The 56,294-nt window shown below is 72.3% G+C and carries 53 protein-coding genes and 1 pseudogene (1 of these 54 running past the window's edge); 26 read left to right on the forward strand and 28 right to left on the reverse strand.

All coding sequences use genetic code 11. The features are described from left to right. Together AC5L35_RS20620 and sucC are read right to left on the reverse strand one after the other, a co-directional pair. Positions 1–575 (reverse strand): annotated as a pseudogene (locus AC5L35_RS20620) (succinate--CoA ligase subunit alpha); the annotation flags it as partial. A gap of 1 nt (position 576) precedes the next feature. Continuing rightward, positions 577–1,749 (reverse strand): ADP-forming succinate--CoA ligase subunit beta, encoded by a 1,173-nt coding sequence (gene sucC / locus AC5L35_RS20625; RefSeq protein WP_495061302.1) that lies wholly within the window; start codon positions 1,747–1,749, stop codon positions 577–579. A gap of 134 nt (positions 1,750–1,883) precedes the next feature. Here sucC and AC5L35_RS20630 point away from each other — a divergent pair, with 134 nt between their 5' ends. Then, positions 1,884–3,275 (forward strand): MFS transporter, encoded by a 1,392-nt coding sequence (locus tag AC5L35_RS20630; protein ID WP_495061303.1) that lies wholly within the window; start codon positions 1,884–1,886, stop codon positions 3,273–3,275. 68 nt (positions 3,276–3,343) lie between these two features. Here AC5L35_RS20630 and AC5L35_RS20635 read toward each other — a convergent pair whose 3' ends face one another. Further along, on the reverse strand, positions 3,344–3,538 hold the full coding sequence (locus AC5L35_RS20635) for a hypothetical protein (protein ID WP_495061304.1): 195 nt from the start codon (positions 3,536–3,538) through the stop codon (positions 3,344–3,346). Positions 3,539–3,800: 262 nt separating this feature from the next. Next, positions 3,801–4,535 carry a GntR family transcriptional regulator gene (locus AC5L35_RS20640; protein ID WP_495061305.1) on the reverse strand — a complete coding sequence of 245 codons (735 nt, stop codon included), beginning with the start codon at positions 4,533–4,535 and terminating at the stop codon, positions 3,801–3,803. Positions 4,536–4,736: 201 nt separating this feature from the next. Here AC5L35_RS20640 and arfB point away from each other — a divergent pair, with 201 nt between their 5' ends. The 3 genes from arfB to AC5L35_RS20655 all read left to right on the forward strand — a co-directional run bounded on the left by arfB (position 4,737) and on the right by AC5L35_RS20655 (position 6,790). Beyond that, positions 4,737–5,165, forward strand: coding sequence for an alternative ribosome rescue aminoacyl-tRNA hydrolase ArfB (arfB, locus tag AC5L35_RS20645; RefSeq protein WP_495061306.1), 429 nt, complete (start codon positions 4,737–4,739; stop codon positions 5,163–5,165). Between the two features lie 168 nt (positions 5,166–5,333). Then, positions 5,334–5,852: a phage holin family protein gene (locus AC5L35_RS20650; RefSeq protein ID WP_495061307.1), complete on the forward strand. Its 519-nt coding sequence runs from the start codon at positions 5,334–5,336 to the stop codon at positions 5,850–5,852. Between the two features lie 5 nt (positions 5,853–5,857). Next, the gene (locus tag AC5L35_RS20655) at positions 5,858–6,790 is read left to right on the forward strand and encodes an alpha/beta fold hydrolase (protein WP_495061308.1); all 933 of its coding nucleotides are present in this window, start codon (positions 5,858–5,860) and stop codon (positions 6,788–6,790) included. A 98-nt stretch (positions 6,791–6,888) separates the two neighbouring features. Here the strand turns inward: AC5L35_RS20655 and AC5L35_RS20660 are convergent, their stop codons facing one another. Continuing rightward, positions 6,889–7,989 (reverse strand): glycerophosphodiester phosphodiesterase, encoded by a 1,101-nt coding sequence (locus tag AC5L35_RS20660; protein WP_495061309.1) that lies wholly within the window; start codon positions 7,987–7,989, stop codon positions 6,889–6,891. A 146-nt stretch (positions 7,990–8,135) separates the two neighbouring features. On the opposite strand from AC5L35_RS20660, the gene purD reads away from it, so the two are divergent. From purD to AC5L35_RS20675, 3 genes are all read left to right on the forward strand, one after another. Further along, complete coding sequence (purD, locus tag AC5L35_RS20665) at positions 8,136–9,431, forward strand: phosphoribosylamine--glycine ligase (protein WP_495061310.1); 1,296 nt, start codon at positions 8,136–8,138, stop codon at positions 9,429–9,431. A gap of 222 nt (positions 9,432–9,653) precedes the next feature. Beyond that, positions 9,654–10,583 (forward strand): hypothetical protein, encoded by a 930-nt coding sequence (locus AC5L35_RS20670; RefSeq protein ID WP_495061311.1) that lies wholly within the window; start codon positions 9,654–9,656, stop codon positions 10,581–10,583. A gap of 130 nt (positions 10,584–10,713) precedes the next feature. Continuing rightward, on the forward strand, positions 10,714–11,832 hold the full coding sequence (locus AC5L35_RS20675) for a pyridoxal phosphate-dependent aminotransferase (protein WP_495061602.1): 1,119 nt from the start codon (positions 10,714–10,716) through the stop codon (positions 11,830–11,832). 95 nt (positions 11,833–11,927) lie between these two features. Here the strand turns inward: AC5L35_RS20675 and AC5L35_RS20680 are convergent, their stop codons facing one another. Then, on the reverse strand, positions 11,928–13,067 hold the full coding sequence (locus AC5L35_RS20680; RefSeq protein ID WP_495061312.1) for a threonine aldolase family protein: 1,140 nt from the start codon (positions 13,065–13,067) through the stop codon (positions 11,928–11,930). 168 nt (positions 13,068–13,235) lie between these two features. On the opposite strand from AC5L35_RS20680, the gene AC5L35_RS20685 reads away from it, so the two are divergent. The 6 genes from AC5L35_RS20685 (at position 13,236) to AC5L35_RS20710 (ending at position 18,296) form a co-directional block, all read left to right on the forward strand. Further along, a complete protein-coding gene (locus AC5L35_RS20685) occupies positions 13,236–13,793 on the forward strand; it encodes a SigE family RNA polymerase sigma factor (protein WP_495061603.1) in 558 nt (185 codons plus the stop codon). A 15-nt stretch (positions 13,794–13,808) separates the two neighbouring features. Beyond that, positions 13,809–14,522 (forward strand): hypothetical protein, encoded by a 714-nt coding sequence (locus tag AC5L35_RS20690; protein WP_495061313.1) that lies wholly within the window; start codon positions 13,809–13,811, stop codon positions 14,520–14,522. A gap of 47 nt (positions 14,523–14,569) precedes the next feature. Continuing rightward, complete coding sequence (locus AC5L35_RS20695; protein ID WP_495061314.1) at positions 14,570–15,142, forward strand: TetR/AcrR family transcriptional regulator; 573 nt, start codon at positions 14,570–14,572, stop codon at positions 15,140–15,142. A gap of 25 nt (positions 15,143–15,167) precedes the next feature. After that, positions 15,168–16,586: an adenylosuccinate lyase gene (purB, locus tag AC5L35_RS20700; RefSeq protein WP_495061315.1), complete on the forward strand. Its 1,419-nt coding sequence runs from the start codon at positions 15,168–15,170 to the stop codon at positions 16,584–16,586. Then, complete coding sequence (locus AC5L35_RS20705) at positions 16,583–17,413, forward strand: phosphoribosylaminoimidazolesuccinocarboxamide synthase (RefSeq protein ID WP_495061316.1); 831 nt, start codon at positions 16,583–16,585, stop codon at positions 17,411–17,413. The genes purB and AC5L35_RS20705 overlap by 4 nt, the downstream gene beginning before the upstream one ends. A gap of 106 nt (positions 17,414–17,519) precedes the next feature. Next, a complete protein-coding gene (locus AC5L35_RS20710; RefSeq protein ID WP_495061317.1) occupies positions 17,520–18,296 on the forward strand; it encodes a DUF2334 domain-containing protein in 777 nt (258 codons plus the stop codon). A 199-nt stretch (positions 18,297–18,495) separates the two neighbouring features. Here the strand turns inward: AC5L35_RS20710 and AC5L35_RS20715 are convergent, their stop codons facing one another. Together AC5L35_RS20715 and AC5L35_RS20720 are read right to left on the reverse strand one after the other, a co-directional pair. Next, positions 18,496–19,122: an MBL fold metallo-hydrolase gene (locus tag AC5L35_RS20715; RefSeq protein WP_495061604.1), complete on the reverse strand. Its 627-nt coding sequence runs from the start codon at positions 19,120–19,122 to the stop codon at positions 18,496–18,498. A gap of 55 nt (positions 19,123–19,177) precedes the next feature. After that, on the reverse strand, positions 19,178–20,170 hold the full coding sequence (locus AC5L35_RS20720; RefSeq protein ID WP_495061318.1) for an NAD-dependent epimerase/dehydratase family protein: 993 nt from the start codon (positions 20,168–20,170) through the stop codon (positions 19,178–19,180). A 60-nt stretch (positions 20,171–20,230) separates the two neighbouring features. On the opposite strand from AC5L35_RS20720, the gene purS reads away from it, so the two are divergent. From purS to AC5L35_RS20745, 5 genes are all read left to right on the forward strand, one after another. Continuing rightward, complete coding sequence (gene purS / locus AC5L35_RS20725) at positions 20,231–20,464, forward strand: phosphoribosylformylglycinamidine synthase subunit PurS (RefSeq protein ID WP_495061319.1); 234 nt, start codon at positions 20,231–20,233, stop codon at positions 20,462–20,464. Continuing rightward, a complete protein-coding gene (gene purQ / locus AC5L35_RS20730; RefSeq protein ID WP_495061320.1) occupies positions 20,461–21,135 on the forward strand; it encodes a phosphoribosylformylglycinamidine synthase subunit PurQ in 675 nt (224 codons plus the stop codon). Before purS ends, purQ begins: the two co-directional genes overlap by 4 nt. Positions 21,136–21,231: 96 nt before the next feature. Beyond that, entirely contained in the window at positions 21,232–22,464 is a 1,233-nt protein-coding gene (locus AC5L35_RS20735; RefSeq protein ID WP_495061321.1) for a PP2C family protein-serine/threonine phosphatase, read from the forward strand. A 1-nt stretch (position 22,465) separates the two neighbouring features. Then, positions 22,466–24,076, forward strand: a complete 1,611-nt coding sequence (locus AC5L35_RS20740; protein ID WP_495061322.1) for a sensor histidine kinase — start codon at positions 22,466–22,468, stop codon at positions 24,074–24,076. After that, entirely contained in the window at positions 24,073–24,516 is a 444-nt protein-coding gene (locus AC5L35_RS20745; RefSeq protein ID WP_495061323.1) for a response regulator, read from the forward strand. The genes AC5L35_RS20740 and AC5L35_RS20745 overlap by 4 nt, the downstream gene beginning before the upstream one ends. Here AC5L35_RS20745 and AC5L35_RS20750 read toward each other — a convergent pair. Next, positions 24,485–25,993, reverse strand: coding sequence for an FAD-dependent monooxygenase (locus AC5L35_RS20750; RefSeq protein WP_495061324.1), 1,509 nt, complete (start codon positions 25,991–25,993; stop codon positions 24,485–24,487). The two genes, AC5L35_RS20745 and AC5L35_RS20750, sit on opposite strands and share 32 nt — an antisense overlap. A gap of 85 nt (positions 25,994–26,078) precedes the next feature. On the opposite strand from AC5L35_RS20750, the gene AC5L35_RS20755 reads away from it, so the two are divergent. From AC5L35_RS20755 to purM, 6 genes are all read left to right on the forward strand, one after another. Continuing rightward, positions 26,079–26,726: a TetR/AcrR family transcriptional regulator gene (locus AC5L35_RS20755; RefSeq protein WP_495061325.1), complete on the forward strand. Its 648-nt coding sequence runs from the start codon at positions 26,079–26,081 to the stop codon at positions 26,724–26,726. A gap of 64 nt (positions 26,727–26,790) precedes the next feature. Beyond that, entirely contained in the window at positions 26,791–29,091 is a 2,301-nt protein-coding gene (gene purL, locus AC5L35_RS20760; protein WP_495061326.1) for a phosphoribosylformylglycinamidine synthase subunit PurL, read from the forward strand. A gap of 116 nt (positions 29,092–29,207) precedes the next feature. Continuing rightward, positions 29,208–29,564 (forward strand): sterol carrier family protein, encoded by a 357-nt coding sequence (locus tag AC5L35_RS20765; RefSeq protein WP_495061327.1) that lies wholly within the window; start codon positions 29,208–29,210, stop codon positions 29,562–29,564. Between the two features lie 126 nt (positions 29,565–29,690). Then, the gene (locus tag AC5L35_RS20770) at positions 29,691–31,856 is read left to right on the forward strand and encodes a putative bifunctional diguanylate cyclase/phosphodiesterase (RefSeq protein WP_495061328.1); all 2,166 of its coding nucleotides are present in this window, start codon (positions 29,691–29,693) and stop codon (positions 31,854–31,856) included. A gap of 26 nt (positions 31,857–31,882) precedes the next feature. Beyond that, positions 31,883–33,511, forward strand: coding sequence for an amidophosphoribosyltransferase (purF, locus tag AC5L35_RS20775; protein WP_495061329.1), 1,629 nt, complete (start codon positions 31,883–31,885; stop codon positions 33,509–33,511). Between the two features lie 71 nt (positions 33,512–33,582). Further along, positions 33,583–34,677 carry a phosphoribosylformylglycinamidine cyclo-ligase gene (purM, locus tag AC5L35_RS20780; protein WP_495061330.1) on the forward strand — a complete coding sequence of 365 codons (1,095 nt, stop codon included), beginning with the start codon at positions 33,583–33,585 and terminating at the stop codon, positions 34,675–34,677. Here purM and AC5L35_RS20785 read toward each other — a convergent pair. After that, a complete protein-coding gene (locus AC5L35_RS20785) occupies positions 34,652–35,389 on the reverse strand; it encodes an NUDIX hydrolase (protein WP_495061331.1) in 738 nt (245 codons plus the stop codon). The genes purM and AC5L35_RS20785 overlap by 26 nt on opposite strands. Before the next feature lie 256 nt (positions 35,390–35,645). Between AC5L35_RS20785 and AC5L35_RS20790 the strand changes: the two genes are divergently transcribed. After that, on the forward strand, positions 35,646–36,971 hold the full coding sequence (locus AC5L35_RS20790) for an FUSC family protein (protein ID WP_495061332.1): 1,326 nt from the start codon (positions 35,646–35,648) through the stop codon (positions 36,969–36,971). 13 nt (positions 36,972–36,984) lie between these two features. Here AC5L35_RS20790 and AC5L35_RS20795 read toward each other — a convergent pair whose 3' ends face one another. The 7 genes from AC5L35_RS20795 to AC5L35_RS20825 form a co-directional block, all read right to left on the reverse strand. Further along, a complete protein-coding gene (locus AC5L35_RS20795) occupies positions 36,985–37,344 on the reverse strand; it encodes a GntR family transcriptional regulator (RefSeq protein ID WP_495061333.1) in 360 nt (119 codons plus the stop codon). After that, on the reverse strand, positions 37,338–38,303 hold the full coding sequence (locus tag AC5L35_RS20800) for a DUF1648 domain-containing protein (RefSeq protein WP_495061334.1): 966 nt from the start codon (positions 38,301–38,303) through the stop codon (positions 37,338–37,340). The genes AC5L35_RS20795 and AC5L35_RS20800 overlap by 7 nt, the downstream gene beginning before the upstream one ends. 57 nt (positions 38,304–38,360) lie before the next feature. Then, entirely contained in the window at positions 38,361–39,362 is a 1,002-nt protein-coding gene (locus tag AC5L35_RS20805; RefSeq protein WP_495061605.1) for a Gfo/Idh/MocA family protein, read from the reverse strand. An 11-nt stretch (positions 39,363–39,373) separates the two neighbouring features. After that, complete coding sequence (locus AC5L35_RS20810; protein WP_495061335.1) at positions 39,374–40,150, reverse strand: SDR family oxidoreductase; 777 nt, start codon at positions 40,148–40,150, stop codon at positions 39,374–39,376. Further along, positions 40,150–41,316 carry a phytanoyl-CoA dioxygenase family protein gene (locus AC5L35_RS20815; RefSeq protein ID WP_495061336.1) on the reverse strand — a complete coding sequence of 389 codons (1,167 nt, stop codon included), beginning with the start codon at positions 41,314–41,316 and terminating at the stop codon, positions 40,150–40,152. The genes AC5L35_RS20810 and AC5L35_RS20815 overlap by 1 nt, the downstream gene beginning before the upstream one ends. A 69-nt stretch (positions 41,317–41,385) precedes the next feature. Next, on the reverse strand, positions 41,386–42,381 hold the full coding sequence (locus AC5L35_RS20820; protein WP_495061337.1) for a PDR/VanB family oxidoreductase: 996 nt from the start codon (positions 42,379–42,381) through the stop codon (positions 41,386–41,388). Next, on the reverse strand, positions 42,378–43,616 hold the full coding sequence (locus tag AC5L35_RS20825; protein ID WP_495061338.1) for a cytochrome P450: 1,239 nt from the start codon (positions 43,614–43,616) through the stop codon (positions 42,378–42,380). The genes AC5L35_RS20820 and AC5L35_RS20825 overlap by 4 nt, the downstream gene beginning before the upstream one ends. Here AC5L35_RS20825 and AC5L35_RS20830 point away from each other — a divergent pair. Further along, positions 43,609–44,745 carry a LacI family DNA-binding transcriptional regulator gene (locus tag AC5L35_RS20830; protein WP_495061339.1) on the forward strand — a complete coding sequence of 379 codons (1,137 nt, stop codon included), beginning with the start codon at positions 43,609–43,611 and terminating at the stop codon, positions 44,743–44,745. The genes AC5L35_RS20825 and AC5L35_RS20830 overlap by 8 nt on opposite strands. Positions 44,746–44,998: 253 nt before the next feature. On the opposite strand, the gene AC5L35_RS20835 is transcribed toward AC5L35_RS20830, so the two are convergent. From AC5L35_RS20835 to iolD, 11 genes are all read right to left on the reverse strand, one after another. Continuing rightward, positions 44,999–45,172 (reverse strand): hypothetical protein, encoded by a 174-nt coding sequence (locus AC5L35_RS20835; protein ID WP_495061340.1) that lies wholly within the window; start codon positions 45,170–45,172, stop codon positions 44,999–45,001. Positions 45,173–45,276: 104 nt separating this feature from the next. Continuing rightward, positions 45,277–46,149 carry a sugar phosphate isomerase/epimerase family protein gene (locus AC5L35_RS20840; protein WP_495061341.1) on the reverse strand — a complete coding sequence of 291 codons (873 nt, stop codon included), beginning with the start codon at positions 46,147–46,149 and terminating at the stop codon, positions 45,277–45,279. Further along, complete coding sequence (locus AC5L35_RS20845; protein WP_495061342.1) at positions 46,146–47,192, reverse strand: Gfo/Idh/MocA family oxidoreductase; 1,047 nt, start codon at positions 47,190–47,192, stop codon at positions 46,146–46,148. Before AC5L35_RS20845 ends, AC5L35_RS20840 begins: the two co-directional genes overlap by 4 nt. Continuing rightward, positions 47,189–48,058: a sugar phosphate isomerase/epimerase family protein gene (locus AC5L35_RS20850; protein WP_495061343.1), complete on the reverse strand. Its 870-nt coding sequence runs from the start codon at positions 48,056–48,058 to the stop codon at positions 47,189–47,191. Before AC5L35_RS20850 ends, AC5L35_RS20845 begins: the two co-directional genes overlap by 4 nt. Then, positions 48,055–49,071 (reverse strand): Gfo/Idh/MocA family oxidoreductase, encoded by a 1,017-nt coding sequence (locus tag AC5L35_RS20855; protein WP_495061344.1) that lies wholly within the window; start codon positions 49,069–49,071, stop codon positions 48,055–48,057. Before AC5L35_RS20855 ends, AC5L35_RS20850 begins: the two co-directional genes overlap by 4 nt. Before the next feature lie 28 nt (positions 49,072–49,099). Further along, a complete protein-coding gene (locus AC5L35_RS20860) occupies positions 49,100–49,915 on the reverse strand; it encodes an ATP-binding cassette domain-containing protein (protein WP_495061345.1) in 816 nt (271 codons plus the stop codon). Positions 49,916–49,922: 7 nt separating this feature from the next. Continuing rightward, positions 49,923–50,987, reverse strand: coding sequence for an ABC transporter permease (locus tag AC5L35_RS20865; protein ID WP_495061346.1), 1,065 nt, complete (start codon positions 50,985–50,987; stop codon positions 49,923–49,925). Between the two features lie 59 nt (positions 50,988–51,046). Next, positions 51,047–52,042 (reverse strand): substrate-binding domain-containing protein, encoded by a 996-nt coding sequence (locus tag AC5L35_RS20870; RefSeq protein ID WP_495061347.1) that lies wholly within the window; start codon positions 52,040–52,042, stop codon positions 51,047–51,049. 50 nt (positions 52,043–52,092) lie between these two features. Then, positions 52,093–53,016, reverse strand: coding sequence for a TIM barrel protein (locus AC5L35_RS20875; RefSeq protein WP_495061348.1), 924 nt, complete (start codon positions 53,014–53,016; stop codon positions 52,093–52,095). A gap of 2 nt (positions 53,017–53,018) precedes the next feature. Beyond that, complete coding sequence (locus AC5L35_RS20880; protein ID WP_495061349.1) at positions 53,019–54,515, reverse strand: CoA-acylating methylmalonate-semialdehyde dehydrogenase; 1,497 nt, start codon at positions 54,513–54,515, stop codon at positions 53,019–53,021. After that, positions 54,512–56,294, reverse strand: partial view of a 3D-(3,5/4)-trihydroxycyclohexane-1,2-dione acylhydrolase (decyclizing) gene (gene iolD, locus AC5L35_RS20885; protein WP_495061350.1) — the 3' portion only. 125 nt of this gene lie beyond the right edge of the window; the window shows 1,783 of its 1,908 coding nt (coding positions 126–1,908); the start codon falls outside the window, past its right edge — the gene reads right to left on this strand; its stop codon occupies positions 54,512–54,514. Before iolD ends, AC5L35_RS20880 begins: the two co-directional genes overlap by 4 nt.

Below are 56,294 nucleotides of genomic sequence, written 5' to 3' on the forward strand. Positions count from 1 at the left end.
TGGGTGGTGCCGATGACCGGGTCACCACCGATTCCGATCGCGGTGGAGAACCCGATCTCGCGCAGTTCGTACATCATTTGGTAGGTCAGCGTGCCCGACTTCGACACGAGTCCGATCGGGCCCGCGCCGGCGATGTCGGCGGGAATGATGCCCGCGTTCGACTTTCCGGGGCTGATGATTCCGGGGCAGTTCGGGCCGATGATCCGGGTGTGATTCCCCCGAGCGGAGGAATGTGCCCAGAAATAGGCCGAATCGTGCACCGGAACGCCTTCGGTGATGACGACGGCCAGCCCGATCTCGGCGTCGATCGCCTCGATCACGGCGTCCTTGGTGAACTTCGGGGGGACGAACACGACGCTGACGTCGGCGCCGGTCTCCTTCATCGCCTCTTCGACGGTGCCGAAGACGGTGAGGTCCTTGGCGCCGATCGTCACCGTGGTGCCGGCCTTGCGGGCGTTCACGCCACCGACGATGTTGGTGCCCGCGGCGAGCATCTTCGCGGTGTGCTTGGTGCCCTCGCCGCCGGTGATGCCCTGGACGATGACCTTGCTGTTCTCGTTGAGGAAGATCGCCATGTCAGGCCCCCGCAGCCGCAAGCTGGGCGGCCCGGTCGGCCGCGTTGTCCATCGTGTCCACCTGGGTGACGAGCGGGTGGTTCGCCTCGTCGAGGATCCGGCGGCCCTCGAGCACGTTGTTGCCGTCCAGCCGCACGACCAGCGGCTTGGTCGCACCGTCGCCGAGGATCTTCAGCGCCTCGACGATGCCGTTGGCCACCGCGTCGCAGGCGGTGATCCCGCCGAAGACGTTCACGAACACCGACCGCACGTCCGGGTCGCCGAGGATCACGTCCAGCCCGTCGGCCATCACCTGCGCGGAGGCTCCGCCGCCGATGTCGAGGAAGTTGGCGGGCTTCACGCCGCCGTGCTTCTCGCCTGCGTAGGCCACGACGTCGAGCGTGGACATCACCAGCCCGGCGCCGTTCCCGATGATCCCGACCTGCCCGTCGTCGAGCTTGACGTAGTTGAGGCCCTTGGACTTGGCCTTCGCCTCGAGCGGGTTCTCGGTGCGCTGGTCGACGAGGTCGGCGTGGCCGGGGTGCCGGAAGTCGGCGTTCTCGTCGAGCGTGACCTTGCCGTCCAGCGCGATGACGTTGCCCTCGGCGTCGGAGATCAGTGGGTTGACCTCCACCAGCGTGGCGTCCTCCGCCACGAAGGTCTCCCAGAGCTTCGCGATCACCTCGGCAGCGGCGTCGACCACGTCCAGCGGGAAGCCGGCCTCGTCGACGATCGCGCGCGCCCGCTCCACGTCGCACCCGACGAGCGGGTCGATGGGCACCTTCGCGAGCGCGTCGGGCCGCTCGGCCGCGAGCTGCTCGATCTCCATGCCGCCCTCGGCGCTGGCCATGGCCAGGAAGGTGCGGTTGGCCCGGTCGAGCAGGAAGGAGACGTAGTACTCCTGCGCGATCTGCGAGGCCTCGACCACCAGCACGCGGTGCACGGTGTGGCCCTTGATGTCCATGCCCAGGATCGCGTGGGCCTTCTCGTTGGCCTCTTCGGGCGTCTTCGCGAGCTTCACGCCGCCCGCCTTGCCCCGGCCGCCCACCTTCACCTGGGCCTTGATGACGACGGCCCCGCCGATGTCGCGGGCCACCGCCTCGGCTTCCTCCGGCGTGACCGCGACGGAGCCGCGGGACACCGGGACGCCGTGAGCCTCGAACAAGTCTTTCGCCTGGTGCTCGTACAGGTCCACCTGCGGCATCTCCTGTCTGACGACCTCGTCACGGAGTGGTCGACTGTATGCAGTATGGAACGAGTTTGTCCAGGGGCCTTGTGCTCTAGCTCACTGCCGCGCATTATTTGGCATACAGTATGGAGGGAGCAGTCATGGGTGAGCCGGAAGGCGATGCCGCCTACCAGGAGGTCCGCGACTGGTACGGCCGCAGGTACCGCGTCGGAGAGGACCCGGTCGCGCTGATCGGGCGCCCCCGATCGTCGATGCTGCGACTGGCCTGGATCCCGATGGCAGCGGTCGGAGTGCTCCAGTACGGCTACGGGGCCGCGGTCCCGGCGCTGATGGCGCGCAACGGCTGGGGCATCGCCGGCGCGTTCTGGCTACTCGCGGTCTGGACCGTGTTCCAGGCCGGCGTCGGCTTCCCGACCGCCTACCTCCGTGAGCGCCGGCGCCTCGGCCCCCGCGCCGTGATGATCACCGGTGCCGCGCTGAGTGCGCTGGGCCTCGTCTCGCTCGCCCACAGCACCAGCCTGCTCGGCGCACTGCTGGGCTACTCGGTGCTGGGAGGTACCGGCGCGGGCCTCGTCTACGCGGCCTGCACCTCCACCGTGGCCAAGTGGTACCCGGAGCGCATGGCCTCCCGCGTCAGCAGGGTGACCGGGGCGTTCGCCTACGGTTCGGTGCCCTTCGTCGTGGCCGCGGTCATCGGGCTCGACGCCGCCAACCTCACGCCGGTCCTCGACGTCGCAGCGGTGGTGCTGTTCCTCCTGGTGGCAGGCACCGGGATGTACTTCAGAGATCCGCCGGCGCGCTGGTGGCCCGCCGAGGTCGACCCGCGGGCATGGGGGCTCGGCCACATCGGCAACCCCGGGCGGCGGAAGAACCCTCCGGCGATCCGCGAGTACTCGGCCCTGCAGGCGATCCGCACCCGGGTCATGACCGTGATGTACGCGATCCTGATCGGCGCGGGCGCGGTCTCCTTGTTCAACGCGGCGTTCGTGGTGGTCTTCGCCTCCGGCCTCGCCACGGGAGCCGGTGTGGTCGCTCTTGCCGCCGGTGTCCTCGCCGGCGTGAACGGGGCCAGCCGCGCGGTGTCCGTCGGGATCTCCGACCGGCTCGGCCGCTGCCCGACGCTCACCGTCGTGCTGCTGGTGCAGGCCGTGGCGCAGTTGCTGTTCGCGCTCTCGGCCAGCACGGGCTCCACCGTCACGATGGTGGTGGCAGCGGCGATGGCCGGGCTGGGCGGCGGTGGTTTCTACCCGCTGTTCGCCAGCATCGCCAGGGAGTACTTCGGCGAGCAGAGTGCCTTCGAGGTGCACGGCCTCGTGTACAGCGCCAAGGCGGGGGGCGGGCTGCTTGGTGTGGGACTGGCCGCGCTCGCCGTCACCTCGTGGGGCTTCGCCACCACGTTCCTCGTGGCATCGTTCGTCTCGCTCGGGTCGGCGTGGGCGACCGGCGCGCTGCAGCGGCCGGGCCTGCCGAGCCTGCTGCCGTCGTCACGGATCCCGGAGCAGGGTTCAGCGCCCTCGCGGTACGCCACCTGAGCCGCAGACCATCCATCCCTGGGCCGCTCCGCCGGTGGAGCTGTCCAGGGATGGAAACCCGCGCCGTGTCAGGAGGCGCGGGAGTAGGGGCCCTCGGCCGCCGGCACCGTCTCGGACGGGGTCCGGATCGGCTGGACGTCGGCGCCGTGGGCCCGCTGGGCCTGCAGTGCGGCGTCCAGGCCGAGCCCGAGCGACCGGCCGTCGGCGTTGAAGCCGCGCGGCGTGGCGGCCAGGGCACGCACAACCTTGCGAATCGTTCGCATTCTCATCACCTCGTGTAGGTCGTCTTCCCGATCCGTGCGCCGGAATGCAGGCCGGAGCACGGCTGCGCCGTCTGTACGGCGTGGTGGAAGCAGCAGCGCGCGGCGCTGCGCGTTCAGGGTTTTCCCGGGGTCGCTCAGCAGCGCGCGCGGCGATGGCGCGGCGTGCGAGCGGTGACACCGGACGTCGACGTCGACGTGAAGTCAGTCGTCGTCGACCGGGAGCCCGTCGTCGTCGACGGGAGAGGGTGTGGTGCGGGTCGGGCTAGGGCTGGCGGGCCGTGACCGGACGCGCGGGTGCGCCGGCGTCAGCGCCGGACTTGTCCTGCTGCTCGAGGTACGACACGCGCGTGTGCTCGGTGTGCGCGTGCATCACCTCGGCTGCGCGGTCGGCATCGCCGGCGGCGATCGCGTCGATCAGTGCAGAGTGCTCGCTCCAGCTCTGCGCGCCGCGGTGCCGGGCCACGGGGGTGTAGTACCAGCGCACCCGCCGGTCGACCTGGCTCGCGAGCTCGACCAGCACGTCGTTGCGGGAGAGCCGCATGACCGTGGCGTGCAGCTCGGCGTTGAGGGCGACCATCGTGGCCACGTCCTCGGCCTCCAGCGCCGCGAAGCCCTGACGGCAGAGGTCGCGCAGGTGCTCGACCCCGTCCTCGGTGACGTACTGGGCGGCCAGGCGTGCCGACTCAGTCTCCAGGAGCCTGCGTACGGCCAGCAGCTGGTCGGCCTCCTCGACGGTGGGAGTGTGGACGTACGCGCCCAGCCCGGGGCGCAGGTCAACCCATCCGTCGTTCTTCAGCCACTGCAGGGCCTCACGAACCGGCTGGCGGGAGACACCGAGCATCACCGCTAGCTCGCTCTCCACCAGGTGCTGACCTGGCTGGAGGTTCCGGCTGACGATCATGTCCAGGATCGCGTTGTATACGCTCTCGCGGAGCGGGACCGGCCGGGCGATACGGCGTGCGCCGGCGGCCTCGTGTTGCGTCTCGGACAATGACATCTGGACTCCAGGTGGGGCGGCGGGTCGATCCAGCTCCCTTCCGGGGACACTCCTGTCTGGTCGACTGCCCACAGCATACAAAGTGCCGCGGCACTTTGTCGCAGTACCGGGCGGTGAACCTCCTCACGCCTTCCGCCCGGTCTGTCCGTTCTGTCCGTGTAGGCGTCCTCCGGGCTCCGCGCGCTGCGGCATGCTGGCCGGGTGGCCGATGGTGATCTGCCGGTGCGGGGACAGCTGGTACTGCCCGAACGGGAGCTGCACTGGCGGTTCTCCCGTGCGTCCGGCCCTGGTGGACAGGGTGTGAACACCACCGACTCGCGGGTGGAGCTGTCGTTCGACGTGGCCGGGTCGCCCTCGATCCCCGAGTCGCTACGGGAGCGGGCCCTCCACAGGCTCGCGGGCAGACTCGTCGAGGGCGTACTGACAGTGGTCTCGTCCGAGCAGCGCAGCCAGCTGCGCAACCGGGAGACCGCGCGGGAGCGCCTGGCGGAGATCCTGCGCACGGCCACGGCGCCCGACCCGGCCCGGCGCAGGCCCACCCGGCCCACGGCGGGGGCGAAACGGCGGCGGCTGGACGCCAAGACCCGGCGCGGCGCGGTCAAGCGCCTGCGCGGGCGTCCCGAGGAGTGACGGCGCCCGCAGCGACGAGTGCGGGACGCGGACGAGCCGGGAGCACGCCGTACCCGACCGGTGAAGGGCGCGGCGCGCCGCGCTCCTGAGCGGGCACCGGCCTCGTGACCGTGGAAGGATGGTCAACCGATCACCGACAAGCCGAGCAGCACGTGCAGGAGGACCGCGGTGGCCAGCCCGACCAGCTCCAGTGGCGCGGAGGTTCCACCCGTGCTGCCCTCGATCCCGCTATCGCGGGAGCCCGTCAAGCCGGCGGGAGAGCAGTCGATCGGTGCTCTGGTCCGTGAGGCCACGGCCCAGGTCTCCACGCTCGTGCGGGCCGAGGTGGAGCTGGCCCGCGCCGAGGTGACGTCCGAGGTGAAGAAGGGCCTGCAGGGCAGTGTCTTCTTCATCGTCGCGCTGACGGTCCTGCTCTTCAGCCTGTTCTTCGCGTTCTTCGCGCTCGGCGAGCTGCTCGCGCTGTGGCTCAACCGGGCCGCTGCGTTCGGCATCGTGTTCGGGCTCATGCTCATCGTCGCCGGGCTCTTCGCGCTGCTGGGCTATCTGCGGGTCCGCCGCATCCGCAAGCCGGAGCGCACGATCTCCAGCCTGAAGGAGTCGGCGCAGGTCCTGTCCCACCGCGGCCGGGGCGAACCGGACGGCCAGGCGCACGAGCTGAACGGCCGGCCCGCGTCGCCCGCGCGCTGACCGGAGTGCGCAGGGCGGGGCCGGACCCGTCGTCGGTCCGGCTGTCCGGTCCCTGGACGCACCGCGCCGTCTCGGCCAACGGCATCCGCCTGCACGTCGCCGAGTGCGACGGTGGTGGCCCGCTGGTCGTACTGCTCCACGGGTTCCCCGAGTTCTGGTGGTCGTGGCGCCACCAGCTCAGCCACCTCGCCGACCTCGGCTTCCGGGCGGTCGCCGTCGACCTGCGCGGCTACGGCGACTCCGACAAGCCCCCGCGCGGGTACGACCTGTGGACACTGGCCGGTGACGTCGCCGGCCTGATCCGGGCGCTCGGTGAGCCCCGCGCGCACCTCGTCGGGCACGACTGGGGCGGGCTCATCGCCTGGACGGTCACGGCGCTGCATCCGCGGCTCGTGCGCTCGCTCGCCGTGGTGGGTGCTCCCCATCCGCTGGCGGTGCGCGCAGCGGTGGTGCGCGACCCCCGCGGCCAGGGCCGGGCCACTGCGGCCAACGCGCTGGGATTCCAGCTGCCGCGCCTGCCCGAACGCTCCCTGCGTGCCGACGACGGCGCTCGCGTGGCCCGGATCATGCGTGCGAGGGCCGGACCGGAGTGGGTGGCGTCGCCCGACTTCGCGGAGGCGGCGGCGTGCTACCGCCATGCGATCCAGGTGCCCGGGGTCGTGCACTCCGCGATGGAGTACTACCGCTGGGCCCTGCGGTCGCAGTTCCGTGCCGAGGGCAGGCGCTTCGCCGCCGCCGTGGCTCGGCCCACCGCCGTTCCGGTGCTGCAGGTCCACGGTGCGCAGGACCCGTGCATGCTCCTCCGCACCGCGGCGGCATCGCAGCGGTGGATCGGAGCCGACCACCGGCTGCACGTGCTGCCCGCCACCGGCCACTTCCCCCACCAGGAACGGCCGCGGGAGACGAACGCGCTGCTCGCCGGTTTCCTGGCCACCTGAGCTCCCGCCCGAGCGCGGGTTTCGGGCGACTCGCCGACGCGGATCGGGCGACTCGCGGGGCCGGGTCGGGCGACTCGCGGGGTGGGGCCAGGTCGGGGTTACAGGGCGGCGCGGGCCGTCACGGCGGTGTCCGGGTTGTCCGCGAAGAGCCCGTCGATGCCTGCGGCGAAGAACACCGCGTACTCGGCGAACACGTTGCCGTAGTCGGCGGGAAAGCCGGCGCTGCGCAGGTTGGCCGGCAGGAACTCGTTCTCGTTGCGGAACGTGTACGGGTGCACCAGCAGGTCCACGGCGTGGGCGGTCGCGACGAGCGGGGTGGGGTCGCCGAGGGTGCCGTCGGCGTTGCGGGCGACCACCATGTTCTTGTCGGGTCCGATGCCGTCGGCGTAGGTCGCGATCTCCTCCAGGCCTGCGGGTGTCACGAGGTCGACGTACGTGCGCGGGTCGCCGACCGCCGCGAGGTCGGCCGGGGCGCCCTCGGTGTCGAGCAACTGCACCAGCGGCACGTTCAGCTCGCCACTGAGCTTCCGGAGGTTCGCGGTCTCGAAGGACTGCACGAACACCGGCGCGCCCCGCCGGTTGAGGCCTGCCTTGTCCAGCGCGGTGACGAGCGCAGGCTCCAGGGGGCAGCCGATCGAGGCGAAGTAGCTGGGGTGCTTGGTCTCCGGGTAGACGCCGATCACCCGGCCGAGCTCCGCGGAGAGCCGCTCCCGGAGTGCCAGGATCTCGTCGAACGTCGGTATCTCGAACCACCCGTCGTAGATCGTGTTCTCCTGGCGGACGCCCGGGATCCGCTCCTTCGCCCGCAGGGTCTTGAGCTCGGCGAGGGTGAAGTCCTCGGTGAACCACCCGGTGTGGACCACACCGTCGATGGTCTTCGTGGCCCGGCGGTCGGCGAACTCCGGATGGTCGGCGACGTCCGTGGTGCGGCTGATCTGCGACTCGTGCCGGGCGACGAGCACCCCGTCGGAGGTGCTCACGAGGTCGGGCTCGATGAAGTCCGCACCCATCCTGGCGGCGAGCTCGTAGGAGGCGAGCGTGTGCTCGGGGCGGTAACCCGACGCGCCACGGTGCCCGATGACGACCACGGCCCGTTTCGACTCGCGCCCGTTGGTGGGGGCGGTACCCCCGGCGGTGGGAGTGGTGGAGGCCACATTCAGGGGAACAGCCGCGGTATTGCCACGGATGGGCGACGCCATGGACGAAAACTTTGCCCCATCCGGGGGAGGCAGCCGCCACCAGGAGGTGGCCTGCGTGGGTCGAGCTGATGAACTGCGGATGTGACCGACCTGCGGGGCCGGGATCTGCGAGAAGGCCGCCGGTGCGACCGATACGATCCCACGTCGTGCGTGTTCTGGTCGTGGGGTCCGGTGCTCGTGAGCACGCCATTGTCCTTGCCATGGCGCAGGACCCGGAAGTGACGGCGCTGGCCTGCGCGCCGGGCAACGCGGGCACGGCCGCGGTGGCCGAGCAGCGCGGGCTCGACGTGCTGGATCCGGCCGCGGCCGCGGCGCTGGCCGTCGACTGGAAGGCCGACCTGGTCGTCGTCGGTCCCGAGATGCCGCTCGTCGCCGGGGTCGCCGACGCCGTCCGCGCCGAGGGCATCGCGTGCTTCGGCCCCAGCGCCGCCGCCGCCCGTATCGAGGGCTCCAAGAGCTTCGCGAAGGACGTGATGGAGGCGGCAGGCGTGTCCACCGCCGCGTCCGAGATCGTCGACAACCCCGCGCACCTCGACTCCGCGCTGTCCCGGTTCACCCCGCCGTACGTGGTGAAGGACGACGGGCTGGCGGCGGGCAAGGGCGTCGTGGTGAGCCCGGACTTCGACGCGGCCCGCGCACACGCCAGCACGCTGCTCGACGCCGGGCATCCGGTGCTGCTGGAGGCGTTCCTGGACGGCCCCGAGGTCTCACTGTTCTGTCTGGTCGACGGGGAGACGGTGGTGCCGCTGCTGCCGGCACAGGACTTCAAGCGCGTCGGTGACGACGACACGGGCCCGAACACCGGCGGGATGGGCGCTTACGCGCCGCTGCCGTGGGCGTCGCCCTCGTTGGCCGAGGACCTCGTGGCGAGCATCGTCGCACCGGTGGCGGTGGAGATGGTGCGGCGAGGCACCCCGTTCACCGGTCTGCTCTACGCGGGCCTGGCCCTGACCTCGGCCGGGCCCGCGGTGATCGAGTTCAACTGCCGCTTCGGTGATCCGGAGACGCAGGTCGTGCTGGCGCTGCTGCGCACCCCGCTCGCGCGCCTGTTGCACGCCACGGCGACGGGCGGACTGGCGGCACAGTCTCCGCTGCAGTGGTCCGACGGTGCCGCCGTCACGGTGGTGGTCGCCGCGGAGGGCTACCCGGGCCTGCCCCGGCTGGGCGACGTGATCAGCGGAGCGGACGCCGACGGCGTGCTGCACGGCGGCACCCGCAGGCGCGACGACGGAGCCGTGGTGTCCACGGGAGGCCGTGTGATGTCGGTCGTCGGCACGGGAGCGGACCTTGTGCTGGCCCGGGACGATGCCTACCGTCGCCTGGCGAGCGTTCACCTCGCGGGCTCGCATCACCGCACGGACATCGCCCTGCGCGCCGCCCGCGGTGACGTGACGATCCCTCGTCCCGCTGAGGTTGTCACTCGATCGGGTGATATCCGGTAGGGGTTCGCCCGCTCGGGATTCACCCAAAAAGCGAGCTTGTCGGCCGAACGGGCGGCAAAAGTGGCAGTCGGTTATCGATTGCCCCAGCTTGCGTCCGAACGGGTGGCGGTAGATGGTTCCGCTGCCCGCAACTGATCCACATCGTCGTCGCTCCCCGTGATGGCCGAGATCGTGGGTCTGCTCCGGGTCATCAGTTCGCTCCCCCGAGAACCGAGGACTCGCATGACGAACAACGCACGTCCGCGTCACGCCGCCCAGAGCCGTGTGTCGCGTATCGCCGGCCGGGCCGCACTCGGTGTGCTGGGCGCGCCGATGGCCATGCTCGCCATCGCCGGGCCGGCCGGCGCCGCCGAGGCCCACCTGCCCGACCCGGTCAGCGACGACGACATCGCAGGCACGGACGCCGGCTTCGAGGCCTTCGACGCCTCCACCCTGCCCGGCCTCACCGCGGCGGAGCTGAGCAACCTCCCCACCGACGGGCTGCCCACCGACGGGCTGGACCTCCAGGGGATCGACCTCGGCCTGCTCAACCTCGGCGGGGGCGGTGCGGGTCTCTCCGAGCTGCCGTCCGCGGGTGCCCCTGACCTCAGCGTCCTCGAGCTGAACCAGCCGGTGTCGTACGCGCTGCCGAGCACCGACGCCCTGCCTGCGCTCCCGGTGCTGCCCGCGCTCCCGGGCACCGACGCGCTCCCCTCGATCCCGGGCACCGACGCGCTGCCGTCGCTGCCGCTCGTGTCCGACCTGCCGGCGCTGCCGCTCGTGTCCGACCTCCCGGCGCTCCCGACCGACGACGTGCTTGCCGTGCTCCCGAGCACCGACGTCGTGACGGACACCGTGACCGACGTGACCGACGCACTGCCGGAGCTCCCGGTCTCCGTCGACCTGCCCGAGCTGCCCGCGCTGCCGGAGCTCCCCGTCGTCGGCGAGCTGCCCGCGCTGCCCGCGCTGCCCATCCTGAGCACGTCGAACGACGACGACGACGCGACCTCGGACGAGGACGCGGACGACGCGGCGGACGACGCCACCGAGAGCCTGCGTGCGGCTCTTCAGGTCGACCTCCCCGACCTGCCGGACACGAGCGCCGTCACCGACGCCGTCCCCGGTGGCACGGACGTCTTCTCTGCGACGGACCTGGTCTCCGGCCTGATCTGAGTCGGTCACCGCGGCGGCCGTCCTCCTCCGGGAGGGCGGCCGCCGTCCGCTTAGGCTCGGGACCGTGACACCTCCTGCGACATCCGGGATCCCGATCGCGACCCGTGCGGCGATCCCGCCGTTCCACGTCATGGACGTGTGGTCGGCCGCTGCTGAGCGTCAGCGCACGCACGGCGACCTGGTGAACCTCTCGGCGGGCCAGCCGTCCACCCCGGCTCCCCCCGCCGTGCGGGCGGCCGCCGTGGCGGCGCTGTCCGACGACGTGCTCGGCTACACGGTCACGTTCGGCATCCCCGAGCTGCGTTCGGCGATTGCGGGCCATTACGCCCGCCGGTACGGCCTCGACGTCCCGGCGGAGCAGGTGGTGGTCACCACCGGCTCGTCAGGTGGCTTCCTGCTTGCGTTCCTCTCGGCGTTCGACGCCGGCGACCGGGTGGCACTGGCCCGGCCCGGCTACCCCTGTTACCGCAACATCCTCACGGCGCTCGGCTGCGAGGTCGTCGAGCTGCCGTGCGGGCCCGAGACCCGCTACCAGCCGACCGTCGCCATGCTGGAGGCGTTGGACGAGCCCGTGCGCGGGCTCGTGGTCGCCAGTCCGGCCAACCCGACCGGCTCCGTGCTGGATCCGGCCGAGCTCGCCGCGCTGGCGTCGTACTGCGAGAGCAGCGGCATCCAGCTGGTGAGTGACGAGATCTACCACGGCATCTCCTACGCGGGTGGCCCGCCGACCTCGTCGGCGTGGGGCACCTCGCGCGAGGCGATCGTCGTCAACTCGTTCTCGAAGTACTTCTCGATGACCGGGTGGCGGCTGGGCTGGCTGCTCCTGCCGCCCCGGCTGCTGCGGCCTGCCGACTGCCTGGCGGGCAACCTGACCATCTGCGCGCCCGCCCTCGCCCAGCGTGCCGCGCTGGGCGCCTTCGATCCCACGAGCTACGTCGAGGCCGACGCGCATGTCGCCCGGTACGCGGTGAACCGGGGGCTCCTGCTCGACGGCCTGCCGCGGCTGGGGATCACGCGACTGGCCCCACCGGACGGCGCGTTCTACGTCTACGCGGACGTGTCGCACCTGACCGTCGACTCGATGGACCTGACCTACCAGCTGCTCGCCGCCACCGGCGTCGCGGTCGCCCCGGGGATCGACTTCGACCCGGTCGACGGCGGGCGCTGGATCCGGCTGTCCTGTGCAGGCGCCACGGAGGACGTGGCGGAAGCGCTGAAGCGCCTCGAGGGCTGGCTCCACCCCGGCTGAGGGATGGAGACCGCCGAGATCGACGTGAGAGTGGCCGCGACCGCACCTGACCACTCTGATGTCGATCTCGGCCGTTCGGGCGGCTCGGGCGGCGGTTACTTTCCGGCCGGGTGGGCCGTCGCGCGACCGGCACGGGCCGTTGTCCCGCGTCCCGGCCCGGCCGTGATGCCCGGTGGCCGTGACGGTTCGACCGGGCCGATCCGCTCCAGTGCCGCGGTGATGTCGGCGTCGGTCAGGTCGGCGTGCGTCATCAGCCGGACCTGGCCCGCCATCGTCGACGCCCGCACGCCGGCCTCCTCGAAGCGGCGGATCGTGCCGTTCAGGTCCGCCACGGCCACCAGCACGATGTTGGTCTGCGGCACCCCGACCAGCCAGCCGCGCTCACGCAGCCCGGAGGCGAGCCTCTTGGCGCGCTCGTGGTCCTCGGACAGGCGATCCACCCGGTCGAGCGCCACCAGTCCCGCAGCGGCGAGCACCCCACCCTGACGGACGCCGCCGCCGAGCATCTTGCGCAGCCGCCTGGCTTCCTCGACGAACTCGGCCGACCCGGCCACCAGCGACCCGACAGGAGCGCCGAGACCCTTGCTCAGGCACACCTGCACGGTGTCGGCGCCGACGGTGAGTGCCCCCGGGGGCACGCCGAGTGCCACCGCGGCGTGCCAGAGCCGGGCCCCGTCGAGGTGGACGCGCAGCTTCGCGCCCCGCGCCGCGGCGACGACCTCCGCGTGCTCCTCGGGTGCGGTGACCGTGCCCCCCGCCGCGTTGTGGGTGTTCTCCAGGCACAGCAGGGTGGTGCGCAGCGTGTAGTAGGGCCCGGTGGAGCCGGCGGCGCGGCGTACGGCGGCGGGCGAGACCTTGCCGGGCCCGGCGTCGTGCTCCATCGGTCGCGGCATCCCACCGGCGAGCCATGCGGCGGTGCCGAGCTCGGCATCGAGCACATGTGCCCCCGCTGGGGCGAGAAACGCGTCGCCGCGCTGGAGGTGGTGCATCAGCGCGATGAGGTTGCCCATGGACCCGCTGGGGGTCCAGAGCGCGTCGGCCGCCCCGACGAGACCAGCCACCCGCACCTCGAGCTCGCGCATCGTGGGATCGCGGTCGAGGACGTCGTCCCCCACCTCGGCGGCCGCCATCGCGGCCCGCATCTGCTTCGTGGGCTGGGTGACGGTGTCCGAGCGGAGGTCGATCGGGCGGTCGTCGGGTTTCGCAGACCGCCGGGCTCGCGATGGAGATCGCACGGATTCCGATTCAACCAGCAGGCGACGGGCCGGCCGCGACGGGGTCACGAACAGATCACGGCGGTACGTCCGTTCGAGTGAATGGGCGACTCGTGTACAACCTGCAGCCCTGATCCTTGCGTCCCGTCCCCGAGAGCGAAGCGTGCGGACGGCGACGAGCACGACGTGATGCGGAAGGAGGGGAACCCCCGGGTGGACGACGCCGGCGAGCAGAAGTTCGTCGCAGAGACGTTCGAGGAGTACTTCCGCGCCCGCCGGGACGCGGTGCGCCGTACCGCGTATCTGCTGTGCGGCGACTGGCATCACGCCGACGACCACGCGCAGGCGGCGTTCGTGGCACTGCACCGGCACTGGCGCCGGATCCGCGACCGCGGCGCGCTCGACGCGTGGATGCGCCGCACCCTCGTGCGCGCCGTCGTCGACGAGTCGCGGCGGCCCTGGCGCCGGGAACGCGCCACCGCCGAGCCCACCGACGCGGGCGTTCCCGCCGGGTCCGACGCCGTCGCCACGCGGCACGTGCTGGTGGACGGCCTGCGGTCGGTGCCGCCGCGCCAGCGCGCCGTCCTCGTGCTGCGGTTCCTCGACGGACTGGACGTCGCCGCCACGGCAGCGGCACTGGGCTGCACGGAGGGCACCGTCAAGAGCCAGACCGCGCACGGCCTCGCTGCGCTGCGCACGGTGCTCGGGGACTCGCTCGACGACCTGCGAACCACGGGATCGGGATAGGAGAGAGGTGACGGGATGAGCGACAACGACGACGAGGAGCTGGGCGCCCTGTTCCGCGCCGCTGCCTCCGAGCCCGGTGCACCCCCGCCGCGCTTCGACCACGACTCGGTCGTGAGCGCCTCCCGGCGCGCCACCGTCCGCAGGCGGGTGGTCGTGGCGGGGAGCGCGGTCGTGCTGCTCGCGCTGGCCGGCGTCGGGGCCGCGGTCGCGATGCCCGGTTCCCTCCGCGGCGACGACACCACGGTGGCCGCGCCGATGCTCGCTCCCGCTCCCGCACCCGCTGCCGGGCCCGAGGCGCGGCAGGACGCCGCACCAGGTGCCGACGCCCGCGCCGAGGGTGCGGCGCCGCCTGCTGACCCGGTGGCCCGTCCACTCGGCCCGGGCACCACCGAGTGCGCCGACCGGCAGGACCCGGCGCTCCGGATGCTCGTCGAGCAGGTGCTGCCCGCCGTGCGGGACGCTTCCGAGGCGGCCACCACGATGGAGTGCCGCCCCGGCGGGGAGCGGGGCATCAGCGTCGAGATCGGCGACGGCGGCGCCGCCGGGCTGCTGGCCGTGCAGTACCTGCCGCCGGGCACTGTCGCGGCGCTCGTCCCCGGGGCCGTCAGTGCCCCGACCGCCTCGGGCGGCACGGTGATCGTGAGCTCGCGCCGGGCCGAGGTGGGCGCCCCGGCGCCGTTCGAGGACAGGCTGACGTCCGTTGCGGACTTCCTCGCCCCCCGCCTCTGACGTCAACCGGCAGTGGACCGCTGCCCGCGTCGCGGGAGACTGCACCCGTGGGTACCGCCAAGGGTGAACGGCGGCGGCAGGAGCTGGTGACGGCGGCCGCCGCGCTGCTGCGTTCCGGTGGCTTCGACGCCGTGCGGCACCGGGCGGTGGCCGATCGTGCCGGGCTGCCGCTGGCCTCCACCACCTACTACTTCGCCTCCCTCGACGACCTCGTCACCGCGGCCGCCGAACGGACCAGCCGCGACGAGCTCGCCGAGGGCCGGGAGCAGCTCGACGCGCTCGCCGACGGGGCGATCGACACGCCTGCGCTCGTCGAACTGGTGCTCGACCAGCTGCTCGGCCCGGAGTCGCGCGACGGCGGGCTCGACGCCGTGCTCCTGCGGTACGAGCGGCTGGTCGGCGCGGGCAGGCGGCCGTTCCTGGCGCCGCTGATGCGGGAGCTGCGCGGGGAACTGGACGCGCTGCTCGCCGAGATCCTCGTCCGGTGCGGGCACCCGCTCGACACCGTTGCGCTGCGCGACCTGGTCTCGCTCGTCGACGGGGCGGTCATCAGCGCGTTGATCGAGGCCGACCCCGACCCGCGAGCGGCCGCCCGCGAGGTACTGATCCGCGCGCTGTAGGGCGGAGCGCCTATCGTTTCCGCACGTGATCCCCAACGTGCTGGCCGCTCGGTACGCGAGCCCTGAGCTCGTCCGGCTGTGGTCGCCCGAACACAAGATCGTGCTGGAACGGCGGCTCTGGATCGCCGTGCTCACCGCGCAGCGCGACCTGGGCGTCGACGTCCCCGACTCCGCGATCGCCGACTACGAGCGCGTGGTCGAGCAGGTGGACCTCGAATCGATCGCGGCCCGCGAGCGCGTCACGCGGCACGACGTGAAGGCCCGCATCGAGGAGTTCGACGCCCTCGCCGGCCACGAGCACGTGCACAAGGGGCTGACCAGCCGCGATCTCACCGAGAACGTCGAGCAGCTGCAGATCCGGCTCTCGCTCGAACACGTGCGCGACCGCACTGTGGCCGTGCTCTCCCGGCTCTCGCGCCGGGCCGCGGAGAACGCCGAGCTGGTGATGGCGGGACGCAGCCACAACGTCGCGGCGCAGGCCACCACGCTCGGCAAGCGGTTCGCCTCCGCGGCCGACGAGCTGCTCGTGGCGTACGCGCGGCTGGAGGACCTGCGTGCGCGCTACCCGCTGCGCGGCATCAAGGGCCCGATGGGCACGGCGCAGGACATGCTCGACCTGCTCGGCGGCGACGAAGCCAGGCTCGCATCGCTGGAGGACCGGGTGGCAGCCCACCTCGGGTTCTCCGGTGTGCTCACCAGCGTGGGCCAGGTCTACCCGCGCTCGCTGGACTTCGACGTGCTGAGCGCACTGGTCCAGCTGGCCGCCGCCCCGTCGTCGCTGGCCACCACGATCCGGCTCATGGCGGGCGCGGAGCTGGCCACCGAGGGCTTCCAGCCCGGCCAGGTCGGCTCGTCCGCGATGCCGCACAAGATGAACAGCCGCTCCGCCGAGCGGATCAACGGGATGATGGTGCTCCTGCGGGGCTACGCCGGGATGGCCGCCGAGCTGGCGGGCGCGCAGTGGAACGAGGGGGACGTCTCCGACTCCGTCGTGCGCCGCGTCGCCCTGCCGGACGCGTTCTTCGCCCTCGACGGCCTGTTCGAGACCACGCTCACAGTGCTCGACGAGTTCGGCGCCTACCCGGCCGTCATCGCGCGCGAGCTGGACCGCTACCTGCCCTTCCTCGCGACCACGGCGGTGCTGATGGCGGCCGTCCGCGCCGGTGTCGGGCGGGAGAGCGCCCACGAGGTGATCAAGGAGCACGCCGTCGGCGTGGCGCTCGCCATGCGGGAGAAGGGCCAGGCCGAGAACGACCTCGTCGCGCGGCTGGCCGCCGACGAGCGGCTCGGGCTGCCGTCCGGCACCCTCGACGGGCTGCTCGCCGACCCGCTGCGGTTCACGGGGGCCGCCGCGACCCAGGTCGGGTCGATCGTCGAGCGGGTGGGGACGATCGTCGACGCCCACCCCGAGGCTGCCGCCTACACACCGGGAGCGATCCTGTGAAACTGCTGCACAGCGGCAAGGTGCGGGACATCTACGCCGACGGCGACGACATCCTCCTCGTGGCGTCCGATCGGCTGTCGATCTACGACGTGGTGCTCCCGACCGCGGTGCCGGACAAGGGCGCGCTGCTCACCCAGCTCTCGCTCTGGTGGTTCGACCGGCTCGCCGACATCGCGCCCAACCACGTCATCTCGGCCTCGGACGTGCCCCCGGAGTTCGTCGGCCGGGCGATCCGCTGCCGCAGGCTCTCGATGCTGCCCGTGGAGTGCATCGCCCGCGGCTACCTCGCCGGACTGGGGCTCGCGGAGTACGAGAAGCACGGCACGGTCTCCGGGGTGGCGCTCCCGCCGGGCCTCGTCGAGGGCTCGAAGCTGCCCGAGCCGATCTTCACGCCCACCACCAAGGCGCCCGTCGGTGAGCACGACGAGTTCATGACGTTCGACGAGGTGGTCGCCGCGGTCGGAGCGGAGACGGCGGCACGGCTGCGTGACCTGACACTCGCGGTGTACACGCGCGGCGCCGAGATCGCGGCAGGCAACGGGATCCTCGTCGCCGACACCAAGCTCGAGTTCGGGCTCGACCCGGCGGGGGAGATCGTGCTCGCCGACGAGGTGCTCACCCCCGACTCGTCCCGGTTCTGGCCGGCCGACTCGTGGGAGCCCGGGCGGCCGCAGTACTCCTTCGACAAGCAGTACGTGCGGGAGTGGTCGGCCTCGCTGACGTGGGACCGGACCCCACCAGGACCCGAGGTACCCACCGAGGTCGTGGCCGCCACGCGCGCTCGCTACGTGGAGGTGTACGAGCGCATCACCGGCGACGACTGGTGATGGGCGTCCGAGCACCACGCATCTATCACAGCACGGCCAACCGCCGTTCACGCGGGTATGCGTTGATGGGTCGGTGGCCACACAGCTGCCCGAATCCCGTCCGGTCGTGCCGTCCCACCTGGTCGTCTCGCTGTCCGGGCTGACGCACGACGCCACCGAGTCACTCACCCGAGGCGTCGAGTTCGCCGCTGAGCTCGACGCGCGCGGCGTGCCGCTGTCGCAACTGTTCCGGCCCCGCTCGGCGTCCGGAGAGCTGCAGCTGAGCTCGCCGCTCGTGAGCTGGATGCACGAGCGGCGCGAAGCGGGTGACGCCATCGTGCTGCACGGCTACGACCACAACTCGGATCCGATCGGCGCCTGGCAGTCCTCGGCGCTCGCGCGGGTGGGCCGCCGTGCGGAGTTCGCCGCGCTGCCCCGTCATGAGGCCGGCCTGCGGCTCACCGCGGCCCGCCGGGCACTGACGGCGCTGGGCCTGCGCACCGACATGTTCGTCCCGCCGCGCTGGCTCGCGTCGCCGGGCACGGTCGAGGCGCTGCACGAGCAGGGCTTCGGCGTGCTGGCCGACGAGAACGGCGTCCGCCGCCTGAACGGTCCGGCCGTCGACCCGGTGGTGCGGGCCAGGGTGCTCGGGTTCCGCGTCTCGGGCGAGCGCCACCCGCTGGCCGACGACCGCAAGGCCGCCGAGGCGTGGCGCTGCCGGGTGCTGGAGGCCGAGGTCGCCCGCACGGTACGGCGCGGCGGGCTGGTGCGGATCAACATCAGGGCCAAGGACCTGAAGCGGCCTGCGCGGCGGGCCGCCGTGCTGGCGGCGGTGGACGCCGCGCTCCGCCTCGGCGCCGTCCCCGCCACCTACCGCCTCACGTCGGTGGCCCGAGCCGCCTGACCCGCCCCGCACCCCAGGGGCGACTCGCGCACGATTTCGGGGCGACTCGCGCACTGTTTTCGGGCGACTCGCGGGCAGTTTCGGGGCGACTCGCGGGGGCCCCGCGAGTCGCCCGGTTCGTGTGCGCGAGTCGCCCGTCACGTGCCCGCGAGTCGCCCGGTTTGTGTGCGCGAGTCGCCCGGGAGGCGGGGGCGACGGGTCAGAGCGTGGTGGGCTTCTCGCGTTCCAGGACGTGGACGGTGGTCTGCTCGGGGGCCAGCTGCTCGAACATCCCGTAGTGCATCGCGGGCCGGGCGAGCACGGCCTCGTGGATCGGCACCGCCGTGCGTGGTGCGACCGCCCGCAGGTAGTCCACGGCTTCGGAGAGCTTGAGCCAGGGTGCACCGGTCGGCAGGAAGAGCACCTCGACCGGCGTGGCGGGCGGGGTGAACGAGTCGCCGGGGTGCAGGTGGGTGCCGTCGACCAGGTAGGCGTTGTTCGCGACGACGGGGATGTCGTCGTGGATCACCGCGTGCCGCCCGCCGAGCACCTCGATCCGCGACCCCCCGACCTCGAACCGGGCTCCCGGCGCCACCACCTCGTGCTCGACGTCGGCGAGCTGCTGGGACGTCCCGGCGTCGACGATCAGGCGGGCGTCGGGGTTGGCGGTCAGCAGGGCGCCGAGCCGGTCGGTGTCCAGGTGGTCGACGTGCTGGTGCGTGACGAGCACGGCGTCGAGTCCGGCCACCCCCTCGAAGCCGGCCGAGAACGACCCGGGATCGATCAACAACCGTGCTGCGCCGGTGTCGAGCAGGAGACACGAGTGGCCGAAGTGGGTGATCTGCACCTCGACGAGTGTTCCACCGGAAGGCCACGGGGGCGCGGTCACGACTCCGCGCTGGTCAGAGCAGCGTGGTGAGGATCTCCGACTCCTCGGCCGGGGTGAGCCCGGCCCTGCGGGGACGGTCGGACCCGAGGGCGCGTTCGTGCTCGAGCGCCGCGCGGGCCGTCTCGGCGACCGGGCGGCAGCGCAGGCCCGCCGCCGCGGCGGGTGCGGTGTCGCGCGCCAGCATGCCCGCCTCGGCCGGGGTCAGCCACAGCGGCAGCGACCGGGGTCCGGACCAGTGCTGCACCCCGGCCGCCGTCAGCGCCTCCGGTGCCACGGGCACGCGTTCGAGATCGGCGGCCCCGACGGCGTCGGCGATCTCGCCGAGCACCGCGCCGAGGGTGGAGCGGGGGCCGCTGGTGTCGAAGGTCCCGACGAGGTGCTCCTCCCCGGACCGCACGATCCAGTCGGCGAGGTCGCGGACGTCGATGATCTGGGCGGGCTGTGCGAGATCGCCCGGCACGATCGCCCGGCCGCCCCGCGCCAGCCGGTTCGGCCAGTAGCCGAACCGGTCGGTGCCGTCGTCCGGGCCGCAGATGAGGCCCGACCGTGCGATCAGCGCCCGCTCGCCCGCCACGGCCCGTACCGCGTTCTCGGACGCCACCTTGATCGGGCCGTACGCCTCGCCGTCCTCGGTGGGGGTCTCGGCGGTGCGCGGTGTGACCAGCGCGGCGTCGACGCCCGAACCGTGGGTGACGCTGTCGGCGTACACGTTGATCGTCGAGACGAAGGTCCAGTGCCCCGCGGTCGTGCCCAGGACGTCGAGCGCGGAGCGCACCCACGGCAGCGACATCCTGGCGACGTCCACGACAGCGTCGAACGCCTCGCCGCGCAGCGGGTCCAGCGCGCCGGGGGCATCCCGGTCCACCGCGAGGAGCTTTGCGCCCTCCGGCACGGCACCGGACTCGCCGCGGGCCGCGCACACCACCTCGTGTCCCCTGGTCACGGCCGCGGAAGCCACCGCCCTGGAGAGGAAACGCGTACCGCCGAGTACCAGCCATCGACCCATGGGGGGAGCCTCACGGACGGTGGCGCGGGGCGGCAATGGTGTTCGCCGTACGCTGATGTGGTGGCAAAGGTCGTGGTGGACGTGATGCCGAAGCCCGAGATCCTCGATCCGCAGGGGCAGGCCGTCGCGGGTGCGCTCGCCCGGCTCGGCGTTGCCGGGGTCGGGGACGTGCGGCAGGGCAAGCACTTCGAGCTCGAGGTGGACGACTCGGTCGACGACGAGACCCTGCACCGGGTGGCGGGCAGCTTGCTGGCCAACCCCGTGATCGAGGACTGGGTGGTGACGAGGGCATGAGGGTCGGCGTCATCACGTTCCCGGGCACGCTCGACGACGTCGACGCGGCCCGGGCGGTGCGCTACGCGGGCGCCGAGCCGGTGGCCTTGTGGCACGCCGACCACGACCTGCAGGGCGTCGACGCGGTGATCGTGCCGGGCGGCTTCTCCTACGGCGACTACCTGCGGGCAGGCGCCATCGCCAGCATCGCCCCGATCATGACCGAGGTCGTGGCCGCCGCCGGTCGCGGCACGCCCGTACTCGGGATCTGCAACGGGTTCCAGATCCTGTGCGAGGCCGGGTTGCTGCCCGGGGCGCTCACGCGCAACGTGGGGCTGCACTTCGTGTGCCGCGACCAGCGGCTGCGGGTCGAGTCCACCGCCACCGCGTGGACGGGCGACCTCACCGCGGGCCAGGAGATCCTCGTGCCGCTGAAGTCCGGCGAGGGCCGCTTCGTCGCCGACGCTGCCACGATCGACCAGCTGGAGGGCGACGGCCGGATCGTGTTCCGGTACGCGGGAGCGAACCCGAACGGCGCGATGTCGGCGATCGCCGGGATCAGCTCGGCCGACGGCCGTGTCGTCGGCCTGATGCCGCATCCCGAGCACGCGATCGACGCGCTGACCGGTCCGTCGCAGGACGGCCTGGCGCTCTTCACCTCGGTGCTGCAAGGTGCTGCGTCTGCTGTGTGACAGGACCCGTGGCACGTGTCGAGGGTTCCGGGATCTAGGCTTCCGGCTCCCGCCGGTGCACTGTGCCACGGAGGCCTGCGAGAAGGAGCGCTCGGCATGATCCGAACCGTTCCGGGTGCGCCTCGGCACGTGCTGCTGGTCGAGGACGACCCGGGCGACGTGTTCCTCGTGCGCGAGCTGCTCGCCGAGGTCGACCCCGAGCTCGCAGTGACGGTGGCCGAGTCGGTGTCCGAAGTGGTCGAGCGCGGGCTGCTCGGGCGGTGCGACTGCGTGTTGCTCGATCTCAACCTGCCCGGTTCCGACGGCCTCGACGGGCTGCGCACGATCCTGCGGACCGAGGGTGCCCCGGCCGTCTGCGTCCTCACCGGCCTGGACGACGAGCACCTCGGGACGGCGGCGGTCGCGGCGGGGGCACAGGACTACCTGGTCAAGGGCAAGGTCGACGGGCAGGTGCTGATCCGGGCCGTGCGTTACGCCGTGGAGCGGCGGCGCGCCGAGGCGAGCCTGCTGCGGCTGCGGGAGGAGCAGCTCGCGGCGGCGGAGTCGGTCCGTCTCGAGCGTGGGCTCCTGCCGTCACCGCTGCTGGCCGGCAGCCCCGTACGGGCGCGGTCGTTCTACCGTGCGGGTCGCACCCGTTCCTTGATCGGCGGGGACTTCTTCGACGCCGTGCTCGGTCCGACCGGCACGGTGCACGCGATCGTGGGAGACGTCTGCGGGCACGGCCCGGACGAGGCGGCGCTCGGTGCGCTGCTGCGGGTCGCGTGGCGGGCCCTCGTGCTGGCAGGCGTCGACGAGCCGCAGGTGCTGCCGAAGCTCCAGCAGCTGCTGGTCAGTGAGCGGCACGACCGGACGCTGTTCACGACGGTCTGCACCGTCGCGTTCCGGTCCGAGGTGGACCCCGCCGACGGAAGGGTGACGACCGAGATGCTCGTGCGTCTGGCGGGGCACCCACCGCCGGTCTCGCTGATCCCGTCGCCACGGCCCGCCGCGCCGCCGGTGGGCCTGCCCCTCGGCCTGGACGTCGACGCGGCGTGGGAGCCCGCGAGCTTCGCGCTGGGCGCCGAATGGGCTCTGCTGCTGCACACCGACGGCCTGATCGAGGGCCGGGGCCCCGTCTCCGGAGAGCCGCTGTGGGAGGAGGGGCTGCTCGAGATGCTGGAACAGGAGCGCGCCACCGACCTGGAGCACCTGCCCGCGAGGCTCGTGGAGCGCGCGCAGGAGCTCAACGGGGGACCACTCTCCGACGACGTCGCGATACTGCTGCTGTCGTCGGACACCGGGCCGCAGGACGCGCCCCCGGCCAGTGCGTCCCTGCCGGCGGGGCGGTGACGTGACAGCGCTCGACGTGAACCCGCCCGCACAGCGCGACGCCGTGCGCCGCGACCCCTCGCAGGAGAGCGGCCGGCACTGGCCGCTGGCGCGGATCTTCGCCCTCGGCGCCTCGCTGGCGGCGCTCTTCGCGCTGGTCGTCGTCATCCTCGGTGGCGTCGCGCTGTGGCGGCTCGCCGAAGCGAGGGCCGCGCTGATCGACTCGGCCGGTCCGGCGCTGGTCGCAGCGCAGCAGCTGTCGAACGCGATGCTGAACCAGGAGACCGGCGTTCGCGGCTACGACCTGGGCCGCCGTGCGGAGTTCCTGGGCCCCTACCAGGACGGCCGGTCGGGCGAGGCGGAGATGGTGTCCCAGCTGCGTGGGCTCGCCGCCACCGGCCGCCTCCCCGGCCTCGACGCAAACCTCGACGCGGTGGAGCAGGCGGCGCAGAACTGGCGCACCCAGTACGCGGGTCCCGTGCTCGCCGGGACCGCCACCGGGATCGACCCGGAGCAGGGACGGGCACAGTTCGACGAGGTGCGGGCTGCGCTGCGGACACTGCTCACCGACCTGCAGGGGAAGCGGGAGGCGGCCAGGACCGGCATCGAGTCGGCGTCGCGGTTCCTCCTCGTCGTGGGTATCGCGATCGCCGCGCTGCTGGCGTCGTTCCTGGTGGCGGCGGCCGTCGGGCTGCGACGGGGGATGCTGAGTCCGGTCTCGCAGCTCGCGGCGCAGGTGCGCCAGGTGGCGTCCGGGGACGTCACGAAGCCCGTGAGCGCAGGTGGTCCGCGCGAGATCGTCGGGCTCGGCGCAGACGTCGAGGCGATGCGCCGGCACATCCTCCGCGACCTCGAGGAGACCAAGGAGGTGAACCGGCGCCTCGACGACCAGACACGTGAGCTGGAGCGCTCCAACCGCGACCTCGAGCAGTTCGCCTACGTGGCGAGCCACGACCTGCAGGAGCCACTGCGCAAGGTGTCGAGCTTCTGCCAGCTGCTGCAGCGGCGGTACGGAGGTCAGCTCGACGAGCGCGCCGACCAGTACATCGCTTTCGCCGTGGACGGCGCCTCGCGCATGCAACGGCTGATCAACGACCTCCTGTCGTTCTCCCGCGTCGGGCGGACGACCGAGAACTTCACGGCTGTCGATCTCGGCGTGACGGCCGAGGCCGCCGCGGCTCAGCTCGAGCCGGCACGCGAGGAGGCCGGCGGCGAGATCGTCCTCGGTGAGCTGCCGGTGGTGGCGGGCGACCGCGCTCTGCTGCAGGCGCTGCTGGTGAACCTCCTGGGCAACGGGCTGAAGTTCCACCAGGAGGGTGTGCCGCCGGTGGTCCGGGTGGAGTCTCGACAGGAGGACGACTTCTTCGAGATCACGGTGAGCGACAACGGCATCGGCATCGAGTCCGAGTACTCCGACAAGGTGTTCGTGATCTTCCAGCGGCTGCACGGCCGCGACGTCTATCCCGGAACCGGCATCGGCCTGGCGCTCGCGAAGAAGATCGTCGAGTTCCACGGCGGCCGGATCGGTCTCGTCGAGACCCCCGGGCCCGGCACCACCATCCGTTTCAGCCTGCCCGTCCCGGCTGACGTGGCGCCCCCTGAACCCCTTCCGTCCGAGGAGACCGACGCGTGACAGAGCTCCAGCCCCGGATCATCAACGTTCTACTGGTCGAGGACGACCCGGGCGACGTCCTGATGACCCGCGAGGCGTTCGACGAGTACCTGCACAACCGGCTCGACGTGGTGACGGACGGTGCGGCCGCGCTCTCCTACCTGCGCCGTGAGGAGCCCTACACCGACGCGCCGCGCCCGGACCTGATCCTGCTCGACCTGAACCTTCCCCGGCGCGACGGCCGTGAGGTGCTCGAGGAGGTCAAGGCCGATCCGGACCTGCGCCACATCCCGGTGATCGTCCTCACCACCTCGCAGGCGGAGGAGGACGTGCTGCGCAGCTACCAGTTGCACGCCAACGCCTACGTCACCAAGCCGGTCGACTTCGAGGGCTTCATCGAGGCCATCAAGCAGATCGACCACTTCTTCGTCAGCGTGGTGAAGCTCCCGTCGGGAGGCTGACGCGCCCTCGCGTGTGCGTGATCGACCCGATGTAGCCGTCGGGACGGACGAGGACCGTGGTGCCGTCCGCCACGTCGTACGCGCCGAACGCGTGCCCCTGGGCGTCCACCACCGCCGTGCCGGTGGCACGTTCCCCGGCGCGGAGCACGGCGTGTGCCGCCACCCCCGGCGGTGCCTCCTCCACACTGGCGCCGAAGGCCAGCACCGTGGCGTGCGGGCCGCGGAACAGGTCGAACAGCCGGGTCGCTCGCCCATCGGCGTCGACGACCGGCGCATCCGGCGCGCGGTCGCCCGCCCGCAGCGCTCCGGGCTCCGCGCGTCCGTCGTGGACCAGCGGGCCGTCGCGGTAGGTGATGTCGAGCTGGTGGGTCTCCCTGCCACGCGCGAAGGCATCGGATGCGCCGTCGGTGTACTTGCGCAGCAGTGCGTTGCTGATCCCGAGCACCCGCGCGGCCACGGGGAGCCGTTCCGCCTCGTAGCTGTCGAGCAGGCGGGCCGCCCGCTCGGCGTCGGTATCGGGGTCCAGTGCCTCGGCGAGCTTCCAGCCCAGGTTGTAGGCGTCCTGGACGCCGGTGTTGAGCCCCTGGCCGCCCGTCGGCGGGTGGGCGTGGGCGGCGTCGCCCGCCAGGAACACGCGTCCGACGCGGTAGCGCTGGGCGAGCCGGGAGTTCGGCCGCCAGACCGTGACCCAGGCCAGCTCCCGCAGCCGGAAACCGGCCGGGACCCCGAACCGGTCGAACGCCGCCTGCACCGTGGCAGGCGACGGTTCGGCATCGGCATCGGCCGGGCAGATGGTCTGGAAGAGGTCTCCGCCGGGCAGCGGGCTCAGCGCGACGCCGGCGCGGGGGTCGTCCTCGGCGCCGAACCAGTAGCCGTACCGGTGGTCGAGTCCCTCGATCCGCATGTCGCCGAGCAGCATCCGCATCGACTCGTCGGTGGTGCCGTCGAACGGGATACCGAGTGCCCTGCGCACGGTGCTGTGGCCCCCGTCGGCCCCCACCAGGTACGCCGCCCGTACGCGCTCGGTCCGGCCGTCGCGCCGGAGGGTGGCGCTCACGCCGACGTCGTCCTGCTCGAACGCCACCAGTTCGGTGCCGAGCTCGACCGGGACACCCAGCTCGGCGAGCCGGTCGCGCAGGATCCCCTCGGTGCGGTCCTGGCCGAGCATCCACGGGTTGGGCAGCGGCACGTCGGGCGTGGGTTCCCGCCATTCGCTCATCCGCCGCTCCCCGACGAACCGCCCGCCGACATGGACGCGCAGCGGTGCGGGAGGGGACCCCGCGTCGCGCACTGCGTCGAGCACACCGAGGTCGTCGAAGACCTCGAGTGTCCGTGGCTGCAGGCCGTCGCCGCGCGAACCGGCAGCGGGCCGCTCGCCGCGCTCGACGACGCGCACTCCGACGCCGCGACGGGCGAGCTCGATGCCCAGGGTGAGACCGGTGGGGCCGGCACCGGCGATGAGGACCGGGTGGTCCATGAGTTCCCTCCTTGGCTGAACCTGAGTTCACTGAACGATGCTTCAGCTTGGGCGCTGCTAGCGTCCGCTGTCAAGGAGGTCGGGCATGGGGGCTGCCACGAGCCGCGCGGCGAAGGCGGCGGAGACCGAGGCCGCGCTGAAGGCGGCGGCCAAGCGCGTCTTCGCCGAGCGCGGCTTCGTCAACACGAAGATCACGGACATCACGGCGGCAGCCGGGCGCGCCGCCGGCTCGTTCTACAACCACTTCGCGAGCAAGGACGAGCTGCTCACGGCGCTGCTCACCGACATGTTCGCCGAGGGCGACCGCGCCGCTGAGGACCCCGCCCACCGCTCCGACTTCGGCGACCGGGACGCCGTGCGCTGGCACATCGAGCAGTTCTGGGCCTTCTACCGCGAGCACGTCCCCGAGATGGTCGCGCTCCGGCAGGCCGCCATGGCCGATCCCGAGTTCGGACGCAGGCTGCAGGAGATGACCACCCGGGACGCGGCCCATCTGATCGGGCACCTCGATCCCGTGCGTGCCGCCGGGATCCCGCTGCCGGGAGAGGCCGACCTCGTGGTGTCGGCGTACTACAGCCTGCTCGACCAGTTCGCCTACACCTGGCTCGCCGCAGGCGGGGACGGCACGGGACGGACGATCTCCGACGAGGAGGCGATCGAGACGCTCACGGAGTTCGTCCACCGCGGGCTCGCGGGCACGCCGCCGGTGCGACGTGAGTCACCTCGCGGCTGAGGGTCGACGCCCCCACACCCGGTCGCGCGCGGCTGCGCGTCTTGTTTCCGTAGGCTGAGAAGCCGTGACGTCCGCCGCCACCGCGCAGACCGCCCCCGTCCACACCGACACCGTCCGGAACGCCGCCTCCACTCCGGACCACCCGCAGCCCCACCGCGAGCTCGGGTTGAAGGACGACGAGTACGCGCGGATCCGCGAGATCCTCGGTCGCAGGCCGACCGACGCCGAACTGGCGATGTACGCCGTGATGTGGAGCGAGCACTGCTCGTACAAGTCGTCGAAGGTGCATCTGGCCTACTTCGGCGAGACCACCACGGACGAGATGCGCAGCCGGATGCTCGCCGGGATCGGGGAGAACGCCGGCGTCGTCGACATCGGGGACGGCTGGGCCGTCACGTTCAAGGTCGAGTCGCACAACCACCCGTCGTACGTGGAGCCCTACCAGGGCGCGGCCACCGGCGTCGGGGGGATCGTGCGCGACATCATGGCGATGGGCGCCCGCCCGGTGGCGGTGGCCGACCCGCTGCGCTTCGGCCCCGCCGACGCGCCCGACACCGCCAGGGTGCTGCCCGGCGTGGTCGCGGGCGTGGGTGGCTACGGCAACTCACTCGGACTGCCGAACATCGGTGGCGAGGTCGTCTTCGACGAGGGCTATCTGGGCAACCCGCTCGTCAACGCCCTGTGCATCGGCGCGATGCGCACGGAGGACCTGCACCTCGCGTTCGCGTCGGGCACCGGCAACAAGATCATCCTGTTCGGTGCGCGCACCGGGCTGGACGGCATCGGCGGTGTGTCGGTGCTCGCCAGCGAGACCTTCTCGGGCGAGGAGTCGGCGAGCGGCCGCAAGAAGCTCCCGTCGGTGCAGGTGGGCGACCCCTTCACGGAGAAGGTCCTCATCGAGTGCTGCCTGGAGCTGTTCCACGCCGGACTGGTGGTCGGCATCCAGGACCTCGGTGGCGCGGGCCTGTCGTGTGCCACGTCCGAGCTGGCCAGCGCCGGTGACGGCGGGATGCACGTCGACCTGGACACGGTGCCGCTGCGGGCCACCGGGATGACACCGGCCGAGATCCTCTCCAGCGAGTCCCAGGAGCGCATGTGCGCCGTCGTGCGTCCGGAGGACGTCGACGCCTTCATGGCCGTCTGCCGCAAGTGGGACGTCCTCGCGAATGTGATCGGTGAGGTCACCGACGGCGACCGGCTGGTGATCACCTGGCGGGGCGAGACCGTGGTGGACGTCCCCCCGCGCACCGTCGCGCACGACGGGCCCGTCTACGAGCGCCCCGTGCAGCGTTCGGCCGCGCAGGACGCGCTCGTCGCCGACACCCCGGACCGGCTGGCCCGACCGGCAGGCCCGGACGAGCTGCGTGCGGAGATCCTGCGGATGGCCGCCAGCCCCAACCTGTGCAGCCGGGCGTGGGTCACCGACCAGTACGACCGCTACGTCCGTGGCAACACGGCCTCCGCCCAGCCGGCCGACGCCGGGATGGTGCGCATCGACGAGGAGACCGGGCGCGGGGTGGCCGTCGCCACCGACTGCAACTCGCGTTTCGTCGCCCTCGATCCCTACGCGGGCGCCCAGCTCGCGCTGGCCGAGGCGTACCGCAACGTCGCCACGAGCGGCGCGGTGCCGTTGGCCGTCACGGACTGCCTGAACTTCGGCTCGCCCGAGGACCCGCACGTGATGTGGCAGTTCCAGCAGGCCGTGCGCGGCCTCGCTGACGGGTGCGTGGCGCTCGGGCTGCCCGTGACCGGCGGGAACGTGAGCTTCTACAACCAGACCGGGGAGCGGGCGATCCTGCCCACCCCGGTGGTCGGCGTGCTCGGCGTGATCGACGACGTGGCCCGGCGTGTCCGGTCCGGGTTCACCCGCGAAGGCGACACGGTGCTGCTGCTCGGCGACACCCGTGACGAGCTCGGCGGCAGCGAGTGGGCCAACGTGGTGCACGGCCACCTGGGCGGTCCGCCGCCGGTGGTCGACCTCGCTGCCGAGCAGCGCCTCGCCCGGCTGCTCGCCGCCGCCGCCGAGGACGGGCTCCTCACCGGCGCCCACGACCTGTCCGACGGTGGCCTCGCACAGGCGCTCGTGGAGGCCTGTCTCGCCGGGGACCAGGGAGCGGCGGTAGAGCTCCCGGCCGCACTCGACCCGTTCGTCGCGCTGTTCTCGGAGTCGGCGGGGCGCGTGCTCGTGACCACAGCGGCCGACCGGGCCGACCAGGTCAGGTCGCTGGCGGAGGCCGCAGGCGTGCCGGTCACGACGCTGGGCACCACCGGGGGCGCGGCGCTGGCCGTAGCGGGGCTGCCCGAGCTGCCGCTGTCCGAGCTGCGGACGGCGTGGGAGGCCACCCTCCCGGCCATCTTCGGCTGACCCACAGGGTCGCCCCCGGATTGCAGCATCGCCATGTTGCTGCCGCGCGGTTGCGGCAAGGTGGCGTTGCTGCAACACCGGGGACATTCGGTGGTGGCGCGGGATAAGTTCGCGGCATGCCGGAAGAGATCGACAACGGCGCTCTGAGGGCGGTGCTGGACTGGCTCGACGGCGGTCCGTCGCCCGAGCGCCCGATACTGCGCGGCGCGGTGAAGGAGAGCCTCGCGGCCGTCGCGGCCGCCGCGCCGGGACGCAGTGTGGAGGTGCGGGTGCCGCCGTACGGGGCCGTGCAGTGCGTCAGCGGGCCCCGGCACGGACGCGGCACGCCGCCCAACGTCGTCGAGACCGATCCCCGCACCTGGCTGGCGCTCGTCACCGGCCGGCTGACGTGGGTGCAGGCGGTGGAGCAGGGGGCACTGCGTGCGTCCGGAACCCGTAGCGGCGAGATCGCGTGCCTGCTCCCGCTCTCCTGATCAGGCGTGCCGCCACTCTCCCGAGGGGTGAATGGAAACACATGGTGGTGGCGCAAACACAACGCGGTACGGAGAATTGTCCGATCAAGGCCGAACCGGAGAGAACGGGCGACAGGAGGTGGTCGCGTGGTGGCACCGCGCAGCCTTCCTGACGCCGTCGATACCGAGTTCGAGGACGACTCCGCCGACGAGCCGCCGGCCACGGACCGCGCCCGTATCGACCGGCTCGCCGGCCGGTGGGCGCAGCTGGGGCCCCCCGACGATCCCGGCATCGCCGCCCACCTGGCCACGTTGCTGCGCAGGCTCGCGGCAATTCTGCGTGCCGAGCCGTTCTGGCCGCTCGCTGCCCGGGAGGTCGGGGCCGAGCTGCTCAGCACCGGGCTCTGTGGCGCCCCGGACCGTCCGACGTACGGCTTCGACGACATCGTTCCGCCCAGCCTCCGCCTGCTGCGGCGCGAGGCGGCCGACGTGATCGGAGTGCCGGGAGCGGAGGGCGAGCGGCGCCTCGTCGCGGTGCTCGACGAACTGCTCGCCGGCGTCATCAGGTCGCTGCAGGACCGGAACGGGGCCGGCGACGGCCGGACCCCGCCCACCGACGATGCGGGTGCGGCTGTCCTGCGCCGCCACATGAGCGCCGTGTACGAGCAGTCGTCGTTCGGCGTCGTGATCATGCGCCCGGACGGCCGGATGATCGACGTGAACCCGGCCCTCGCCCGGATGTTCGGGCTCGACGGTCCGCTCGACCAGCCGCGGCCGGTGTCCGACTTCGTCCATCCCGACGACGTGCTCGACGTCGTCCGGCGTTTCCAGCGGCTCGCAGGTGGCGGATCGGACGTCGTGCGGATGGAGCTACGCCTCGCGCGTCCCGACTCCGAGGTGCTGTGGGTCCACGTCACCGCCTCGCGCATCGTCGACGACAACGGCGAGCCGTCCCACCTGATGGCGGTCGTCGAGGACGTGTCCGACCGGCACCGGCTGCGGTCGTGGCTGCAGGGCGAGTCCTACCAGGACCAGCTCACCCGCCTGCCGAACCGGGCGGTCACCGAGCAGTGGCTGCACCGCGCTTTCGCCTCGGACGGCCCGGAGCGGGTGGGCATCTGCGTCCTCGACATCGACGGCTTCCACCCGATCAACGACGGGCTCGGCCAGCAGACGGGGGACCGGCTGCTGCTCGCGGTCGCGGGCAGGCTGCAGCTGGCGGCGGGTTCTCACCTGGTCACCCGGATCGGAGCCGACGAGTTCGCGGTGCTGGTGGCCGGTTCCGAGAGCAGCGGCGACGTCGGCAGGCTCGCCGACCGGTTGCAGGCCGCACTGGTGATCCCGTTCCAGATCGACGGCCACACGCTGGTGGTCTCGGCGAGCATCGGCGTGGCCGAGTCCGAGACCGCGGGAGGAAGCGCGGCCGAGCTGCTGCGGGGTGCGGACGTGGCCCGGTCGTGGGCGAAGGCCCTCGGGGGTGGGCGCCGTGTGGTGTTCGACCCGGAGCGCGACGCCACGGAGTCGGCCCGGTTCGCGCTGCTCTCCGGGCTGCGTGGCGCGATCGACCGCGGCGAGTTCCGGCTGGCGTTCCAGCCGCTCGTCCAGCTCGACGACCGGAGGGTGCGGGGCGCGGAGGCGCTGGTGCGCTGGGAGCATCCGGAGCAGGGTCTGATCGGCCCCGGCCGGTTCATCGAGCTGGCCGAGCACAGCGGCGCGATCGTCCCGCTCGGGCGGTGGGTGCTCGAGGAGGCCTGTGGGCAGGCCGCGAGCTGGTGGCGTGAGCTCGGCCCCGCTGCGCCGTTCGTCAGCGTCAACGTCTCGCCGCTGCAGCTGACCGAACCGGGCTGGGTCCACGTGGTCACCGGCGCGCTGAGCTCCACCGGGCTGCCGCCCGACCTGCTCCAGCTGGAGATCACCGAGCAGGCCGTGCTCGGCGACGAGACGGTCGCCCTCGACGCCCTGAACGCACTGCGGGCCGCGGGAGTCCGGCTGGCGCTCGACGACTTCGGCACCGGCTACTCGAGCCTGGCCTGGCTGCGCACGCTGCCGGTGAACGCCCTCAAGATCGACGGCTCGTTCATCGACGGGCTGCGCAACCCGTCGGCCGACCCGACGGACTCCTCGATCGTGCGCGCCCTCGTCGAGATGGCCCACGCACTCGGCCTGGACGTCACGGCGGAATGGGTGGAGACCCCCGTGCAGGCCGAGAGGCTCGCCGAGCTCGGCTGCGACATGGGGCAGGGAAGGTGGTTCGGTGATGCCGGTCCCGGAATGTGTGTCCCGGAGCTGCTTCGGCGTAGCATCGGCGGTTGAGTCGTCGTCTGCGCAAGGAGCGAGTTGTGCCGAGTTCCACCCGGAACGAGCACCCGACCGACCGCAATCCGAACCCCGACCTCACCGACGACCAGGCCGATACGAGCGCCCTCGATCCCGCTCCTCGCGAGGAGTGCGGTGTGTTCGGCGTGTGGGCCCCCGGTGAGGACGTCGCCAACCTCACCTACTACGGGCTGTACGCGTTGCAGCACCGTGGCCAGGAGGCTGCCGGGATCGCCGTGTCCGACGGGCACCGCATGGTCGTCTTCAAGGATCTCGGGCTCGTCAGCCAGGTCTTCGACGAGCAGGTCCTGTCGTCGCTGAAGGGCCACCTGGCGGTCGGCCACTGCCGTTACTCCACCACGGGTTCCACCACTTGGGAGAACGCCCAGCCGACGTTCCGCACAACCGCCACCGGCAGCGGCATCGCGCTGGGCCACAACGGCAACCTGGTCAACACGGCAGAGCTCCGTGACGAGGTCGCCGGCCTGCGCACCACCGCGTCGAAGGCGGACCGCTCGTCGATCCGGTCGAGCACCGACTCGGACCTCATCACCGAGCTACTGGCCGCCACCTCCGCCGACACCGGCGTCGAGGAGGCGGCGATGCGCCTGCTGCCCAGGGTGCGCGGCGCGTTCTCGCTGGTGTTCGCCGACGAGCAGACGCTCTACGCCGCCCGCGACCCCCACGGGGTCCGCCCGCTGGTGCTGGGCCGTCTCGAGCGCGGGTGGGTGGTGGCCAGCGAGACCGCGGCACTGGACATCGTCGGTGCGTCGATGGTGCGCGAGGTCGAGCCGGGTGAGCTGCTGGCCATCGACGCCGACGGCATGCGCAGCTCCCGCTTCTCGGCGCCGGAGCCGAAGGGCTGCGTGTTCGAGTACGTGTACCTGGCCCGGCCGGACACCACGATCTCCGGACGGTCCGTGCACGCGGCCCGCGTGGAGATCGGCAGGCGCCTCGCCGTCGAGCACCCGGTCGAGGCCGACCTGGTGATCCCCGTGCCGGAGTCGGGCACCCCCGCGGCCATCGGCTACGCGCAGGGTTCGGGCATCCCCTACGGGCAGGGCCTGGTGAAGAACGCCTACGTCGGCCGCACCTTCATCCAGCCCAGCCAGACGATCCGTCAACTGGGCATCCGGCTCAAGCTCAACCCGCTGCGCGACGTCATCCGGGGCAAGCGGCTCGTCGTCGTCGACGACTCCATCGTGCGTGGCAACACCCAGCGGGCGCTGGTGCGCATGCTCCGCGAGGCGGGGGCGCTCCAGGTGCACGTACGGATCGCCTCGCCGCCGGTGCGATGGCCGTGCTTCTACGGCATCGACTTCGCCACCCGGGCCGAACTGGTGGCGGGTTCGCTCGACGTCGAGGGCGTACGCCGCTCGATCGGAGCCGACACGCTCGGCTACGTCTCCTTGGAAGGGCTGATCGCCGCCAGCGAGCAGCCGCGTACCCGGCTCTGTTCGGCCTGTTTCGACGGCGAGTACCCGATCGCGCTGCCCGACGAGGCGCGGCTGGGCAAGCACCTGCTGGAGAAGCTCTCGGTGCCCCCGGTCATCGCCGACCGGGTCGGTGAGACCGTGTCCGGGGCAGCTTCAGGCGATGCCGGCCCTCTGTCGGTCGGTTACGGTGCGGCCGACGCGCTGCAGCGTCCCTGACCCACCTCCATCCGACCTGTACACCCGGGCGTCCCATGCCGCCCCTCACTCACGCCAGGAGCGTTGCGACGATGCCGCCGACCACCTCCGGAGCCGACGGGCCCGGCGCCAGCTACGCGTCAGCCGGTGTCGACATCGACGCCGGGGAGCGCGCGGTCGAGGCGCTGCGCCCGTTCGCGGAGAAGGCGAGCCGACCCGAGGTCCTGGGTGGCATCGGCGGCTTCGCCGGGCTGTTCGCTCTCAAGATGGGCCGCTACACCGAGCCGGTGCTGGCGGCGTCCACCGACGGGGTGGGCACCAAGATCGCCGTGGCGCAGGCCGTCGACAAGCACGACACGATCGGCCTCGACCTCGTGGCCATGGTCGTCGACGACCTGGTGGTGTGCGGGGCGGAGCCGCTGTTCCTGCAGGACTACATCGCCGTCGGACGGCTGGTGCCCGACCAGGTCGCCACCATCGTCAAGGGCATCGCCGAGGGGTGCCAGCAGGCCGGCTGTGCGTTGCTGGGCGGGGAGACCGCCGAGCACCCCGGGCTGATGGAAGACGGCAGCTACGACATCTCGGCCACCGGCGTCGGGATCGTGGAGGCCGACGCGATGCTGCGGCCCGACCGGGTGCGTCCCGGGGACGTGCTTCTGGCCATGGGCTCGTCGGGCCTGCACTCCAACGGCTACTCGCTGGCCCGGCACGTGCTGCTCGACATCGCGCGGATGCCGCTCGCGGGGCACGTGGAGGAGTTCGGGCACACCCTCGGGGAGGAACTGCTCGTCCCCACGCGGATCTACGCCCGCGACTGTCTCGCGCTGGCGGCCGAGACCGGGGTGCGCACCTTCGCCCACATCACCGGTGGCGGGTTGGCCCGCAACCTCGAGCGCGTGCTCCCGCCCGGCCTGGAAGCGGTGGTGGAGCGCGGCACCTGGACGCCTGCCCCGGTGTTCAAGCTGATCGCCTCCCGCGGCCGTGTCGACCGTGCGGAGATGGAGAAGACGTTCAACATGGGTGTCGGCATGGTGGCGGTCGTGCCCGCCGACGACGTCGACCGGGCGCTGGCCGTGCTGACCGCCCGGCACGTCCCGGCGTGGGTGCTGGGCGAGGTGCGCCGTGGGGGCACCGAGCCGCTCCCCGCAGGCCGGGTGCACCTCAAGGGCGACCATCCCCGTTTCTGAGGGCGGCGACGCGAACCGGCCCGCCGTTGGTGAGCGGGGCCGGGTCGCGGAGCATGGGCGGGTGGAGAGCCGTCGCGTTCCCCCGCCGGAACAGCTGGCCGGGCCGGCCGCGGCCGGTGCGCACCTTCTCGCCCGTGGCGTGCAGGAAGTCGGGGGTGGACGTGACCTTGCGCTGGAAGTTGCGCGGGTCGATCGTCGTGCCCCACACCGCCTCGTAGACCCGTCGTAGCTGCGACACCGTGAACTCCGGCGGGCAGAACGACGCGGCCAGCGTCGTGTACTCGAGTTTCGCGCGGGCGCGCTCGACGCCGTCGGCGAGGATCCGCGCGTGGTCGAACGCGAGATGCCCGACCTCGCCCACCGGGTGCCACGTCCCGATCGCGGTGCCGGACCCGCTCTCCTCCCCGGCCAGGCCGGGCAGCAGAGCGAGGTGGCCGACGGTGAGCACCCGGCCGCGCGGGTCGCGGTCCGGGGCGGCGTAGCTGCCGAGCTGTTCGAGGTGGTGACGGCCGACGGTCAGGCCGGTGTCCTCGACCAGTTCGCGGGTGGCGGCGTCCAGCAGATCCTCGCGCTGCCGCACGAACCCTCCGGGCAACGCCGGCTCGTCGGGGAACGGGGGCGCTGAACGCTCCGTGAGCAGCACACAGAGCCGGTCGTCGCGCACCGTGAGAACTACCAGGTCAACGGCTACGGCAAAGAGGTTGCCACGCATGTGGTTCTCACCCTGATGAGGAGAGAGGCGATCATCGTCGGGCTGACGGTACAGGTGGCGCCGACAACGATTTACAGACGATCACATGTATTGACAAGTGAGCAATTGCCGTACGCGCCGTACGCTCGGGGAACTCGGGGACGACTTCCGCGCCCTCGACGCGGCCGGGACCCGGCCGCCGATCGTCGCGGGTCTGCGTCCGGCGCGAGTACCTCGCGCCGGACGCCCGGCCCGGGGCAGGACCAGGACGACGCCGATGACGGTGCCCGGGCGCAGCACGCGATGGCTCCGTGCCGCGCGGCGTTTCGCCGGAGACACCGCCCACCGGGTGCGGGAGCGCGGCCGCTCGGCGGCGGCGCGGGCCGCGCGGCTGACCGGCGCCGCGGTGGCGGCCTTCGTCGCGGCCCAGGTGTTCGGCCTGCGCGATCCGCCGCCGCTGATCGCGGCCCTCACCGCCCTGATCGTCGTGCAGGTGACGCTGTCCAGCACGCTGGTCCACGGGCTGCAACGGGTGCTCAGCGTCGTGGCGGGGGTGAGCCTGGCACTGGTGTTCTCCTCGGTGGTCGGGCTGACGTGGTGGAGCCTCGCGCTGATCGTGTCGGCGTCCATCGTGGTGGGTCAGCTGCTGCGGTTGGGCCCGCAGCTGATCGAGGTGCCGATCAGCGCGATGCTCGTGCTCGGGGTCGGCTTCGCGGCCGGGGCGGGGAACGTGGCTGCCGACCGCATTCTGGAGACGCTCGTCGGGTCGCTGGTCGGCGTGCTGGTGAACCTCGTCTTCCCCCCGGCGGTACAGGTGCGTTCCGCGGCAGCAGCCGTGGAGCGGCTCGCCGAGGAGATCGCCGCGCTGCTCGACGCCGCGGCGGCCGGGATCGAGGACTCCCCACCGTCCGTCGAGCTCACCGGTCGCTGGCTGGACGACGCCCGGCGGCTCAACCGGCACGTGCCCCGCGTCGACCGGGCGCTGGAGCACGTGGAGGAGAGCCGTCAGCTCAACGTGCGGGTGGCGCTGGACACGCGGGCCAGCGGCCCCGGCCTGCGCGACGGTCTCGACGTCCTCGAGCACTGCGCGGTGACCCTTCGCGGGTTGTTCCGCACCATGTGCGACGCCGGGCGGGCGGCAGGCTCCGGCCTGGATGACTTCGACGAGAAGACACGCCGGCTCCACGCCGAACTGCTGCGCGAGCTGGCGACCGTCGTCCGGGCCTTCGGCAGGCTCCTCACCGCGGAGTCGACCGGGCCGGGGCCCCAACAGGAGGAGGCCGACCTGGCGGCGGCACTCCAGCGGCTGCACGCCGGCCGGAGCCGGGCGGCCGAGCTGCTCCTGTCCGACCCGAAGGACCCCCCGGCGGTCGTGGAGGTCAACAGCGCGCTGGTGCAGGCGGTGGACCGGATGATGGCCGAGCTCGACGTCGTCGAGCACGCCCGGCTGCGGGAGGAACGGCGACGCGAGGCCGCCCGCCGGCGGACGGTCCGCGCGGTGGGGCGGCTCCGCTCGACAGGCCGGCAGCTCGCCGACCGCCCCCGCCCCCGCCTCCGCCGGGCCACCGGGCCCACGGACGGACCTCCGACGGCAGCCGACTGAAGAGACACCGTGGTCAGCCGCTGCGCGCCGCCGCGCGGACCAGCTCGACGACCTCCTCGTCGTCCAGGTCGAACCGCCGGGCCGCGCGCACGAGATCCCTCGCCAGCTCGACGACGGCGGCCCGGCCGGCAGGCGCGCCGTCGCGCACGATGGCGCCGCGGCCGCGGCGGAGCTCGATGAGCCCCTCGTCGCGCAGGCTCTGGTAGCCGGCGAGCACGGTGTGGATGCTGACCTGCAGCGAGGCGGCCAGGTCGCGGGCGCCCGGCAGGCGCTCGCCGCCGCGTACCGAGCCGTCCGCGATGCCGCGCCGGACGCAGGCGGCGATCTGGTCGGCGAGCGGGGTGGCCCGGGTGGGGTCCACCCGGATCAGCACGGCCCGCCCCCGGGGGACGTGACGCCGGCGAGCACGCCTGCCGCGGTGCGCGGGTCGTCCACGGTGACGGTGAGCTGCTGTCCCGAGCGCCGCGTGACCACCAGCGCCGGTCCGGAGCGGAGGATGATCCCGCGTCCGCCGGGCACGATCCGGTATCCCCACCCGCCGAACTGGGTGGGGGAGATGTCGGCGACGGTGACCGACGCGACGTCGTCGGCCGGGACGTGCAGGCGTGGCCATCCCAGCAGCCCGAGCGTGATGGTCAGCCCGCGCCGGTCGACGGTGACCCGCGCGTGGGAGTGCAGCACGACGGCGATGCCTGCCACCCCGGTGATGATGCCGGCGGCCGGGTGGACGGTGATCCCGAGCGCGCCGCCGATGATCACCAGCACGGCGCCGATCGCCGGGAACCACGGTGATCCGACGGTGCGCGACCAGCTGACCTGCTCGGCCGGTCCGAATGGCACCGCTGGGACGGCCTCGGGTTCCTTCCCCGGCGGCGTGCTCGGTGCCACCAGCCAGGCGACCACACCGGCGGCCGCGCCCGCGACCAGTCCGGCAGGGAACGTCCACCAGGGCAGCACCGCCGCGGCCGGATCGGTGAGCCCGAGGTTGGCCACGACGCTGCCGAGGAGGATCGCGCCGAGGAATCCGGCCGTCGCCCACGACATGGCGACGATCACCCGCCCGTTGTCCCACTTCGTGCCCGGCGGGGACCCCGTTCCGCCATGGCGGGCGAACAGGCCGAACAGCAGGGCCATTCCGACGGCGAGCGCCCCGGCCAGCGCGAGGACGGTGCCCCGGCTCGCATATCCGTCCGCGCTGCCCGAGGAGCCGAAGTGCGAGGCGATCGGATCGGGCAGCCCGTCGGCCGTGGCGAGCACCACGATCACCGGGGCGAAGGCGATCAGGTGCGGGAGGCCGGCGAGCAGGGTGCGCCGAGTGGTGGCCGAGGTCATGGGGACACTCCTTCACTTGTTATGAATCAACTATAACAAGTGATGTCCCTTTTGTCCTCAGTGATGGAGCTCCTCGATGCGCACCGGTCGGTGCTCCTGCAGGGAGAGCGCAGCGGCCTCGGCGATCCAGACGACCTCCATGGCGTCCTCGACGGTGCACGGAGAGGGCCGCTCACCGGCAACCACCTGGGCGAACGCGGCGAGCTCGGCGCGGAAGGCGGTTGCGAGCCGGTCCATGAAGAACCCGTGTGGCGGGCCTGCCGGGAACGTGACGCCGGGCTCGGTCGAGCGCAGGGGGAGCCCGTCGTCCAGCCCGGCGGCGACGCTGTCGGCCGAGCCGTGCAGCTCCAGCCGCACGTCGTAGCCCCGCGGGTTGTACCGGCTGTTCGACACGACGGCGAGGGTGCCGTCGTCGAGGGTCAGCACGGCGGCCGCCGTGTCGACGTCGCCGACCTCGGTGAAGAACCGCTCACCCTTGTTGGAGCCGGTGGCGTAGACCTCGACCACCTCTCGCCCGGTGACCCAGCGGACCGCGTCGAAGTCGTGCACGGCGCAGTCCCGGAAGATCCCGCCCGAGCCCGCGATGTAGGCGGGGGGCGGGGGAGCCGGGTCGAGGGTGGTGGAGCGGACGGTGTGCAGCCACCCGAGCTCGCCGCTCGCCACCGCCGCCCTGGCGGCGAGGAAGCCGGGGTCGAACCGCCGGGGGTAGCCGACCTGCACGGGAACGCCGGCCGCCCGCACCCGCTCGGCCACGGCGAGCGCGTCGGCCGCTGCACGGGCGAGTGGCTTCTCGCAGAACGTGGGCAGCCCGGCGTCGACGGCGGCGAGGAGCAGTTCGGGGTGGGCGTCGGTGGCGGCCGCGATCAGCACGCCGTCGACGCCGGCCGCCAGCAGCTTCGCGGGCGAGTCGACCGCTTCGGCGCCCACCCGCTCGGCGACCTCGGCGGTGACCCCGGGAACGGCGTCGGTGACGACGAGCGAGCCGACGGCGGGCAGGTCGCTGAGCGTCTGCGCGTGGAACGCGCCGATCCGGCCGAGGCCGATGAGCCCCAGGCGCAGTGCACCGGCCATCAGTCCAGCCCTCCGAAGACGTTCTGGTCCCAGTCGATGACGGAGCCGGTGACGACACCGCTGCGGTCGGAGAGCAGGAAGACGACGAAGTCGGCGATCTCGTCGACCTGCCCGAGCTTGCCCATCGGGAGTCGCTGCGCGGCCTGCTCGCGCCAGGTGTCGTCGGCGGCGTGGAAGGCGCGCTGGGTGGCGTCCTCGCCCTCGGTGTCGGTCCAGCCGATGTCGAGCCCGTTGATCCGGATCCGGTCGAACCGGTGGGCGTGGGCGGCGTTGCGCGTGAGGCCCGCGAGGCCCGCCTTGGCGGCGACGTACGGCGCGAGGAAGGGCTGCCCGCCCAGCTCGGACGAGGAGATCACGTTCACGACCGAGCCGGGTGCGCCTCGGGAGAGCATGTCGCGCACGGCCGCCTGCATGAGGAAGAACGGGCCGCGCAGGTTGACGGCGATGTGCGCGTCGAACAGTTCGGGCGTGGTGTCGACGAGGGTGCCCCGCGAGGTCAGCCCGGCCGCAGTGACCAGGGCGTCCACCCGGCCGAACTCCGCCACCACCGCGGCGACGGACGCCTGTGCCTGCCCGACGTCGGCGACGTCGGCCGGCACGAACAGCGCGGCGGCGCCGCGTTCCCGCAGCTCGGCCACCAGCTTCTCGCCCGGCTCGCGGCGCCTGCCGGACACGGCCACCGACGCCCCTTCCCGGGCCGCGGCCCGCGCCACGCCGGCCCCCACCCCCTGCGTGCCGCCGCTTACCAGCACGACCCGCTCGTCCAGCAGTCCCATCAGGTTGTCCTCCTGCGCTCGGACCAGGCCGCCAGCTCGGCCCGGAAGGTGTCGTCGTCCCAGTCCTCGGCGAGTGCGCGCCGCACCAGGTCGGCCTGGCTGGGTGGGGCGAGGCCCTCGACGGGCGGGTCGCGGTCCAGGTTGGTCGGGAACGCGTAGCCCTCCGCCGCCGCGGCGATCGCGTTGCCTGCGGCGTCCGCGCCCCGGTCGCGCAGCGCGGGAAGGAGTGCGAGGCACATGCGCTCCCGGTCGACGGTCTCCATCGCCCGCCCGAAGGCCGAGGAGACCTGCAGCAGGTTGGCCATCCGCCGGATGTCGGCGGACCGGTTGTGCCCGGCGCCGTGGATCACCGCGGGGTTGAAGAACGCCGCGTCGCCGGTCTGCAGCGGCAGCTGGACGTGGTGGGTCTCGAAGTACTCCCGGAACTCCGGCAGGTTCGTGGCGAGGTAGCCGGGTTCGTACTTCTGCGAGTGCGGCAGGTACAGGGTCGGGCCGCTCTCCACCGGCATGTCGGAGTGCGCGACTGCCCCCTGCAGGGTGAGCACGGGGGAGAGCCGGTGCACGTGGGCCGGGTAGCGCTCGATGGCCGCTCCCGGCAGGAACCCCAGGTGGTAGTCGCGGTGGCCGACCTGCGCCTGCCCGCCCGCATTGACCACGTTGACCTGCGAGGTCACCTGGTAGCCGGGGCCCAGCCACGCCTCGGAGACCAGCGCGAGCACGTCGTTGGCGTAGTAGTCGACGAACACCTCCGGCGCCCGGACCGCGAGCTTTTCCAGCGCGTTCCAGACGCGGTCGTTCGCCCCCGGTGGCGCGAAGTGGTCGCCCGCGACGGTGCCGGCCGCCCGTTGCTCGGCGATCAGCTCCTCGAACTCCGCGGTGGCCCGGTCGACGACCGCGCGGTCCGGGAAGGCGCCCCGGAACACCACGACCCCGGGACCGTCGGTGAGGGCGTCGACGAGCTCCGACCGGACGTCCCGGCGACCGGCGTCCGTGCCGGCCGCGGCGAGCACGCTCGGCGTCTCGTAGATCAGCACCCCCTGCTCGACGGCGGCGGCGTGCGGGTAGCGGCCCGCGTCGATGGGCTCGGCCAGGACGGCGACCAGATCGGCGAGCCGGCAGTCGGCCTCGGTCAGCCGTCCCCGGGTGGCGTGCGTGGTGCGGGGCATCCTCGTCCTCCTCGAAGGGTTCGCGGGTGCAGGCAGGCGTGGTGGACGCCGAGCTTCATCGGTCCATCTCTACAGGTCCAGCACGAGACGAGGGCAGCGCGAGCGCGAGACGCAGATCATCATGCAGTCGTTCGCGGCCTGTTCCTCGTCGGTGAGCACGGAGTCGCGGTGGTCGGGCTCGCCGGCCAGCACCGCCGTCTCACAGGTCCCGCATGTGCCCTCGCTGCACGAGGACAGGACGCTCACCCCGGCCTCCTCGGCGACCTCGAGGATCGAGCGGCCGGGCGGGATGGTCAGTGCGAGCCCGCTGCGCTCCAGCTCGACCTCGAAGGAGCCCGCGAGCACCGGCTCGTCGACCGGCTTCGGGGAGAAGCGCTCGACCCGCAACGACCCGGGCGGCCAGCTCGCGCAGCGCTCCTCGACCGCGTCGAGCAGCGGCTCCGGCCCGCAGCAGTAGACGAGCGTGTCCACGCGGGGCGCGCCGAGCAGGCTCCCGAGGTCGAGCAGGCCGGTCTCGTCCTGCGGGCGGACCGACACGCGGGCACCGGGCAGCTCGTCGAGGAACGCCATCGACGTCCGCGTCCGGCCGCCGTAGACCAGCTCCCACTCCGCCCCCGCCGCCTCGGCGGCCGCGACCATCGTGCGGATCGGGGTGATGCCGATGCCGCCCGCGATGAACAGGTACCGCCGCGCGGGCAGCAGCGGGAAGTGGTTGCGCGGGCCGCGGACGCGCACCGGGCCACCGGGATGCAGCGCGTCGTGCACGTGGGCCGAGCCGCCACGGCCGTCGGGTTCACGCAGGACTCCCAGCTGCCACGCGTAGCGATCGGTGGGGTCGCCGCAGAGCGAGTACTGGCGGATCAGCGGACCGTCGTCGGCCCCCGGCAGCAGCAGGTCGACGTGGGCACCGGGCTCCCACGGCGGCAACGGGCCACCGGCCGCCTCGCGCAGGGTGAGGATCACGACGCCCTCGGCGGCGACCCGGCGGTCGGCCACCACGGCGTCCAGCTCGTACTCGGCGGCGGCCGGGGTGGTCGTGGCGGTCGGCTGGGCGGTGACGGTCACGAGTTCCTCCCGGCCGGGGTGAACGAGATCGGCAGGTGGTCGAGCACGCGCATGTTCGGCGTGCTGCGGTACTGGTGCATCGGCCCGGAGATCGCGTAGTCGCCCAGGCGGGGCAGCGCCACCTCCAGCGCGATGCGGGCCTCCAGCCGGGCGAGGGGGGCGCCGAGGCAGCCGTGCAGGCCCTCGCTGAGCGACATGTGCCGCTTCTGCTGCCGAGTCACGTCGAAGCGGTCCGGGTCCTCGTACTGGCGTTCGTCGCGGTTGGCCGAGCCGTAGACCAGGAACACCCGCTGCCCGGCCGGGATCGTCACGCCGTGCAGGTCCACCTCGCGGGTGGTGGTGCGGCCCGCCACCTGCAGCGGCGCGTCGAACCGCAGTGCCTCCTCCACCGCGGCGGGGATCCGTGTGGGGTCGGCCAGCAGCAGGCGGCGCTGGTCCGGGTTGAGGGCGAGCTCGCGGAAGGCGGTCGACAGGAGGGCCGACGTGCTCTCCACACCGGCCATGAACAGCACGAACGCCAGCCCGACGATCTCGGAGTCGCGGTCGATCACCGCTGGGGCGAACGGCTCCCCGTCGTGGTCCTCGACGGCCGCGGTGACGAGCGTGCTCAGCAGGTCCTCGCGCGGGTTCCCGCGCCGTTCCATGAGGATCTCGGCGAGGTAGTCCTTCGTGCGGTGCAGCGCGTCCCACGCGACGGGGGTGAGCCTCGGGTCGTCGTTCTCGCGGTCCTTGAGCCCGTGCGACCAGCGCACGAGGTCCTCGCGGTCGGAGCCGGTGGTGGGCAGCCCGAGCACGTCGAAGAACACCGCGTAGGGGATGGGCCAGGACAGGTCCTGCGCGATGTCGGCCTCGCCGGCGTCGGCGAAGCGGTCGACGAGCCCGGTGACGACGCGCCGGACGTCGTCCTCCAGCTTCGCGATCGCGCGGGGGAGGAACGTCCGCTGCACGATGCGGCGGAGCTGGTCGTGGCGCGGGTTGTCGATGTCGGGCAGGAAGCCCGGAGCGCTCATGTCCCTGGCGGTGTCGTCGATGTCGATGCCCTCGTACGACAGGTAGGTCTCGTGGTCGCGGGCCGCGGCCCGGACGTCGTCGAAACGGGAGAGGGCGCAGAAGCCCCACTTCTCGCTGGAGTAGACGGGCGCGGTGTCGCGCAGCTGCCGGTAGACCGGCCACGGGTCGGCCTTGAAAGCGGCGGAGTAGGGGTCGTAGACCACCGGGGGACTGAGCGTGGGCACCGCGTACCTCCTCGATGCGGGCGGGCTCTTAAAGCGCTTTAACTTCGAGTACTATGCGAGCCGCACCGAGGTCGTGTCAAGAGTGGGGGTCGTCCTGAGCGTCGCGAACCCGGGCCGCAGGCCCAGGCTGGAGGACGTCGCCGCCGACGTCGGGGTGTCCACCGCATCGGTGTCGCTCGTGCTCCGGGGCGTTTCCGGCCCGAGCGCACAGACCCGGGAGCGGGTGCTGGAGGCCGCCGCGCGCCTGGGCTACCGGCCCGACCGCACCGCCAGCCTGCTGGCACGCCGGCGCACCCACCTCCTCGGCGTGCCGGTCGTCCTGCGCGACGCGTTCCGCGCCGAGCTCGCCGAGGAGGTGCAGATGGCCGCGGACGAGCGCGGTTACTCCGTCGCACTCGGTGCGGTCACCCCGGCGCACGACGAGCGCCGCGTCGTCGAGACGCTGCTCGACCTGCGCTGTGAGGCTCTCCTCCTGCTCTCCCCCGAACTCGGCGCTGACGCGCTGGCCCAGCTCGGCGGTCGGATCCCGACCGTGGTGGTGGGCCGCAACGTCGAGCCGTCGGGTTTCGACGTCGTGCGCGTGGCCGACGACCAGGGGGTCGGTCAGGCCGTCGACCACCTCGTCGGTCTCGGCCACCGGCACGTCGTGCACGTCGACGGCGGCGACGCTCCGATGGCCGCCGACCGCCGCACCGGCTTCCTCGCGGCGGCCCGGCGGCACGGCCTGGACAGCGCGCGGGTGGTGCCGGGCGGCTACGACGAGGCGGCGGGAGCGGCGGCGGCGCGCCTGCTGCTCGCCGAGCCCTCCCTCCCGACCGCGGTGGTCGCGGCCAACGACCGCAGCTCGATCGGCCTCCTGGACGTCTTCCTCCGGGCGGGGGTGCGGGTACCAGCGGACGTGTCGGTCGTCGGCTACGACGACAGCGCACTCGCCCGCCTCGCCCACGTCGACCTCACGACGGTGAGCCAGGAGGCCCCTGCGCAGGCCGTGCACGCCGTGGAGGCGGCCGTGGAACGCCTGGACGGCGACCGGACCGACACCCGGCAGGTCGTGCTCACCCCGCGGCTCGTCGTGCGGGGGACGACGGGGCCGCCACGACCCACTCCCCCCGAACCCCGGCGGGAGTGATCGTTCGGAGACCCGCGCCTTTGCCCTCGGGAGGGCGGCCGGGCGGATCTCGCGCAGATCATCGAGCGGGCGCCTGCCCCGGGCCGGCTGGGTCTCGGGGAGTCCACCGGACGCACGCCGGGCAGGCCGTCGGGACCATGATCACTCCGAGACTCGCGCCTTCGCCCTCACGGGGGCGGATCCGCGGTTTTCGCGGCGATCATCGAGCCGCCTGCGAGCCGGCGGCGCCATGGTCGTTCCGGGATTCCGTCGGCTATCCGTTCTGGGGGTCGGGGCGGGGGCGGTCGGTGACGGGGGAGCGCCGTAGTTCGCGCAGATGCTCGGCGATGGCCACTTCGACGGCGGCCCGTACGGCGGCGGGAGAGACGTCGGGGTCGATCGAGCGGGCCGCGGCCAGCGACCGCGCCGAGACAGAGATGTTGATCACTTCGGCAGCTTTCCCCATTGAAGTGGACGGGTCTCGTCAGGCCCCCGTGCTGTTACCCCTGGACGTGACACCCTCGCGTGAGGGCCCTCACACGGTACGCCCCGTCAGATGGGCAGAATCGCGCGCAGGTGCTCCACGCTCGCGCGCACGTCAGCCACCGGGCCCTCCCCGCGCGGCTCCTCCACGAGGATCGTGTCCTGCTCCAGCACGTACCACCCGTCGTAGCCCTGCCCGCGCAGATGCCCGACGATCGCGCCGAAGTCGACGTCGCCCTGGCCGAGCGGGCGGTACATCCCCTCCCGCACGGCCTCGGTGTAGGAGCGCCTGCCCGACTGCACCTCGCCGGCGAGCCGCGCGTCGACGTCCTTGAGGTGGGTGTGGGCGATCCGGTGGGGTGCCTGCCGCGCTAGCTCGGCGGGGTCGGTGCCGCCGATCAGCAGGTGGCCGGTGTCGAGGCACAGCGCGATCGACGAGCCGTCGAGCACGCGCTGCACCTCCTCGGGGTTCTCCACCATCGTGCCGACGTGCGGGTGCAGCACCGCGCGGACGCCGTGCTCGGTCGCGAGGTCGGTGAGCCGGTCCAGGTTGGTGAGCAGAGTGCGCCAGCCCGAGTCGTCGAGGACGGGGCGGGTGTCGTACCCGTCGCGGCCGGAGACGGCCGAGAGCACCAGCACGTCCGATCCGGTCGCCGAGTACGCCTGGAGCAGCTTCTCCACCTCGGGCACCGGGTCGTGCTCGGACACGTGCAGCAGCAGCGGCGTGAACCCACCGACGGCCTGCAGGTGGTGGTGGGTGAGCACCTCGGCCATCGCACCCGGTTCGGCCGGGAGGAAACCGTCCGGCCCCAGTTCGGTGGCGGCGAGACCCACCTCCCGCATCTCCGCGAGCACGCGCTCGGGCGGGAGCTGGTAGCCCCACCCGGGCACCTCGCACACGCCCCACGAGATGGGCGCCCCCGCGATCCTCTGGTCACTCACGTCGACTGCTCCTCCAGTTCGTACAGCACGCCGTGGGGCGTACGCAGGGGCTTGGTGCCGACCGGGCGGCCCGTCTCCCACGACCGGCGGGCGGCCGTGGCCAGGTCGAACGCGGCGAGAGCGTCGTGGCCGGTCACCCGGGGCGCAGTGCCGTCGCGCACGGAGCGTCCGAACGCGTCCAGCTCCGCGGCGTACGCCTCGGGATAGCGCTCCTCGAAGTCGCGCGGGATGTCGTGCGACGCCAGCCCCGGGGTGCGCCACTCGTAGTGGTGCCGCTGCGGGGCGTCGATCCGGACGGTCGCGGCGCTGCCCATCACCTCGGTGGAGCACTCGTAGCCGTACCGAGCCGAGCGGCTGTTGTCGATCACGCCGAGCGCGCCGTTCTCGAAGCGCAGCACGACGACCGCCGTGTCGATGTCGCCGAGCGCGGCAAAGGCCGGGTCGGCGGCGGCGCCGTGCGCGCTGACCTCCACGACCTCGCCCACCAGCCAGCGGGCGACGTCGAGGTCGTGCACCGTGACGTCGACGAAGAACCCGCCCGAGCCGGTGAGGTACGCGGGCGGCGGAGAGGTCATGTCCCGCAGCGACGTGCGGAACAGCGTGACGGCGCCCAGCTCCCCGGCCTGGATCCGCTCCGCGGCGGCCACCCAGTCGGGGTCGGAGCGGCGGTGGAAGCCCACCTGGAACAGCACACCGGCCTGGGCGACGGCGTCGATGGTGGCGAGTGTGGTGTCGCGGTCCAGCGAGATCGGCTTCTCGCAGAAGACGTGCTTGCCGGCCGCAGCGGCGGCCACCGCGAGCCCGGCGTGCGTGCCCGTCGGCGTGGCGATCGCGACCGCCTCCACCCCGTCGTGGGCGAGCAGTTCGTCGAAGCTCGCCGTCCAGGGCACGTCGAGCTGCTCGGCGACCTCCCGGGCGACGGCGCTGTCCGCGTCGTACACGCACGCCAGCCGGGCCGCGGCGCAGCGCGACGCCAGGTTCTTCGCGTGGATCCGGCCCATCCGCCCGAGCCCGGCGAGCCCGACGGCGACGCGGCGGCTCATGCGCTCACCATCGCGTGGCGGCCCAGGTACTCCTGCACCTTCTCGCGGTTGCCGACGAGCGACTCCCGCGCCCGCTCCTCCCAGGCGAAGACGCAGACCGTGGCGATCCCGTCGAACCCGACCTCGGCGAGTGTGGAGAAGAACAGGTCCCAGTCGACCTCGCCCTGGCCCACGTCGAGGTGCTGGTGGATGCGCACCGCCGACCCCGGGGGGTTGACGATGTAGCGCAGGCCCGAGCTGCCGGTGTGGTCGAACGAGTCGGCGATGTGCAGCTGGGTGAGCAGCGGGCCGGCGTAGCGGATGACGTCGGCGAGGTCGCCGCCCTGGTGGAACGTGTGCGGCGCGCAGTACAGGAACGAGACGAGCTCGTTGTCGATCCCGCGGATCAGGTCGACCGCGCCCCGCCCGTCCTCCATGAAGTCGTCGGGGTGCGGCTCCAGCACGAGCCGCACGCCCTCCTGCTCGAAGACGGGGAGCAGCTCCTCCAGCGAGCGCCAGAACTGTGCCTCGCTGGCCGCCGCCTGCTCGGGGCGCCCGTTGAACTCGGAGTTCATGACGTCGCATCCCAGGTCGACGGTGATCTGGATGGCCCGGCGCCAGTACCGCACCGCGGCCTGCCGCTCGTCCTCGTCGGGGCCCGACCACTTGTAGAGCGGCAGCACCGAGGCGATCTCCACGCCGGCGCCGGCGAGCTCCTTGCGGAACGCCGCGATGGTCGCCCGGTCGGCCCGCGGGTGCACGAAGAACGGGATGAAGTCCTCGCGCGGCGACAGCTCGATGTGCTGGTAGCCGAGCTCCGCCACCAGCGCCGGGAGCTCCAGCAGCGGCGTCTTCCGCAGCATGTAGGGGTCGACGGCGAGCTTCACGGCACCTCCTTGTAGAGATCGGGGCGCTCACGCAGCACCGTCGGGACGCGCTCCCCGGAGTGCAGTGCGGCCAGCGCCGTCTCGCACGACACGGTGGCCGCGTAGCCGTCCCACGCGCTGGGGCCGGTGGTGCCGCCCGCGGTGACGGCGTCGATCCACGCCTGGAACTCGGTGTCGAACGCGCGGACGAAGCGCTCCTGCCAGTTGGCGGGCACCCGGCCGCTGACCCGGCCCGCGGTCTTGACCAGGGCGCCGGCGCTCTCCGACAGCTCGACGGTGCCGTCCTCGCAGACCACCTCGCCGCGGATGTCGTAGCCGAAGCCCGCGTTCACCATGGCTTCGACGTCCACGACCACGCCGCTCGCCATCTCCAGCAGCACGAGCAGCGGGTCGTTGAAGCCCGCGGCAGCCTTGCTGCTCACCCGCGGCTTGAGCACGGTGATGGCGGCGATCTCGTCGTCGAACATCCAGCGGGCGACGTCGATGTCGTGCACCGTGCTGTCGTTGATGATCATGTCGCTGGTGTAGTGCGGCGGCACCGACGGGTTGCGGTGCGCGGCGTGCATGAGCAGCGGCAGGCCGATCTCCCCGCTGGTCACCACCTGCTTCATCGCCCGGTACTGCGGGTCGTAGCGGCGCATGAAACCGACCATCACCAGCCGCCGTCCCGCCGCGACCTCGGCGTCGACGATCCGGGTACAGGCCGCCTCGGTGGTGGCGAGCGGCTTCTCGCAGAACACCTGCTTGCCGGCCGCGATGCAGGCCAGCACGTACTCCTCGTGGGTGGGTCCCCATGACGTGACGACCACCGCGTCGATGCTCGGGTCGGCGATGAGGTCCTGGCCGCTGTCGTGCAGCACCGCGCCCGGGAGGTCGTCCGCGACCGTCCGTGCCCTGGCCAGATCCACGTCGGTGACCGCGGCGACCCGCGCCCCGGACAGGACGTGGGTGAGCCGCCTGATGTGGTCCTGTCCGATCAGGCCCACGCCGATGACGCCGACGTTCAGAGTCACGTCGTTTCCTCTCCTGGAGTCGGGTGCTTCAGCGCTCGAGCTCGTGCGACAGCTCGGCGAGCTCCTGCCCGCCCGCCATCTCCGCGGTGAGCTCGTCGAGGGAGACCTCGGCACGCTTCTTGTCGAGGACGCAGCGACCCAGCTTCAGGATGATGAAGTGGTCGCCCACCATGTACGCGTGGTGCGGGTTGTGGGTGATGAACACGACTCCGAGGCCGGCGTCCCGCGCAGCGGCGGTGTACTTGAGCACCACCCCGGACTGCTTGACGCCCAGCGCGGCGGTCGGCTCGTCGAGGATCAGCACGCGCGCGCCGAAGTACACGGCCCTGGCGATCGCGACGCACTGGCGCTGGCCGCCCGACAGCGTGCCGATGGGCTGGTTGATGTCCTTGACCGTGATGCCCATCTTCTTGAGCTCGGCGTCGGCGATCTCCCGCATGCCCTTGATGTCCATCGGGGCGAGCGGGTAGTTGCCCTTGCGGATCTCCGAGCCGAGGAAGAAGTTCCGCCACACCTCCATCAGCCCGACCACCGCGAGGTCCTGGTAGACGGTGGCGATGCCGTGGTCGAGCGACTCGCGGGGCGAGGAGAAGTGCACCGTCTCGCCGTCGACCTTGACGTTGCCCTCGGTGTGCGGGTGCAGACCGGAGATGATCTTGATGAGGGTGGACTTCCCGGCACCGTTGTCACCGAGGACGCAGGTCACCTCGCCGGCGTTCACCGTCAGGTTGACGCCCTCGAGGGCCCGGATGGCACCGTAGGCCTTGCCCACGTTCTCCATCTGGACCAGCGGGGAGCCGGCCTGCAGATCCTGTGCGGCGTGTTCCGCGATCGTGTCGGTCATGGCCGTCTCACCGCCTCTGGCTCGCGTAGTTCTTGACGTAAAGGTTGACGAGCACGGCCAGCAGGAGCATCGCGCCCAGGAAGGCCTTGAACCAGTTCGGGTCCCAGCCGGCGAAGACGATGCCCTGGGTGACCATGCCGAAGATGAACGCCCCGAGCGCGGAACCCACCGCGGAGCCGTAGCCGCCGGTGAGCAGCGCGCCGCCCACGACCGCGGCGATGATGTAGATGAACTCGTTGCCCACGCCGAGACCGGCCTGCACGCTGCTGAAGTTGAACAGCAGGTGCTGGCCGAGGAACCAGGCCAGGAACGCGACGCCCATGAACAGGCCGATCTTGACCTTGGGCACGGGCACACCGACCGCACGCGCGCTGGCGGCGTTGCCGCCCGAGGCGAAGATCCAGTTGCCGGTGCGGGTGCGCAGCAGCACCCACGTGGCGATGGCCACGAACACGATCCACCACAGCACCGTGATCTTGATGGTGATGAAGCCGAGGTCGATGTCGCTCGCGAAGACCGCGCGCGCCGAGGTGAACCCGTCGAGCCGGTCGATGTTGGTGGTTGCCACCGTGCCGGTGACGAGCTTGGTGACGCCCAGGTTGACGCCCTGCAGCACGAAGAACGTGCTCAGGGTGATGAGGAAGCTGGGAATCCCCGTCCGCACCACCAGATAGCCGTTCACGAAGCCGATCGCCAGCGCGATGACCAGGCTGATGAGCACGCCGACCCACGCGTTCAGGCTGAACTGGTAGGAGATCATCGCCGAGGCGAGCGCTGCGGTGGCCACCGCGACACCGGCCGAGAGGTCGAACTCCCCACCGATCATGAGCAGGGCCACGCCGACCGCGACGATGCCGATGGTCGAACTGGCGTACAGCACCGTCGAGAACGCCGGCAGGGTCCGGAAGGGCGCCGCGACCGCGAAGAAGAAGATGAAGATGGCGATCGCGGCCGCGAGTGCACCGATCTCCGGGCGCCCGAGCACACGGGACACCATCGACCGGCGGACCGGTGCCGGTTCCGGGGCGGACGGAGACTGCGGCGGCGGCGATGTCGTCACGGCTGAGCTCATGACTGGCTCCAGGGGTGGGCGGCGCGGTGGAGCCGGCGCGCCGGCCCCACCGCCGTGAACTAGCGAGTGTTGTTGGCTGCGTACGTCGCGATCTTGTCGATGTTGCTCTTGTCGACGAACGACGGACCGGTCAGCACGGGCTTGCCGCCGCCGATGTCGTTGCCGTTGGTGAGGTTGAGCCAGAGCGCCTGCACGGCCATGTAGCCCTGGACGTAGGGCTGCTGGTCGATCGAGAAGTCGATCGAGCCGTCCTGGATGTCCTTGGCGACATCGGCGTTCAGGTCGAACGTCACGATCTTGGCCTGGCTGCTGGTGCCCTGCTTGGCCTGCAGCGCGGCGAGCGCGATCGGCGCGCCGAGCGTGACGACATCGGTGATCGAGGGGTCCTGCTGCAGCTTCGCGCCGATCGTCTGCTGCACCGACGGCAGGTCCGTGCCGTTGACCTGCAGGTTCTCGGTGTTCGGGAAGGTCTTCTTCACGCCGGCACAGCGGGCCTCGAGCGCGACGCTGCCCTGCTCCTGCACCACGCAGATCGCCTTGCGGCCGCCATCGGAGGCCATCCGCTGGCCCGCCGACTGACCGGCGAGGTCCTCGTCCGACCCGAAGTACATGGGGATCCCGTACTTCGTGTAGTCGGTGATGCCCGAGTTGAAGGCGACGGTCGGGATCCCGGCCTGCACCGCCTTCTGCGCGGCCGGTCCGACCTGGTCGGCGAACGCCAGCGTGACGGCGATCCCGTCGACCTTGCTGTCGATGGCGTTCTGCACCAGCGTGGCCTGCTGACCGGCGTCGTTGTTGTTGGAGTACTTCAGGTCGACGTTGAGCGCCTTCGCCGACTGCTGGGCGCCGGCACGCACCTTGTCCCAGAACGAGTCGCCCGGGGCCTCGTGCGTGACCATCGCGATCGTGTACTGCCTGCCGCCTGCATTGCCGACGGCGGGGCCGCTGTTCTGCTCGGCCTCGTTCGCGCCGCCCTGGCTGCTGCACGCGGCCAGCACGACACCGAGCGCTGCGACCACCGCCAGCGCCCGCATCGACTTCCCGGGACTCCTCATCGAGTTTCCTTCCAGTGTCGGCCCGCCAGCGGTGACGGACCGGGATCGGGTCAGTAGGGCCACCGTCGGACCGGTCCGAGGCCACACCCTGCGAAGTACCCCGCCGTGCGGGCGGCTATCGGTAGCGGGACGTGTGGTTCCACGGGATAGAGGTCCTGCTCCACCACCGTGAACAGGTCGGTGTCGAGTGCGGCGAGGGCGTCGAGCAGCGGCGGCATCGCCGGGTCGCCGTACGGCGGCTCGACCATCACCCCGAGCGGCACGGCCTCGGCGAGCGAGAGCTTCTCGACGCGGACGCGCTCACGGACGGCGGGGTCGACCTGCTTGAGGTGCACGTAGCGGATGCGCTCCGGGAAGCGCCGGATGATGGCGATGTTGTCGCCGTCGCAGTAGGAGATGTGGCCGGTGTCGAGGCACAGGTTCACGTACTGCGGGTCGGTGTCGGCGAGGAACCGCTCCACCCGCACCTGCGTGTCCACGTGGGTGTCGGCGTGCGGGTGGAACACCAGGTCGACGCCGAACTCCTCGTGCAGCAGCTTCCCCAGCCGGTCGTAGCCGGTGGTGAGGTTCTTCCACTGCTCGGGGTCGATGTCGCCGGGCTCGGTGGCGGCGCCGGTATGCATGTCGGTGTACTGCTCCGGCAGCAGCACGAGGTGGCGGGCGCCGAGCGCAGTGAGCAGCCGCGACTCCCTGCTGCACGCCTCGATCGCGTCGTCCAGCGCCTCGCCCCCGCGGTGCAGGCCGGCGAAGATCGTGCCGCCGCACAGGGTCAGCCCGCGGGTCTGCAACTCGTCGCGCAGCTGCCCGGGGTCCTGCGGCAGGAACCCGGACGGGCCGAGCTCGGTGTGGGTGTAGCCGGCCTGGCCGATCTCGTCGAGGTACTGCTTCCAGCCGACCTGGTGCGGGTCGGACGGGAACCACACGCCCCACGAGTCGGGGGCGGTGCCGAGGGTGAGCCTGTCCAACGCGGCCATGATCAGGTCGCCGTCGGGAAGTGGTAGGACGCGCCGGTGGCGTGTTCGACCTGCGGCCACCGTGACGTGATCACCTTCGCCCGCGTGTAGAACGAGACGCCCTCCGGCCCGTGGACGTGCTTGTCGCCGAAGAGCGAGTCCTTCCAGCCGCCGAAGGAGTAGTAGGCCATGGGCACCGGGATCGGCACGTTGATCCCGACCATGCCGACGTTCACCCCGCGCTGGAACCGCCGCGCCGCCTCCCCGCTGGAGGTGAAGATGGCGGTGCCGTTGCCGTACGGGTTGGCGTTGATCAGCGCGATCGCCTCGTCGACCGACTCGGTGCGCACCACCGAGAGGACCGGCCCGAAGATCTCCTCGCGGTAGACGTCCATCTCGCGGCCGACGTTGTCGATCACGGTCGGGCCCACGAAGAAGCCCTCCTCGTAGCCGGGAACCGTCAGGCCGCGGCCGTCGACGGCCAGCGTGGCGCCCTGGTCGGCGCCGCTGCCGATGAGCCCGACGATGCGGTCGCGGGCGGCGGCGGTGACGACGGGGCCCATCTCGCTGGCCGGGTCGCGTCCCGGTCCGACCTGCACGGCGCGGGCCTTCTCACTCACCGCGGCCACGAGGTCGTCGGCGGCGGAACCGACGGCGACGGCCGCCGACACCGCCATGCAGCGCTCGCCGGCCGAGCCGAACGCGGCCGCGACGAGGTGGTCTGCGGCATAGTCGAGGGGAGCGTCCGGGAGGACGACGGCGTGGTTCTTGGCGCCGCCGAGGGCCTGCACGCGCTTGCCGTTCGCCGAGCCGCGTTCGTGGATGTAGCGCGCGATGGGCGTCGAGCCGACGAAGGACACCGCGGCGACGTCCGGGTGGTCCAGCAGCGCATCGACCGCCTCCTTGTCGCCGTGCAGGACGTTGAACACGCCGTCGGGCAGCCCGGCCTCGGTCCACAGTTCCGCCACCAGCATGGACGCGCTCGGGTCGCGTTCGCTCGGCTTGAGCACGAACGTGTTGCCGCAGGCGATCGCCACCGGGTGCATCCACATCGGCACCATTGCCGGGAAGTTGAACGGGGTGATCCCCGCGCACACCCCGAGCGGCTGCCGGAACGAGAAGAGGTCGACGCCACCCGAGACCTGGTCGGAGTACTCGCCCTTGAGCAGGGTCGGGATGCCGCAGGCGAACTCGACGACCTCCAGCCCGCGCTGCACCTCGCCCCTGGCGTCGGAGACGACCTTGCCGTGCTCATCGGAGATGATCTCCGCGATGTCCTGCGTGCGCGCGTTCACCAACTCGCGGAACGCGAAGAGCACCTTGGTGCGCGTCGACAGCGAGGACTGCGACCACGTCTCGAATGCGGCGGCAGCCGTGGCGACGGCCGAGCTGATGTCCTCCTGGTTCGCGAGCGCCACCTCGGCCTGCTGCTCCCCGGTGGCGGGGTTCCACACCGGGCTGGTGCGGGTGGAGGTGCCCGGCTCCGACTTGCCACCGATCCAGTGGGTGATGGTCCTCACGACGATCCCTCCTGGGAGCCGGGCGCACCGGACGGCCGCAGCAGGGGTCGCTGCTCCGCCTTGTGCGCCTCGTAGGTCTTGCGGGCCTGGTTCGTGCTGTCGAGCCGGGCGATCTCGGACACGGGCACGTCCCACCAGCTCTCCGACGACGGGACGGGCGCGAGCGGGTCGGTCTCGATGTGGATGGCGGTGGTGCGGTCGGACGCGCGGGACCGCGCCACGGCGGCACGGAACTCCTCGATCGTCCGGACCCGGATGACGTCGGCGCCGAGGCTTGCCGCGTTGGCGGCGAGGTCGACCGGGAGCACGTCGCCGTCGAACTGCCCCGTCTCGGGGTTGCGGTAGCGGTAGGCGGTGCCGAAGCGCTGCGAACCCAGCGACTCCGAGAGCGCCCCGATCGAGGCGAACCCGTGGTTCTCCACGATGACGACGTTGAGCTTGATCCCCTCGGACACCGCGGTGACCAGCTCCTGCGACATCATCAGGTAGGAGCCGTCTCCGACCAGCGCGAACACCTCGCGGTCAGGCGCAGCCATCTTCACCCCGAGCGCGCCGGCGATCTCGTAGCCCATGCAGGAGTAGGCGTACTCGACGTGGTACTGCTTCGCGTCGCGCGCCCGCCAGAGCATCTGCAGGTCACCCGGCATGGAACCGGCCGCCTGCACCACGACGTCGCGCGCGTCCATCTCCTCGTTGAGGGCACCGAGCACCTCGGTCTGGGCCGGGAGCGGCCCGTGCCCCAGATGGAAGGCCTGGTCCACCACCTGGTTCCACTCCGTGGCGTGGGCCCGGTGCGCCGCCGTGTAGGCGTCGTCGACGCGGTACCCCTCGACCGCGTCGACGAGCGCCTCCAGCGCAGCCCTCGCGTCGGCCACGAGGGTCGAACCGGCGTGCTTCGCGGCGTCGAACCCCGCGATGTTGACGTTCACGAAGCGGACGTCCGGGTTCTGGAACGCGGTGCGCGACGCGGTGGTGAAGTCGCTGTAGCGGGTGCCCACCCCGATCACGACGTCGGCGTCGCGGGCCAGCGCGTTGGCCACCGGGGAACCGGTGGAGCCCACGCCGCCGACGGCCTGCGGGTGGTCCCACAGCAGCGCGCCCTTGCCGGCCTGCGTGTCGGCGACGGGGATGCCGGTGGCCTCGGCGAAGCGGCGCAGCGCGTCGCCTGCCTCGCTGTAGTGCACCCCGCCGCCCGCCACGAGCAGGGGACGGCGCGCCGACCGGATGATCGCCGTCGCTCGGGCCAGCGCGGCAGGTTCGGGCACCGGACGCGGGATGTGCCAGACGCGCTTCGCGAACAGCTCGTCGGGCCAGTCGTACGCCTCGGCCTGCACGTCCTGCGGGAGCGCGATCGTCGCCGCGCCGGTCTCGGCCGGGTCGGTGAGCACCCGCATCGCTCCGAGCAGCGCCGCCGGGAGCTGCTCGGGGCGCCAGACCCGGTCGAAGAAGCGCGAGAGCGGCCGGAACGCGTCGTTCACCGACACGTCGTAGCCGGAGGGCTGCTCCAGCTCCTGGAGCACCGGGCTCGCCACGCGGGTGGCGAAGATGTCCGACGGCAGCAGCAGCACCGGGATGCGGTTGGTGGTGGCCAGCGCCGCTCCGGTGAGCATGTTGGTGGACCCCGGCCCGATCGACGCCGTGCACGCCATGGCCTGCAGTCGGTTCCGCATCCGGGAGTAGCCGACGGCGGCGTGCACCATGCCCTGCTCGTTGCGGGCCAGGTGGTACGGGAGGTCGCCGCTCTCGGCGATCTCGAGCAGCGCTTGCGCGACGCCCGCC

Source organism: Pseudonocardia sp. OZ21, from assembly GCF_059359135.1.

What these genes read in the sequence shown, in the direction of transcription:
- purQ (WP_495061320.1), top strand. Translation starts at nt 20,461, where the DNA reads ATGAGGGTCGGCGTCATCACGTTCCCGGGCACGCTCGACGACGTCGAC.
- AC5L35_RS20865 (WP_495061346.1), bottom strand. Translation starts at nt 50,987, where the DNA reads ATGAGCTCAGCCGTGACGACATCGCCGCCGCCGCAGTCTCCGTCCGCC.
- AC5L35_RS20670 (WP_495061311.1), top strand. Translation starts at nt 9,654, where the DNA reads ATGACGAACAACGCACGTCCGCGTCACGCCGCCCAGAGCCGTGTGTCG.
- purM (WP_495061330.1), top strand. Translation starts at nt 33,583, where the DNA reads ATGCCGCCGACCACCTCCGGAGCCGACGGGCCCGGCGCCAGCTACGCG.
- AC5L35_RS20875 (WP_495061348.1), bottom strand. Translation starts at nt 53,016, where the DNA reads ATGGCCGCGTTGGACAGGCTCACCCTCGGCACCGCCCCCGACTCGTGG.
- AC5L35_RS20640 (WP_495061305.1), bottom strand. Translation starts at nt 4,535, where the DNA reads ATGTCATTGTCCGAGACGCAACACGAGGCCGCCGGCGCACGCCGTATC.
- AC5L35_RS20755 (WP_495061325.1), top strand. Translation starts at nt 26,079, where the DNA reads ATGGGGGCTGCCACGAGCCGCGCGGCGAAGGCGGCGGAGACCGAGGCC.
- AC5L35_RS20785 (WP_495061331.1), bottom strand. Translation starts at nt 35,389, where the DNA reads ATGCGTGGCAACCTCTTTGCCGTAGCCGTTGACCTGGTAGTTCTCACG.
- AC5L35_RS20765 (WP_495061327.1), top strand. Translation starts at nt 29,208, where the DNA reads ATGCCGGAAGAGATCGACAACGGCGCTCTGAGGGCGGTGCTGGACTGG.
- AC5L35_RS20810 (WP_495061335.1), bottom strand. Translation starts at nt 40,150, where the DNA reads ATGGGACTGCTGGACGAGCGGGTCGTGCTGGTAAGCGGCGGCACGCAG.
- AC5L35_RS20675 (WP_495061602.1), top strand. Translation starts at nt 10,714, where the DNA reads ATGGACGTGTGGTCGGCCGCTGCTGAGCGTCAGCGCACGCACGGCGAC.
- AC5L35_RS20870 (WP_495061347.1), bottom strand. Translation starts at nt 52,042, where the DNA reads ATGAGGAGTCCCGGGAAGTCGATGCGGGCGCTGGCGGTGGTCGCAGCG.
- AC5L35_RS20690 (WP_495061313.1), top strand. Translation starts at nt 13,809, where the DNA reads ATGAGCGACAACGACGACGAGGAGCTGGGCGCCCTGTTCCGCGCCGCT.
- AC5L35_RS20660 (WP_495061309.1), bottom strand. Translation starts at nt 7,989, where the DNA reads ATGGCGTCGCCCATCCGTGGCAATACCGCGGCTGTTCCCCTGAATGTG.
- AC5L35_RS20790 (WP_495061332.1), top strand. Translation starts at nt 35,646, where the DNA reads ATGACGGTGCCCGGGCGCAGCACGCGATGGCTCCGTGCCGCGCGGCGT.
- AC5L35_RS20800 (WP_495061334.1), bottom strand. Translation starts at nt 38,303, where the DNA reads ATGACCTCGGCCACCACTCGGCGCACCCTGCTCGCCGGCCTCCCGCAC.
- AC5L35_RS20750 (WP_495061324.1), bottom strand. Translation starts at nt 25,993, where the DNA reads ATGGACCACCCGGTCCTCATCGCCGGTGCCGGCCCCACCGGTCTCACC.
- AC5L35_RS20735 (WP_495061321.1), top strand. Translation starts at nt 21,232, where the DNA reads ATGATCCGAACCGTTCCGGGTGCGCCTCGGCACGTGCTGCTGGTCGAG.
- AC5L35_RS20685 (WP_495061603.1), top strand. Translation starts at nt 13,236, where the DNA reads ATGCGGAAGGAGGGGAACCCCCGGGTGGACGACGCCGGCGAGCAGAAG.
- AC5L35_RS20860 (WP_495061345.1), bottom strand. Translation starts at nt 49,915, where the DNA reads ATGACCGACACGATCGCGGAACACGCCGCACAGGATCTGCAGGCCGGC.
- AC5L35_RS20815 (WP_495061336.1), bottom strand. Translation starts at nt 41,316, where the DNA reads ATGCCCCGCACCACGCACGCCACCCGGGGACGGCTGACCGAGGCCGAC.
- AC5L35_RS20635 (WP_495061304.1), bottom strand. Translation starts at nt 3,538, where the DNA reads ATGCGAACGATTCGCAAGGTTGTGCGTGCCCTGGCCGCCACGCCGCGC.
- AC5L35_RS20845 (WP_495061342.1), bottom strand. Translation starts at nt 47,192, where the DNA reads ATGAGCCGCCGCGTCGCCGTCGGGCTCGCCGGGCTCGGGCGGATGGGC.
- AC5L35_RS20630 (WP_495061303.1), top strand. Translation starts at nt 1,884, where the DNA reads ATGGGTGAGCCGGAAGGCGATGCCGCCTACCAGGAGGTCCGCGACTGG.
- AC5L35_RS20720 (WP_495061318.1), bottom strand. Translation starts at nt 20,170, where the DNA reads ATGGGTCGATGGCTGGTACTCGGCGGTACGCGTTTCCTCTCCAGGGCG.